Below are 57,671 nucleotides of genomic sequence, written 5' to 3'. Positions count from 1 at the left end.
GCTGACGACTTCCTTTAATAGAAACGTTACCTGAGCGTACAAGATTTCTTAACTCGGTAAGAACAGACATCTCATAATATTGGCGATTTATATTACCATCATCATCATAAACGTGCTTTTGCCAGCGATTCGAGATAAAGTCCAAAGGAGCTCCTTCTGGAATTTTTCGTTTATTATTTTTGTTCATCTCTTTAATGGTCTCAATAGCTTGAAGCAATGGCTCTCCTGATTTTGTAGAAGTGAATTCTAGGGCTTCTAACAATGTTGGAGTATATTTACGTAAGTAGTTAAAGCGAAATTTTAGTAAGTCTAAGTAATCGTAATCCATTGGGCGTGATAATTGCTTCGCCTCTTCTATTGAGTTTACGAAGTCCTCCCAAGGCATAATAGCTTCTAAGGCTTCAAATGGGTCCTTCCCTTGTTCTTTTGCTTGAATCAATGCTGTTCCCAAATCTGCAAAGTGAATAACCTTTTCATTAACTGATTTACCATTTAACCTCTGAATCTCTTCTTGAGCTTTACGTCCTTTTGATAACAATAGGCTAATTTGCCGATCATGTATCTCAAAGGCATGATCAGTAAGGTTTTGGCTAAGTTGTAGGAGGTGTAAAACTAAAAGCGCAAATTTCTTATTCTCTTTAAATCTACGGAATGAACGGGGTTCATATTTGGAACCCAATCGTGCTAGCTGTAAGACCCTATTTGGATGAATTTCTTTAATATCCACATTAAGTTGCAAAGTTCGTATGACTTGAAGACGTTTTATAACCTTTAAGAAGGCATCTGGAGAAGATTGACCGGGAACTTCTCGCAACCAAGCAAGGGGTGTCTTTGAATTGGTGGAACTTACATCAAGTAAGTGATCTAACTTTTGTTTTTGAGATTCACTTAATGTAGAGATGATAGATTTAAAAATTCGTTCTTCTGCCCGTTGACGAGCTTCCCATACAATCCTTTCTATTGTTGTCAGTGCTGGCAAAATTACTTTTTGTCTTCGCAATTCTTCAATTGTTGAGCGAATCAAGTAGTCTGTATTTCCGTTCTCAAGAGCGAGTTTAAGAGTAAATTGTGCAATTATTCGATATGCCCCAAAGGATAAGTTTTGGTAGCCATAATGTTGCCGAAGTTCCTCTAGATGTTCATTTCGAGTTGCTACCCGTTTTGCATACTGGGTATATTCTTGAGGGGAGACATCAATTTGTTTTGCAATATAATCGAGTATTGGGCTGGGAATGTCTTTAATCTGAAATAAAGTCCAACCCGGATACCGAAGGACAGCGAGCTGTAAAGCAACCCCTAAGCGATTATGGTCTCTTCGGTGCTTATTAATAAATCCAAGATCTTCTGAGGTAAAAGTATAGTGCATTTCTATGTCATGCTCATTCATATCATCGGGAATAGACACAAACATATTTCGCTGATCGGAGGTTAACAGTTCTTTCCCTCTCATGTTATACCTCCTTGCCAGATTTTTCTTTCGTTCCTAAGTAACGATATAACGTTGTTGCTCCTATTCCTGTGGCTTCTTTAATTTGAGATAAGGAGTAGTCTTTACTTTCATACATCTTCATGGCAAGCATGATTTTTTTAGGTTCAACCTTCGGTCTACCTCCATTTCTTCCCCTAGCTCTAGCAGCTACCAGTCCATCTTTAGTTCGTTCACTAATGATGTCCCGTTCTAATTCGGCTATGCTGGCTAACATTCTGAAAAAGAATCGCCCCATAGCTGTTGTTGTGTCAATTTTATCTTGAATAGACACGAAATGAATTCCCTTAGCTTCAAACTGCTCCATGAGTTCAATTAAATGTTTGGTACTTCGACTGATACGATCTAATTTGTAGACAACTACTGTGTCGCCCTTACGCAGAACTTTAAGTAGCTCGTCCAATTGAGGACGGTTTTTCCTCTTACCTGATTCTTTTTCTTCAAAAATCTGTTCCACTTCATAATGGTTCAAAGCATCCAGTTGTAATGACAATGACTGATCTTGCGTACTTACCCGTGCATATCCAAATTTCAACACAAATCCCCCCTTACTTAATACATTTACTATACCAAAAAGGGTATTTAAATAGATATATTAGTAATTTGATTTTGGTTATATTTTTGGTTATGTGTTTTAAGTAGTTTTTGAATATTTTTAGATAATCTCTTTTCTACAACCAAAAACGGTCGTTTATGGGACTTGTTATATTGAATTAAACAATATTTATAAAGGCACCAAATAAAGCCTCTCGCTTAAGTAACTTAAATTAACTTAAAAATCTAGGTATTTTTACATAATAACGCTTAAAGTAACTTGAAAATAAACTTATATTAACTTAAAATGAGCGTAAGGAGGTTACTTATGAATCAAGAAGAACGATTGATACGAGTCCTTAATTATTTAGAAACACATAAAACCATGAATATAAAGCAAATGTGTGAAATGTTTCATATCTCACGAGATACTGCAAGAAGAGATATAGTAAAACTTTCAAAAAATAAAGCAATAGTTAGAACCTATGGCGGGGTGGCTTTAGCTACTTTTCATAAGAAAATTGATACTTACCAAGAGCGTTCACAAACTGAATTAGAAACGAAAAAATCGATTGGAATGAAAGCTGCAAATATGATCACAAACAATGACATGATTTATTTAGACGTTTCAACAACAGTCAACTTTGTAGCACAACATTTACAATCACAGAACGTAACTGTTGTGACGAATTCGATTGATAGTGCTTATATGTTAGCTCAATCTGAAGATACGACTATTCATCTTTTGGGAGGAACTTTAAATAAGGTTTCTCGGCATACTACAGGGATTTCTACCACTGAAAAACTCAAAGATTATCACTTTAATAAGGTGTTTATTGGAACAGCAGGTATTACAGAAGACGGGATATACTATGGTTTTGAAGAAGATATTTATTTCAAGCGTGAATTAATAAAACATGCTGATCAAGTTATTTTGGTGGCAGATCACACTAAATGCAATCAACGACAAAATTATAAGGCTTTAACGTTTGAATCTATTGATACATTCATTACAAATAAAGCTATGCCTAGTAATTTATATAACACTCTGAAAGAAAATGGTGTTGAAGTAGTAATTACAAGTGAGGATTAAAAAATTAGGAGGTTTTATTATGATTTCATCTCTTGTTTTTGACGTAGACGGCACAATTTTAGACACAGAAAAGGCAATACTAAAATCCTTACAAAAAGTTTTAAAAGAAGAGCTAAAGAAAGATTATGAGTTACAGGATTTAAGATTTGCATTAGGAATTCCAGGGAAAGAAACATTGAAAAAATTAAATGTACAAAATATAGATGTTGTTCATCCGAAATGGTCCGAATCTGTACTAGATTTTTCCCATGAAGTTTCTGTGTTTGAAGAATTAGAAGACGTTATTAAAGAGTTATCTCTTAGTAAATTAAAGCTTGGTATTGTTACATCAAAAACTAAGCAAGAATTAATAGATGAGTTCGAGCCATTTGGTTTAAGTGGTCATTTTGAACATACAGTTTGTGCGTGTGATACAGATAAACATAAACCACACCCTGAACCATTATTTGCTTGTTTACAACAATTAGATGTTCCTAATCATGAGGCAATATACATTGGAGACTCTATATACGATATGCAATGTGCAAAAAGTGCGGGTGTAAAATTCGCATTAGCTTTGTGGGGTTCAAAAACACAGGAAGGGTTTGAAAAAGCTGATTATGTATTAAATACACCAAAAGATATTTTAGACTTAATTTAACCAAGCTTGAATCTAATAAAGACATCAAATCACTCATTAAAAAGTCGATTCCTTAACGTATAGGAAATCGACTTTTTCTTTATGAGAATTTGCTTAGCGTACGAAATTCGCGTTTTGTTGGTGCTACCCCATCGCCATCAACTTAAGGGTACTAAGAGGTTATATGTGAGGATTATTCCTTTAAATTACTACGACTGTATTAAAGATAGGCATAACAAATAAACCTATTAACTAGGCATTTTAAAAAATATTATGCAGCCTTGAAACTTTTTGACAACATATAATCATACACAACACCTAAGATATCAAAGACGGTTTTCTTTTCGTACCGGTGCGATTTTCTTCCGTTTTTTTCTAAAAGGTAAAACAAACGCAGTAAAACTTTTAATAATTCATGGCTGCCTTTCTGTAGTCCCTCATAAAACATTAGATAATAATTCTTTATCATATAGATGGATTTATATTCACTTAACTCTTTCTTTTTCTTATCCAAGAGTAACTGACGCATTTTGAACATCGTCGATGAACAGAGTAAAATACTAATGAGTTGCCCATATAAATGGCATTCTAAGCGTTCTTTTTTGATTTCTTTGCACTTGTCAATTTGAAAGAAAGATTTCCATGTTTTGAACAAAATTTCAATTTGCCAGCGTAATGAATACAAGTCATGGATATGTTCCGTTGGAACATTTTCTGCAGGAAGATTCGTAATATACACATTGATCCCACTCAACCGCTTACTTCGTTCTTTGTAGGTAATACCTTTCTTCTTTTCTTTTTTGGCTTGTTCCTTCAACCTTTTCTCTGTTTGTTCCTTTGTTAATCGATGAATAATAACACGAGCTGGTAATTTTTGATACTGTCCAATGTATGCCTCTGAAATCTCCATTGTTTGACCAGGGGACAATTGATTCATGAGTTCTTCCATATCTAACTGAATATAGAGTGATCCTTTCTTCACGGTTCCATTTCGAAAATACCCTGGCTTATCATTCTTACGATAGATTCGAGAATTTAATTTCAAACGTGAGATATAGTAAGCTCCTTTATCATGGATTTTCTGTAAGTCATGTAAGTCGAAATAGCCTAAATCTCTTATGTACAAGTCTTTTGGTCGAATGGTTTGTAGACTTGTTGAACCAAAGGTTTTATCATTTTCTCTTCCTTTCCCTACATAAACGTGCAGGAACTTTCCACTCAATAGGTCATACTCCAATTGAATTTTAACTCCTGCGGTATGGCTACTTCCACCTGAACCTTGATAATGTGAAGAAAACTTATCTGGAAGCTGAAATGTTGTAGAATCTAGAATCCGAATGCTCTTAAAGATCGTAGTATATTGATGAATTATTTCTTTTGTTAAATGAATTCTTTGAGTTAGAAGGTTAGCTAGAACTTGTTCAAGAAATTGTACTGCGGAAGCATTAAATCGTTGGTTAAGTCCTTCAGGACTAATAAGAACACCTGTAGATACTTCAAGACAGCTACATAATTGTGTGAGTGATGTACTTGCGACCTGTTGACTAAGCCATACACATAAAGCAACTAACTCCTTTGCTTGATATTTACTCTTTCGCTGAACGAATCCTTTTTCTTTAGCTAAGTGTTCTAGAACATGAGGAGACATATGTCGTTGTAATTCTTCAGCAAGCGGTTGAAGTTCGTCAAGAATCGAAAGATCCATAAAAAACGCCATCCTTTCCTATAATTCTACAGAAAGGATAACGTCTTTTTTGTTTTATGGATAGTGCAAAACCTTAGCTTGATAGCGATGTGGTGCTACCCCAATAAATAGTTTAATCTTACTTATATAGTATAATAGCTCTAACTATATCATAAAAATATTCTTTCCATGTAGAGTATTTCTCCATTTCTAAACCTCTTCCTGGGGCGGTTTTAAAGCTAACATTGCGCCAAAATACTGTGAAGCAGTAGTAAACGTAATAAACGCACAAAGCTCGCTAATTTCTACGTCAGAAAGATACTCTTTTAAAACATTAAACGTAACGTCTGATATATCCCCTTGTTGCTTTAAAAACACCTCTGCAAAGCCAACTGCAATAGATATTTTATTATTGAATAAATGGGGTTCAGGTTTTCCTTTTGCTTTACAATACTCACAACCATTACTTTGTGCTAAAGTTCTCCTTACTTGTTCTTTTAACTGAGAGGATAAATTCCCATCTTTCTCCAAAACTTCCCCCAATTGAGTCCATCCGTTCAATACATCTTTGTTATGTCCTAAAAGTTTTTGAAAAGGGGTCTCTCCGAATTTAGATTCATTAATTCTTGTCATAGTTAATACCTCCTGGTAATATTTATAATATCAAATAAATTTATTCCATCACATTAAATTTAAAACTAGTTTCCCATTAATTTTTTAACAAATTAATGAAAATAGGAGGATTTTCCTTAAAAATGAAAATAGATGATATTGATAAAAAAATATTAGAAGAATTAAGCAAAAATAGTCGATTATCAATGAGTGAACTTGGAAGAAGAATCAATTTGTCTTCTCCATCTATAACAGAACGGGTAAGACAAATGGAGTCATTCGGAATAATAAAGAAGTACACCTTAGAAGTCGATTATGAAAAATTAGGACTTCCTATCCAATGTATAATAGAAGCAACAGTTAAAAACGGAGACTATAATTCCTTTAAGAAATATATTGAGGGTCTGCCAAATGTAGAGTTTTGTTATCGAATTGCTGGAAACGCTTGTTATATGCTTAAAATGCAATTCGACACTTTTGCTAAAGCAGAAGAATTCATTGAAGCTGTAAATCCATATGCCCATACTGTAACACATTTCATTTTTTCTCAGGTCCAGACGAAATTAAGAATCAATTCAGACTGACTTTTATAATGCTTGTTCAACTAACCTGTCCAACTAATGTCTAGTTAACTTAAGCTATCATTATCAGTAGTCAACGATGCATAAAATTTTCGTTTTGGGGGTAATTAAAAAATATTAGCTTGATGGGCATGGGGTACAGCCAGCATTTCGGAAAAAAACCACGCTAAGCAAATTCATATAAGAAAAGAGCCACATTTTACCCCGTTAAGAGTAAAATCGGCTCTTTAATATATGGGGTAGAAGAGCAACTGTGCCGTGAAGTGCAAAGTAGTTTTCAATAAATGTATCAAAAAAACGCAAAGCTTTTTACTTTTGCGTTTCTTCTGTAGGTTTAGAATAAAGTTTGATTAAAAATCGCTCTAAACTGTTAATTTTTCTGCATATAAAAAGCTAACAATCAGCCATTCCTACGTAAGCGTTGGATATTTCACATGTTTGTCCTGGTTGAAGAGAGTTCATTAATATCTCCATATGTATTTGTAAATTGCCGTTATCAGAAGTTAGGGGATCTATCTAAAACACGAAAGCCTTCAGAATCCTGAAGGCTTTCGTGTTTTATTAATGAAATCTAAACCATGCAAACCATTGACCTTTTTTGTTTTTAGTTGCAAAAATTTGTCTATGTGCTGCATCATATGCTGGTAAATATTGTGGAAATAGAACTTCCACAAACCAAGATTTATTAGCTATTTCTTTCCCGCAATAATGTTTTGCCATTCCGTAATAAATTTTTGGATGTGGTGATTTTGGGAGATGGGCTATGGTTTCTACTTTCCAACCTTTATAATTTTGACCTTTATATACCGTGGGAATAATTGTATCCATTGCTTGTAACAGGGGTACGGCAACGATTCCTTCTTTTTGGAGCCACTCATAAAAATAACACAAGAGGCAAAACTATATTTATTGTCTTATTGTCTTATCTTTTTGTTAATTCACTAATCCAACTGAAATACAGATATGGCTGAGATAAGTTCAAAAAAATAGAAAGACCCCATTCATTCAAAAAATCTTATCATGAATGAATGGGGTCTTTCTATTAAAATACTGTACATTCATTGGCTTTCAAATTAACTCTGTTGTATTAAACCCACAATTTAAACCTTTTTCACAAATTCAGATTTTAATTTCATCGCTCCAAAACCATCAATTTTACAATCAATATCATGGTCTCCATCTACTAAACGGATACTTTTTACTTTTGTACCTATTTTTACGACTGATGAAGTTCCTTTTACTTTAAGGTCTTTAATTACAGTTACAGAATCACCATCGTTTAAGATGTTTCCGTTTGCATCTTTAATTACCTTTGTATCTTCACTATTTTCAGTTTCTGATTCTAAAGTCCACTCATGGGCACATTCTGGGCAAACAAAAAGATTTCCATCTTCGTAAGTGTACTCTGAATTACATTTTGGGCAATTAGGTAAATTAGACATATTTTTATTTCCTCCACTTGTTATCATTCATTCTATATATAGCTTTTTAAAACTTTCCTTTTATAATTTCATAAGAATAGCAATTCTGAAGTTGAAATTTAAGAAGCTACCCTTATCTATGTTTCAAGAACCTATTTTTATCGCATATCTTTCAGTTTCTTAATGATCATGTTCGGTGTTGCCCATTCATCACGGTCAAAGTCAGAAATAGACACTTCAATATTTAAACGCTCTTGAAATTCTACTAATAAAGATACTGTAGCAAAAGAATCTAGAATCCCTTCTTCAAATAATTGCACGTCTGGGTTATCTTTTACGATATCATTTTCACATACTTCTTCTAAAACAGTTAATACTTGATCTTTAAATTCAGACATTATTTATGCTCCTCTATATCCATGATTTATCATTAATTTTTTCATAGTTTTCTATTTTTTAACACATCATTTAAAAGAATCTGTCCCATCATCATTACAAAGCTACCCCTAGTTTTTGTGTAATAGTTATTCAGGTTTAACAAATAATCGTTCCCTGGAACATATGTGATTACAAACCCTTTGTTCTTTTCTTTAGGGAATGGAATGTAAATATTTTTAACATCTGGCTGTATAGCTGGAATGTCTTTCGAAAACAAACCATTTAATTTCGTTAAAAACGTCTTTCCATTAGAGATAGGTTGTATTTTCTCAGCCCTGTTCACACCATCTTTGTTTTTACTTGAATCTATTCCCCATACAATTACACCACCAGAAACACAAGAAAAAAATGACACGCTTTCTTCATAATTCTCTTTATCATCTTTGGAAAGAACACTACTCGTACAATCTGTTTTACATTGAAATGTAAAACAGATATTCTCTTCTTGCTGTTTGATGATCATTTGTTGGATGTATGAAAAACCTTCTTGTTCACACCTTGTAAAAATCTTCTCCGCATTCTCCAAAGTAAACTTTCTCCTTCTCTATTTTTTAATAAAATAATGAAAAGAGTAGATCAAATCAAACAAACTTTGTATGTGAAGTGAATTTTTTATAAATCTAATGCATTTACTTTATTCTTTATTGTATTTGCTTCCTGAGAAAGCTCGATACATTCATGAAAAGCGAAATGCTTACACCCTATACATTTTTTTGTATTCAAATGTCCTAAAGCATAGTTAATAGCTTCCCCGGTATGATCAAAAAAGTTTTCTTCCCCAATCTCAGCGTACAATCCATTCTTATCTAGAGTTGTCTTTAACTCGGATTGAATTCCTGAAATGAGAAGTATGCCACCTTGCTTTTTAAAATGCTGAACAATATTCCTAAAGTAAGACTCTCCTGTTGTATCAATAAAAGGAACTTTTCCCATACGTAAAATTAAAACTCTGGGTTTATAATGAATGGTCGCTAAAATATTTTGTTCAAATGTTTGGGCAGCCCCAAAGAATAACGGACCTTCTATTGTGTAAATACTAATTTGTGGGCAATCATGAGATTTATTTACCACATGTGGTAACAATTTTTCATTCTTTTTTGTATGATCAGGAAGTACTTTCGATATGATAAGCATATTACTCATACGTTTTGTAAACAAAATAATAGCTAAAATAAGACCGATTTCCACAGCTGTTGTCAAACTAGTAAATACAGTAAGCAAAAATGTTACCAATAATACAAGGGAATCTCCTGTCTTCATTTTAAGTATATGAACAAAATGTTTTCGTTCACTCATATTCCACGCTACCACCATTAAAATGGGAGCCATACTAGCAAGTGGAATATGTGATGCATATGGAGCTAATAGTAGAAGTGTGAATAACACAAATCCCCCGTGAATAACTCCTGACATCGAAGATGTAGCTCCACTCTTAATATTGGTTGCTGTTCGAGCGATCGCTCCAGTTGCCGGAATCCCTCCAAATAATGGGGTAACAATATTGGCAATGCCCTGACCAATCAGCTCTTTGTTACTGTTGTGCTTACTATTTGTCATACCATCTGCCACGACAGCGGATAAAAGAGATTCAATACCACCCAACATTGCAATAACAAATGCAGGGCCAATCAATTGTTTGATACGCTCTAATGTGATCTCTGGTATATCAAACTGAGGAAGTGTATTTGGAATCGTGCCATATGCTGTGCCAATAGTAGGAACATAAGCTGAGAAAAATACAGTTGCAATGACAGTTGAAATTACAACCCCTACTAATGAACCAGGTACTTTGGGTAAAATTTTTGGTGTGATGAGTATAACGAAAAAGCAAATCAAAGCAGTTATAACACTATAAAAATTGGTGGTACTAATATGAGTAAAGATTTCCTGCAGGTTTGCTATAAATTCCTCATGCTTTTTTATACCTGTTAGCCCTAAAAAACTAGCAATTTGTCCCGTAAAGATAATGACAGCAATACCTGACGTAAAACCAATTGTTACAGGACGTGGAATAAACTTAATTAAAGATCCTAGTTTAAAAACTCCCATAAGACATAAAATAATTCCAGCTAATAAACCAGCAAGTAGTAAATCTTCATATCCATAGGTAATGACAATTCCTAAAAGAATTGGAACAAAGGCACCTGTAGGTCCTCCAATTTGATACTTTGAACCACCAAATAGCGAAATGAGTATTCCGGCAATACATGTTGTATAAATTCCATACTCTGGCTTAACACCAGAGGCTATTGCAAAAGACATAGCAAGCGGTATCGCAACAACTCCGACAATCATTCCTGACAGAAGATCCTTTTGAAAATGTCCCAATGAATATCCTTCAAACCTTCCCGTAAATAACCCTCTCATTACAAACCCTTCTTTTCTATTTATAATAAATCTGGATTACAAATGTATTTCTCGTTCCTTTATAGAGGAGATTTTCATTTTCACAAGAGAAAACATTATCCTAATATTTACTATACGTTTTTCTTAAATGACGATCTAATTTACCTACATCTCCACCTTGTTGTACGTAGGATTTCAACCTTTCCGCTAGAAGTTCTCCGGCTCGACTATCTAGCTTCTTCGTATCAATAAATGATGTAATCCTTACCTTATCTGGAGTCATATCTCTACGAAACATCTGTCCTGGGATTTCACTCCAAAAACGATTCCATTCATCTAATAATCCGATTTGATCGAATAAAAAACCTTGAATCCCACATAGCCAAGCTGTACAAGCTGTATTTCTTTTTTGACATCCAACGCCATCTTGTAAATGCTGGCATGAAAAACAACAAGAATTCCCACTTTTAATACAAACTTTACAAACATGATGAGCTCCTATTGAGTGGAAAATTTCAATCCCATGTTGGATGATATCTTCTTTCTTAACTTCAATGCTCAACCTAATCCTCCTTACCTATCGTTTCAAGTTCTGTTTCATCTAGTTCTTCTAACATTGAAATCGTATCGATTAAATGGTTGTTAAAAATTTTCCGTGCAACTACCAGTAAATCCACAATCATAGGGTCTCGTAGAGAATATAAAACTCGTTTTCCATCTTTCGTACCAACAACAATGTTTTTTGAACGTAGTACACTTAACTGTTGAGAAACAGCTGAACCTTCCTTGTTAAGGATGGTTTGAATTTCATTTACACTTCTTTCACCCTCTGACAATAGTTCTAGAATACCTATTCGCAAAGGATGTGATAAGGCTTTAAAAAAATCAGCTTTAAATTGTTGCATTTCATTTCCCATTAAAACACCTACTTATTTTTAATTAAAGACCCAAAAGTATCATATACATCTTCAAATGTTTGAATATGTATATGATACTTCTAGAACTTACAATTTTCAATAAAAACATTTGAACCCATATGGGTAAATTATTATTAGGTACATATTGTAATACTACGCCTCGTTTTTACACGTATTTCGGTTATACCCTAATATCAGTTACATTAGTATTGAATATTTTTATGAGAAATTAAAGCACACAATTCATAAAAAATGATATTTAATGAGATATTATGACATGTATCGAAATACATAAAGAAGGTGAATGACGTGAAAAGACTTCTAATTTTGTATGTCCTGTTTTCAATTTTAGCGGGCTGTTCTACAAAACAATCTCCAGTTGAAAAGCATGAGTCTAACGTTGGACATGAAGATATTGAATTAACAAAAAATCCTACATCCCAAAACGAACCACTTCAATCCCCAGCTCCTTCAGTACAAGAAAAGGTCATTTTAGACGTGCCATTAATATCTCAAAAACCTGAATTGAAATACGGATGCGAAGTTACGAGCTTAGCGATGGTATTACAGTACGCTGGTATTAAAGTGAATAAAATGCAGTTAGCTAACAGTATCAAAAAGGATCGTTTTTGTTACAGGGATTAGTATCAAGACATGACATCACGTAAACTAGCAATCTTGACGTAACAAAAATATGTAACAAAATTATTTTGTAACAATATCTATTTCATAACGTTTTTGATACAATAAAACTGAAAAAGGAGGAATTATATGAAATTTGGATATATGCGAGTATCTACAATTGATCAAAATTTAGATCGACAAGAACAGCAACTAAAAGATGCTGGTTGTGAACGAATCTTTTTTGAAAAAGTAACCGGAGTCAAACGAGACCGACCTGAGTTAAATCGTATGTTAGAATTTCTACGCAACGACGATACGGTTGTAGTAACAGACTTAACTCGCCTTTCACGTTCTACAAAGGATTTAATTGAGATTACCGAACTAATTTCTCAAAAAGGAGCGAACTTGAAAAGCTTAAAAGAGTCCTGGCTCGATACAACAACAGCACACGGGAAAATGCTCTTTACTGTTTTTGCAGGTATTGCTCAATTCGAAAGAGATTTAACCTCAGAACGAACAAAAGAAGGAATTCTGGCAGCAAAAAAACGTGGGAAATACCCTGGAAGACCAAAAACCGATGAAGAAAAAGTAAATTATGCCTTATATCTTATAGAACAAGGAATGAATCGTACGGATGCTGCCGAGAAAGCCGGTATTTCTAGAATGACCTTATATCGCAAGATGCAAAGAGATAATGAAGTTAACTAAAAATTAACGGAGCAAAGAATTACTTGCGTATTCTTCACGGTCTAGTTTTCCCACTGTTTCATTTTTACTTTTATAGGAAACTTCATAACTGACTAGAGCAGGAATCATCTTACTAAGCCTGTAAGATTTCATTTAGTTAACAAAAAGGAGACACGTTATGGTTAGTATGCAAGAAACAGCTTATCCCAGATTAAAAAGTTGTCCATCTTCTACAGAATTAGAAAAACTTTTCTCACCCACATCAAGTGAAATTTCGTGGGCAAAACAGAAAGCACGTAACTCTTTTTCGCAGTTAGGTTTATTAACAATGTTAAAAACATTCCAATGTCTAAATTATTTTCTTCCAATCAGAGATACTCCACCAATTATAATTGAACATATTGGGAGAAAAGCAAAGCTTGATCTACCAGAGCGAGAAGAATGGAGTTCTTATCATCGTTCTGGTACAGGAATTCGTCAGATTGCTATGATTCGTGAATATCGTCAAGCTAAAATATTTAATGACCAAGCTCGTCAAATTATGTTGAATATCATGAAGCTATCTGTATTAGAAAAAGACGAAAAAAGCGATATTATTAATATTGCGATTGATGAACTAGTCAAGCACAGCTATGAGCTTCCTGCTTTTAGTACACTTACAAAAGCTGTAGATCACGTACATGCTGAAGCGTATCGTGTTTTATATCAACGCATTTCAGATGCTTTAACGATTGACGAAAAACAAAAGATAGATCAATTGTTTCAGAGTAAGGAAGGTTCTACTTATTCTGATTGGAATGTAGTAAAACAAGATCCTGGACGTCCCACCTTATATCAATTAAGACGCTGGATATATCGAAAAAACTGGCTCAACGAACGGTATGTAGAATCTGATTTTTTTCAACGTCTCCATATTCCGCCTGCAAAAATTGAAAGATTAGCAGCTGAGGCTAAAACATTAGATGCATCTCGAATGAAAGAATTGGAAGCACATAAAAGATACACATTGACTGTCTCATTACTATCTGTTCAATTTGCAAGTACCATTGATGATATTGGAGAAATGTATATAAAACGTATAGCTAGTTCGCACAAAAAGTCTGAAGGTTCCCTTCAGGAGTTGAAAAAAAAGAAAGAAAAACAAACTGATAGTTTAATTACGATTCTACATAATACAGTGCTTGCGTTTCAATCCGAAGGATCGACAGAGGAAAAGTTACAAGAATTAGAAAATTTAATTGGTGGAAACTCTGGTCAACGTGTATTAGATGATTGTGAAAATCATTTAGCTTATGCCGGAAATAATTACTTCTCGTTTGTATGGAAGCATTTAAAAAGCAGTAGAGCAGAGTTAATGAAAATATTAGAAACGTTAGAATTTAAATCAACAAACCAAAATAACGGATTAGAACAATCCATTTTATTTTTAATAAAAAATAAAATGAAGAAATCCGAATGGATTCCCATTATTGACTTAACTAATCAAAGAGATAATGAAGGTAATTTACATGTAACGCCTGCGATTGATCTTTCCTGGATACCTGAAAAATGGTGGCGGTGGATTCGTCCACATCAGAGAAGGAACGCTCCTCCTGAAAAGATTCATCGGCGCCATTTTGAAGCATGTGTTTTTTCTCAGGTTTGGTTGGAATTAAAGTCTGGAGACTTATATATAGAAGGAAGCGATAAATATGCAGATTATCGAAAACAATTAATTTCTTGGGATGAATATCAAGAAAATGTCGCTACTTTTTGCGATCAAGCAGGACTTCCTACAACTGCTCAAGATTTTAAAGTGCAAGTTTACAACAAACTAGAAAAAATGGCTAGGAGTGTAGATGTCTTTTTTCCCAAAAATAAAGCTGTTACACTACGTAATGGTGAGCCAGTTATCACAAAACCTAAAAAGAAAAAAGTATCTCCTTTATTAAAAGCTGTACGAAAACGTATTGATGAAAAAATGGTTCCAATTAATGTATTAGATTTATTAGGAGACACAGAATATTGGTTAAATTGGACACGTTTTTTCGGTCCGATTTCTGGTCATGATGCAAAGTTAGAAAAGCCATCTGAGCGCTATTTAACAACAGCTTTTTGCTATGGATGTAATTTAGGCCCTACTCAAACAGCGCGTTCTCTAGGAAGTATAGATCGCAAACATATATCTTGGATAAACGAAAGACATATTACAGAAGAGAACATTCAAAAAGCCATTGAAGGGGTACAGTCAGGAAAATGCGGATTTACAACGCTAAGCCCATTTCCCCGACTATTCCCCCAGTTTTAACAACGTTAAGAAAGTTTCAAGGGTCTTAAAGAATCTAACGAGACCATTTTCTCCGAATTAAAATGGTATTCTCCAAGTAAATTAATATGTTCCCAACCTAGAGGTGACATATGGTGCAATAATTCTTCATTAAAACTACCTGACCGTTTTTGATATTCAACTGCCTTTGTTAGATGTAAAGTATTCCAGATACTGATGGCATTGATAATGATGTTTAAGGCACTGGCTCTTTGCAATTGATGCTGTATGGTTCGTTCCCTAAGCTCTCCTTGTTTTCCGAAGAAAATAGCTCTTGCCAGTCCATTCATGGCTTCTCCTTTATTCAATCCTTTTTGTATTTTTCTTCTTAATGATTCATCCGAAATATAATTCAAAATAAAGATCGTTTTTTCTATTCGGCCCATCTCACGTAAGGCTGTAGCCAAGCTGTTTTGTCTTGAATAAGAACCTAATTTCCCCATAATAAGGGATGCTGAAACTGTTCCTTCCCTTATAGAATGAGCTAATCGCAAAACATCCTCATAATTCTCTTTAATGACCTTTGTATTTATTTGTCCACGTAAAATGACTTCTAATTTTGGATACTCACTTGCCTTATCTATTGTAAATAATTTCGAGTCTGATAAATCTCGTATTCTTGGAGCAAATTTAAATCCTAATAAATGGGTCAGTCCGAATATTTGGTCTGTGTAACCAGCCGTGTCTGTATAATGCTCTACTATATTTAGATCCGTCTCATGGTGTAACAAACCATCCAAAACATGAATCGCATCCCTTGAATTAGTATGAATAATCTTTGTGTAATAAGAAGAAAATTGATCACTTGTAAAACGATAGATGGTGGCTCCTTTTCCAGTTCCATAATGTGGGTTTGCATCTGCATGTAGCGATGAAACGCCTATCTGCATTCTCATACCATCGGACGAGGATGTTGTACCGTCTCCCCAATAGGAGGACAATTGCAATTTGTGATGAAAATTTACTAATACGGCTTGGGCTTTATTCATTGCATCTTCATACATGCGCCATTGTGATACATTGGCCAATTGCTTATATGTAAGTCCGGGTGTTGCTTCAGCCATTTTGCTTAAACCAATATTCATTCCCATTCCTAAAAGAGCAGCCATAATAATAATTGTTTCTTCTTTATCCGGTTTTCGATTATTGGAAGCATGAATAAATTGCTCATGAAATCCTGTTATATAAGCAATATCCATCAGTAAATCGGTTAATTTTATTCTTGGTAGCATCTGATACAGGCTTGCACTAAATTTTTTTGCTTCTTCTGGAACATCTTTTTCTAAGCGTTCAATTGACAGCTTTCCTTTTTCAAGAGAAACCCCGTCTAACTTGTTGGAATTGGTAGCTAACCACTTTAACCTTTTGTTAAGGCTGCTGGTTCTCTCCGTCATATAATCCTCGAATGATAAACTAACTGATAATCTTGTATTCTCCTTCGTTTGATTCCATGTATCTTCTGAAAACAAATATTCTTCAAAGTCTCTATATTGTCTGCTGCCAACAATGGAAACATCTCCTGCCCTAACATGCTCCCGAAGTTCTGTTAAAACAGCCATTTCATAGTAATGACGATTGATTGTTGTACCATCATCCTCGTATAAATGCTTTTTCCAACGTTTTGAAATAAAATCCACAGGTGAGTTATCAGGCACTTTTCGCTTTCCGGATTCGTTCATTCCACGGATAATCTCAACAGCTTGTAAAAGTGGCTCATTTGCTTTTGTAGAATGAAATTCCAATACCCTTAATAGCGTTGGCGTATATTTTCTAAGTGAATAAAATCGTTTTTGCAGTAAGTCTAAATAATCATAGTCGTCAGGGCGTGCAAGCTCCTGAGCTTCTTCGACCGAAGAGACAAAAGAATTCCATTCGATAACGGATTCTAAAACCTCAAAAACGTCTAATTTTTCCTTTTTTGCTTTGATTAAAGCTTGTCCGATGTTCGTAAAGTGTATAACTTTCTCATTCAGCTTTTTACCGTTTTGTTTCTGAATTTCCTCTTGAGCCTTACGGCCTTTTGATAACAGACTAAGTATTTGTCTATCATGAATTTCAAAAGCTTTATCCGTTAACTCTTGAGTAAGATGTAATAAATAGACGGTTAATATCGAATATCGCTTATTTTCTTGAAAGTCACGGAATGCATATGGCTCATATCTTGAGCCTAAGCGAGATAGTTGAAACAGGCGATTGCGATGCAAATGACTAATTTGTACCGTTTCTAATTCCATTCCTCGTATGTATTCGAGTCGTTCTATTACTTTTAGAAATGTTTCGGGTGAAGGATGACCCGGCGGTTCCTTTAACCAACCCAATATCGTTTTATTGGATTCGGATGGATGCTGCGAAGTAATGATCTCTTCAAGCTTTCCTTTTTGTTCATTTGTAAGAGATTGACTAACAGTATTAAACAGTTTCTTTTCAGCCATTGCCCTTGCCTCCCACACCATTCTTTCAAGTGTAGTAATAGCAGGCAGTATGATTTTGTTTTTTCTTAGAAAATCTATACATTCATGTAGTAGATGTATGGCATCGCCATTTTCAAAAGCTAATTGATGAAGATGCTTAAATGCTATTCGATATTCTCTTAGAGTAAAAGTTACAAAGTCGTATTCACTTCGAAGTTCTTTCAAATGATCCCAAAGTGTATTTTCTCTTTGAGGATAAAGACTAATCGAAGATGGAGTGGCACCGATTTGTTTCGATATATAATGTATGACTGATTCCGGGATGCTTTTGATATGAGTGTATGGCCAACCGGGATACCGAAGAACAGCTAATTGAACAGCAAACCCTAAACGGTTTTCTTCTCTCCTTCGCTTATTAACTATTTCTAAATCCCGTTTGGAAAAAGTGAAGTAGGTCCCCAATATCCATTCATCTTCAGGGATTTGCATAAAATCCTGCCTCTGTTCCAGTGTAAGCAATTCTCTACCTCTCGCAATTTTCATTCAGTATCATCCCATTTCCATAATTATTCAGTTAATTAGTTCAATTATATATCAATAGAGTGTGCCCTATTGAGAAGAAATTCTTTCCTTGATATTATTAGTCTCAGAGACTCTCAATAACACTTATCAAAAATATATTTGAAATGAGGAGAAAATGGTCTATGGATACGCTCGTGTAAGTGCACAAGATCAAAATCTAGATACACAGATTGAACAGCTCATGAAATATGGAGTAGATGAAATTATTAAAGAAAAAGTAAGTGGAGTAACAAAACAAAAGCCAGAGTTAGACACTATACTGTCAAAACTAATTACTGGGGATACTTTGGTTGTAACTAGAATGGATCGTTTAGGTCGAAATACCATTCAGCTATTACAATTAGTAGAACAACTTCGGGAAAAGGATGTTCACTTTGCGATTTTAAATTTAGGAATTGATACAAGAACTCCAACGGGCAAGTTCTTCTTAACTGTCATGGCTGCCTTTAGTGAATTAGATCGTGAAATGATTAAAGAAAAACAACATGCGGGAATAAAGCTAGCAAAACAAAAAGGAGTATATAGAGGAAGAGTGAAGAAATACACAGATAAACATCCTGGCATGAACCATGCAATTGAATTACGAAAACATACCAATAAAACAGTAAAGGAAATATGTCAGATTACAGGAGTGAGTCAGGCCGCTCTATATCGTAGATTAAAAGAACTTGAATAAAGTTCTTTTTTATATTTGTAATTAAATCCCAGAGTGGCCCCTCATCTCCCGAATCGTTTCCGTACCCCAATTGTGAAAAAATCAGGAAAATAATACATAAGCGAATAATTTCATGAGAAATGAAGAGAATATGAATGATAAATGAAGGAGGAATGTAACTATGTCATTAACACCTTATGACCCATTTAGACAATTAGTAAATATAAGAAGAGATTTTGACCGTATCTTTTCTGACCTACCGTTTGATTTTAGTGGGGACAAAGAGCACTTTGGAAGTATTAAGGTAGATGTGCATGAAAGTGAAAATGAAGTTGTTGCAACTTGTGATATACCGGGACTTGAGAAAAAAGAAGACGTAAACATTGATATTGAAAATAATGTATTATCGATTAGCGGTTCTATAAACAAAACAAATGAAACAAAAGAAAAAAATATGTATAGAAAAGAACGTTACACAGGTAGTTTTCACCGAGCTATAACACTTCCGAGTCTTGTATCTACCGAGGGAGTATCAGCAACCTATAAAAATGGTGTATTAGAAGTAAAAATGTTAAAGACTACACCAAATAATAAAAAGAAAATTGATGTGGAATTTCATTAAAATGAGCAAATTATATGAAGTTATGAAAGAATTTGATAAGGATTATTTGCAGGAGATATCTAATATGCAACCAGAATTAGTGGATTTGCTTATATTAACTTGTCATTCTTCAAATAATAAGAAGAAAGCTATATTAGATGAACTTGCTCATAACATTAAGTCATCATATATTAAAAACAATATTAACTAATCTTCCGATTAGAACTATCTAAACAAGGGGGTGTCGAATTTGGCATCCCTATTGTTGTAACAAAGTTAAGAGGTAAAAAAAATGCCCTTACTGTATTTTCTTTATTTTTTGTGAGTTTTCACCTAAAGATACATAAGAAACTATGTATAGATTGTTGTAAGAACCAAATCTATTATACTAGAGTAATACAGGGTATCTATTTTGAATAAATTCAAACTTCGTTCAATTAATTACCTCGGTAGATAGTATTTAACATAAGGATAACTTATCCCCCCCATTCCTTGCTTATTATTGCATAGAGGTAATTTCTTTTTCTACTTCTTCTTGAATTACATTGTTGAAAATAAGTATGCAAATAAATGTACTTTAACTAAACTGTTTTAATTCAATAACTACATATAGAAAGCTCAAAAATACATTATTTTACTTATTAAAATGTATTATTGTCTCTTTGTTACTTATCTTTGCCTTATAAAATCAGAAAATGATTAACAGATGTCTTGTTATTAGAGGATGCAATTCACTATAAAATGTGAATGATAACTTCCAGTAATGTGTTTCAGTTATTATAGCAGAAATTGTGTCATTCTACTTGATGTTCACAATTGGCTAAAAGAATGAACCATGCGTTAAACTTCATTGAAAATAAAGAAATAGACTACAAAGAAACTGCAAAAGTAGCTAAATTTTCCGAGTTTCACTTTTCAAGAATGTTCTCTTCAATCTCAGATGTATCGCTCTCAAAATATATTAGACGTAGACGGTTAACACTCGCAGCATTTGAAATTCAAAAAAGTGAAATTCGGATCATCGATGTGGCAGTTAAATATGGTTATGTTTCTTCTGATACTTTCTCACGTGCTTTTCAAAAAATGCATGGAGTAACCCCTTCCAATGCTCATAATAGAGGGGTACAGTTAAAAGCCTTTCCCAGAATATCCTTTCAAATTACTATTAAAGGAGATACCGAGATGGATTACAGAATTGAAAACCTTGATTTTGAATTAAGAATTGTAGGAAAAAGTAAGCCAGTAAAAACAAGCAGAGCATTTAAAACAATCCCTACGCTTTGGAACACCGCGAAAAAAGATGGATTTATGCAAGAACTAGTAGCTATGTCATGGAAAAATCCAAAATGCACGCTTGAAAGCCTTCTGGGGGTTTGCGGAAAAGAAGCCGCCATAACAGATGAAGAATTTTCCTATTTCATGGGCGTAAGATACGATGGGGAATCCCCTGAAAATATGGAGACGCTTATTATACCCGCAAGTACATGGGCAGTATTTCCGAACATAGTAGATGCATGGAAACGTTTATATACCGAGTGGGTTCCTAACTCCGAGTATGAACTTGCAAATTTACCTTGTATAGAATGTTATTACGGTCCGAAGCATAAACCAAGACACGAACTCTGGGTCCCTGTTATCCCGAAGTAAATTCATATTCAGTAATAGAATGTGTTTATGGGACTCTGCAGACGAAACGCAAATATTATACGCTATCAGAAATATAATTAAAAAGTCAATTCCATACATAAAGAATTGACTTTTGTGAAATTTAGCTAAATCACTCTAATAATGACCTTCTTGGTATTTCAATTTTCCTGAGTTCACTAAATTAACTTGTATGTTGATATGCTCGATACTATCCTTATTTAAAAAAAATGGCTTTTCTTTTATCTCTTGATTCCATCTCTGAGGGTTCTCCCGATATAATATTTCACCTAACCTATAAACGTCTGAATTTATCTCCACTCCTTTTTCAAAAGTATTAAAAATCTCAGCTCTTATTATTTTTTCAGTGTTAGCAACTAACTTGTTTTCACTAATTTCTTTTAACTTTTCGTTTATTCCGGCTTGTAAGGATACGTTAATCTTATATCTCACTTGTTCGTTAGTAATAACTGGAGTTATCCTCACCTTTGGTTTTTCTAATACTATAGAAACAACCGGTTGATCATCCTCAACTATCCATAAAGGAGATCGAACAGTTTTTTCATCTATCCATCTTAGACCGTTTAAATCAGATTCAGAAAGCCATCCCTGTAGATGGTTATTTCTTATAAAGACAGCACCGTCATTTCTTAACAATGGTGCTTTTTTATCTTCCTCTTTCCAATTTTCAGTGGATATTTTTATTGAAGGAATGAAAGCTGTTTGCCCAACAGGATTGCTATCTCGAATAAATTGGAAAAATTGAATGGGTTGTATGTAGGATCTTTGCTTATATCCTTCACTTGGTTCATGAAGTATCGTCGAGAGTCCAGATAAAGTGAAAAATGATTTTGTTTTAAGTACATCTTCAATGGATTCATTTGTAGCATAAAATAGGATATTATATCGAATTTCCCTATATCGATTTATAAAATCAATCGAGGATTTGATATCTTGCTCAAGTAATGTATTACTCAAAATCAATGTAGACACATGTCCCCAAAAAAGTCTTTGTTGTGCATCCTTGTATAATTGATTTAACGCTTCTGTCATGGTAATTCCTTCACCTTTCCCAATCCAAACCGGTGGCTGTTTATCAGGTCTGGCGCCTTCTAGTTTAGCCACATTAGAAAAGTCCAGTAATTGAACATATGCTATATATTTTTCATCTTTATAGTCAATTCCAAGTGCTGCAACATAGTAAATATCTTGTATTTCTTTGATATTCCAACATCCCGTTAATACCGAACTAAAGAGAGTTAGTATGCTTATTAAAAAGAGCTTACGTAGTTTCAGGATTGTCACTCCCCTTCATCCGTCTTTGTATTATCACGAGTACGGACATAACTTACCCGTTCTCTATAACTTTTCCATGGTAACCGAAACAGTGCCTTGAAAAGATCTGAACTAGACTTTGGAAATACTAAAGCTAAATAAGGGATTCCAAAAGAACGTAACCTTGCCATATAAATAACAATCATAAATCCTCCAATCATAAAACCGTATAAACCCATAACACTTGAACAAAGAAGAACAAATCCTCTGAGAATAGATATTGAACTTGCTAATATTTGGTTCACTAGTGTATACCCTGAGATGGCAGAAAGAGCCGTAATAACGATGACTGAAGGAGAAATAAAACCCGACCGAATTGCAGCGTCTCCAATAATGAGTCCCCCAACGACGGAGAGAGTTTGTCCAAGAGGGGAAGGTAATCTTTGACCAGCTTCACGGAACATTTCAAACAGGAATAAAACAATCATAAGTTCTAATGGTGCAGGAAATGGCAAACCCGATCTTGCAACAGTTACAGTCGCAAGAAGAGGAAAGGGAATCTGATCTTGATGGTATGAAAGCAATGCCATCCAGAACCCGGGTAAGTAGACAGCTAAAAGGAATCCTACCCATCTATAAAATCGAGCTAATGACATGGGTAAATAATTAAAATGTGAATCCTCTGCTGCTTTTATCAAAAAAGTAATGGTTACTGGAGCAATAATGACTAATGGTGAGCCATCTACTACTATGATTATTCTACCTTGTAATAAACATTCAACTGCAAAGTCAGGTCTGGATGTATCAGCAGAAAGTGGGAAAATAGAAAGTGATTGTTTGGACACCATCTCCTGCAATTGAGTTGAACTAATAATTCCATCAATCTCAACATTAGATAATCGTTCCCGAATAGTATCTAGCATCTCCGTATTAACCACATCTTCTAGATATAATAATCCCACCTTAGTTTGAGTTCTTGTTCCTATCGTATAAGTTTGATAAGATAGCGTTGGCGATCTTAGTCTTTTTCGAATTAATGCAATATTTGTTGAGATATCCTCTGTAAAATTATCTCTTGGGCCACGAACAGATACCTCGTAATTGGATTGTTCAGTTGAACGGTTTGGTTTATTGGATGCACTAACAGAAAAAAAAGCACTAAATTCCGGAAAATAAATGACTAAATTACCATCGAAGATCTCTAAAGAGATGGAATTTAACCCTGTTTCCACCTTTAAAGGTGTCCATTCCAGATCATCTTGATTCCATTCCACGCCCTCTTTGAATATTTTATAGTAATTTTTTGTAGTCATTTTTTTTAGTTGTGGAATAATGATTTGATTTATTTGTTTTTTATCAACCAAATTCTCACAATAGATAAATATGGTATTTATTTCTTGTTGTTCATTAGTAAATTTATGGAGTACAACTTTAACATCCTCACTTTTTTGATAAGTTGAACGAATTTTTTCTTCATTTACTTCATCAGTATTCTGAAAGGTAGCATGATAAGAGTTCAGTTCCTTTTGTTTTTTATGTTTATTACATTTCAAGAATTATCTCCCCCTTTCCCTTTTAAAAAGGCTAATAACCCAATGCTTAAAGAAAAGATAATTAAAAATAGAAAAGATAAATAAAAATATATATTTTGCAAAAAGCGAACAAATTGCATATCACTAATAGGTAGAAGCACCATCAACGATGTAATTAATGAGCTAAACCCTATTAATAAATGTCTATTCTTATCGTTCTCAAATGGAAATAGCTGTCCAATTATAAACAAACCTAAACTTATTCTTATAAATCCACCTGACAGCCATTGATAAATAGAAAAAAAATCTACATGTTCAATATATTTACCAATTTTTAATAATCGCCATTCCTCGTATGCCGGATACCTCTGATTAGCAGCCTCTTCTGGACCAAAAATAGCAATTGAACCTAACAAGGGACCTAGGGTTAACCCTATTAAGATAATTCCGAGAAAAAGTAAACTTCGAACCTTAATGTTGGGTTTTAATTTGTGTTGTAAGAAAAGTATAAGTGAAACTTCCATTAGAGAACCTGAACTATAGATTACGCCTTTCAAAACAGGATTCAAACCATGTTCTAATATAGGGAATATTTGAGCGTAATCCTTATGAGGAATATTTAGGCTCATGACAAAAAAACCTAAAGCAACAACAAAAACAAGTAAAAAACCTGAAATAATAGATAGGGTAGCAAAGCTAGATGTCGCAGCAAAAAAACAAATGATTAGAAAAACTATGGCTAAGATGAAAACTGGACTTTGAGGGAAATAGGAAGTAACTGTCCAAACAATCATATCCTTTAAGGTAACTCCAATTAATAAAAGGATAAAAACATAGGCAACCGAAGAAAGACCCCAAGCAACACCTTTACCAACTCGGTCCTTTATCCAAGTAAATAAATGGGAGTAATTTGTTTTTTTAATAATTACTTGTAGAAAAACAAGCCACCCCAAAAATAAAACTCCTGAAATTAGTACAGATATCCAAGAATCCCTCTTTGCTGTGCTTAGTAACATGGGTATCACCATTACATGGTTCATTAATCCTATACTCATCATAGAGAGAACAAATATAGTAGAAAAACTTGCTTTATTTTGATCCATTTTCAACCCTCTTATCCCATTATTGTTTTAACTATCCATCTCGTTTTTCCTTTTTGCTACCATATTTTATATAATTACCTAATATTTGATTTATATCCAGAAAACCAACTAAATAAAGCGTTGTGAAACAGCCACAGAAAATAATAGTAACCTTTAAAAATTCAAAGTATAACCAAAATCAAATTACTAGGTAAGAACAACCGCGTTCTTAACTACTTACGTAAACATACCCCAACATTGTTAGATGCCTTAGAAATCACTTCTATATAAAATCAGGAGAGTCATTGCTTCACGCTATTGTGACCATTAAAGAGATGAACAAAAAATAATAAACGAAGAATTCCAGAAGGCGCACCTTTGAACTTTCTCTCAAATCGCTGGCAAAAGCACGTTTATGATGATAGGAATATAAATCGCCAATTATGCGTTGTCTTTTCTTACCGAGTTAAGAAATCTTGTACGCTCAGGTAACGTTTTTCTCCCGCACATATCACCATGGGATCGGAACGTACTTTCTAGGAGAATATTTATTTATATCTAGATTTTGAAATCCATCCCTACATCCACTTAGGATATAAAAAAATGCCTTAGCCTTTAATATCAGCATTTTGTCGGCTGTACCTCTTTATGGGGTAACGAAAAAAAGAGCCGAATTTCTCAGTTTAGGGATTGGGAAATCAGGCTTTTTATATTGGAAATTCCTTATCGTTGTAAATCCGCATTTTCCTGATGCTACCCCATATAGATGTAATTCAAGTACAACAAATTATTGATATTTTACAACAGATACACAGTAGAACCGGTACCAATTATAATATTAAAACAATACAAAGCTGCATCTCTGAATGTAGGCTAGTATTTGATTGGATAGTTAAAAAGAAAGAAAAAAATTCTATAGACAATCCTTTTAGAGCGATAATTCTACATAATGTAGAAGCATTTTCCGAGAGCACTTCCTATATTCCTGAAGAAGTTATAAAGATGTTAAAAGAAAAGCTAAATGAGCTACCTCGATTTGTTCAGGCTGCATGGACTATTATGATGAACACGGGAATTAGAATTAGTGAAGTTATTAATTTGAAAGAAGATTGTGTTATTTATGACACTAAAGATAGTATTTATTACCTTAAATTTATTCCGCATAAAACTTTACAGTATCGAAGAAAACTTGGTCTTGAAGATTATCATTATCTTCCTATTAATGATACAAATTTAATAAATGTTATTAATCAACAAATTAAAGATACAAAAGATTTAAGAGAAATTAACAAAGAAAATAAAATATTTCTAAAAAATACACCAAAGGGAATTAAACTATATTCTAATCAAGAAATATCCCGTGCAATTAATGGGTTAATTCATAAATATAATATATGTGATCGAGATGGAGTATTGTGGAAATATACTCATCATCAATGTAGAAAAACTGTAGCTGTTAATTTATTTACAAATGGAGCAACTGTAGAGGAAGTCAGCGATTGGCTAACACATTTAGATTCGAAATCTACTATGAAACATTATCATGATATTGAACTTATGAAAATTGCTGAATTAGATGCTGAATACTTCGATATTATGTTCAGTAATTTAGATTCAGATATTAAGGATAGGTATAGTCCATCAGAATTTAAAAATTTAAAAGATGAAATTATGCTTGGATCTCGAAATACGCCTGAGGGGCACGGAACCTGTATAAAACATGTATCATTTGGTCCATGTCACAAAAAGAAATGTGTAGGATGCAAAATGTTGATAACAGGGCCTCAGAAGTTGTCCATGTGGAAAACACTATATAGCGAACAACAAACTTATTTAGACGAATGGATAAAAGTTATGATTGAAAATAAAATTGATGACTGGAAAGGTTATAGGGAATATCAAGCAGAGATAAATTTATTACAAATATACGGTGACACAATTCAAAAACTAGAAAAGTTTATAAAAGAGAGGTTATCGGAAGATGAACAAAAGCGTTATCTCCATAATTAGTACAGTTCCATTATATGATGGCAATCTAAGACAACGACTTATAGATAAAATTCCACAATTGGGAGACTTTGATTTTACTGATGATGTTTGGTATTACAATCACAAACATAAGGATTCAAGAGCTAAATTCTACTATGTAGTAAGATTTCATAAGGTCAATGAACCCTACAAAAGTTTATTAAAATATTATGCATTAATTAAAAACCATTCTATTTTCGGCATCCAACAAAAAATATATTATATTACAGCCTTTATACATTTTTTAAATGAAAACTATCCAGGAATAACGATAAAAAATATAAATCAGGATATTATTAATGCGTATGAATACACAATTAGTATTGATAATAATTACAAGCCAAATATTAAAAGTGCCCTCTATAGAGCAATTAGCGATTTTTTTAAAAGCCTTAAAGGGTTTCCGGAGCTCCCTAATACTGTTCCAACAAAATCTATAAATCCTTTTAAACAGGTTCAAAACCCTCAAAATAGGACTATCCCCCCTGCTGCCATTCAAAAGATGGACAGAATAATGAAAAATATGGACATGAATATTCCTCTAGAATTTCGTACTTTTTATTGGTTAATAAGATCATTCCCAAATAGAGGAACTGAGATATTAAGTATGAAAAGAAATTGTTTAAAAACTTTTTATAGCGAATATACAATTAGCATTCCTACCTTTAAACAAAATGGCGGTTATCATGAACCTGAAATGAAAGCGATCCCAATTATTTATTCTGGGCATGGAAAATTTGTGGTGGAACTAATTAAACAATTAAAATTACAAACTGAAAAACTTTTGATAAATTATCCTTTAAACCAGGGGGATAAAAAAGATTATTTGTTCATTGGAAGATATCTGACACTACACAATGATAGTAATGGTAATGTGGATATTAGATATGATAAGAGATATAAATTTGTAAGAAATTTAAACAATATTACAATGAATAGATACCTAAAAAGTCTTGCTGTAATTATTGGCATTGTTGATGAAAATGGAAATTCATGTACTGTAACATCTCACCAGTTTAGGCATAATGCAGTTACAGATAGAATGTATCAAGTTGGTTACACCATGGAACAAATAGTCAAGTTAACAGGTCATAAAAATATAAACATGCCCTCTCATTACTTACATCAATTAAAAGAGAGACAAAAAGAAGTTCATCTAAATATGAGTGAAATAAACAATGGAAAAAATAATGCAGTATCATTTAAAGGAAGAATTATGAATCTTGATAATCAAACGATAAACTTCTTATCAAAGGATCTAAACAAATACTTAACATGGGAAGCAAATGGAAAAAAGGGAGTTGGAATATGTGGTGATATATCTGGGTGCAATCCTAAAGGCACTTCTATACTTTTTGAATGCTATGCATGTGAATGGTTTATTCCAAAAGCTGATTATTATCATGATTACAAAAAGGAACATGAGTACTGGCAAGCTGTAATTGAAAGGGTTGGTACGGATACAAGAAGAGCCTCTCAATTGGAAAATGCCATACGCAATGTTAGTTATTTAGAAAGAATAATCGAGATATGTGAAAAAGGTATAGAGCAGTATCAAAAAGATAATGTAGATAAATGAAATCTAAAATTTATTGAAAGATAGAGGGAAGCAAGATGAATACAGGGCTTATGCAATACCAAGAGAAAAAACGACAAGAATCCATCGAAAAAGTAACGTGGGCTATTCAGACTTTACAAGATTTAGAAGGAGAAGATGCTATTATTCGATCTGAAAAAATCATAGAAATGACAGGACTAAGTAAAACGGCTATTTACAAACCGCATTTGAGAACACTATGGGATCAGCAGTGGATAGGAACGAATATTGACCTAGATAATATGATCAGTAAAATGCAACATAATAGAAAAGTTGTAGAATTAGAAAAAGAGGTGGAACGTGTCAATAAACAGCTAGAAAAAGCAGAAAGAAAAATGACTAATCTACAAAAGAAATTAGAGCTAGAAACCTCTAGAAGTCGAGTATTTATAAATGAGTATGAGGAACAAAAGAAAGAAAATGAAAAGCTCTTATACAAATATTTGAAATTATTAAGGGCGCTTCATGTTCGAGGGATAGAAGTTGATGAATTATTAGAGAATTAACTTGAATATACGAGATAGTGTAAATCTAATAGAAGAGACTAGTTTGCGCATAAACTAGTCTCTTCTATTTTCCTTATTACTTGTGACGAAGCAGGTTCGATATTGTACTACAAGTCTTTCTCCATTATTACGTAAGATTTACCGTCTTTTGTAAACCTACAATTGGATTCTTCTAGCTTCAATTTTTTATAGAAATTTACTTTATTCTCTCTAGCATTACACCAAATTCTTTTCACGCCACGGTTCTTTGCTTCCTGTATTAGATAGTCTAACAATGCACTTCCGTATCCCTTACCTTGTTCATGTGGAAGAGTTACAATTTTTCAAAATCGATCTTCTTCATTGATTATAAAAAGGGAAATGACAGAAATCAGTATGTCCAAGATTTAGCGATTACTTGCAAAATTCATTTAATCTTTTTGCACCAGAACCATATAGGCCAACTACAGCTTCACGGTTGGCCTAAAATTATATAGATTTTTTTATTTATTTCAAAACGATTTTATCTCAACTCGTTATCCAAAGGTACAATGACTTCATCTAATGTCTTTCTCCACTGACGCTTCATTTCTGGTCCGTATTTCAATGGTTTTGCATCTGGATGTACAGCTTTATACTTATCAAATTGCTTGCTGTTGATGATTCCTCCAATATTCGGAATAGGATCCGTTCCTATCACATATTGAATCGCAGATGTATGTAGCTCATCTTCTTCCACAAACCAAGTACTCGCAAAATCTTCAATCGCCTTCTTACGTGTATCAGTGAAAAAGCGTCGTTTCACTCCAAGAATATCTTCCTCTGAATCTATTTCTTTGGAATCAATAGCATTTAAAATTGCACGGTACACGCCTTTAACAATTTCTGATTTCTTCAATTTTTGCAGTGTTTTTTCGATATCGTCACGGATATTCTGATTATTGGCTGAGTATGTTCCTAATAGTCGGTCAATATAGGTTGAGTCAATATCATAGATTTTAATTGCATTTTCTCCATAGAATTCAATGTCTGAGAAATCTGCCTCCGGTCCATCTTGGCCCCCTTCATCTACTAATGAACCCTTAATCGTGTTGTATACACCAATATATTCTTCTAAGGTATTTACCTGTTCTTGAAGTGCTGTTGATTTCTCCATATCATCGTTGTAATCATCATATGTAACTAAAGCTTCATAGGCATTGTTTAGCCCTTGGAAAGCTTTCACAAATTCAATCCGGGTTTCAAGAGGTGAGTGCTCGTTAATATCAGCTGAATTGGGAACTAACGTTGTTAATACTTTGTGAGCCTTTTTAAAACGTTTCTTCGATTCAACATAAGTTGGATAAACAAGATTAGATTCTTCTTGTGCTTCAGAATATAACTTCGTGGCATCCTTAACATTTTGTTCCATTGTCGAAGGTTTCCGGAATGTCACAATCAATCCTTTTGTCTTTCCTGGATAGGTACGATTGGTTCGAGAAAAGGCTTGGATCAAATTGGCATAACTTAAATTTCGATCCACAAATAATGTTTGAATCGTTGGTGCATCAAATCCAGTCAATAAGCGGTCTACAACAATGACTAAGTCAATTTGTTTTCCAAATTCCTTGAATTCTGCTTTCTTACGAGCTAAGCGATTGTTGATATCGCCATTATATCGTTCAATATCCTCTATTGACCAAGCAGTACGATAATAGTCGTTATAGTCCTTAATAATATCTTGCATTTCATCTTGAATTTGTTTAGCATTTTCCTCGTTTTCTTGTATCGAATAGGTGATAGCAATCCGTGGAAAATCTGGATCTTCAATCGTACGCCCCGTTCGAATTGGATGCCCAACAAATTCTTTCGTCAACCATTCTGGATCTTTAGTCATTTCCTTGATCGCCTGATAGTACCGTTTCGCCATATCAATAGAATTTGTTGTTAAAATGGCAGACTTTTGAGGACGACCATTTTGAAAATCAAATTTTGTATAGGCATTATCTGGTCGGAAAATCTTACGAATGACTTTTTGAATATGAATATCCTTTTCGAAAGAAGATGGTTCAAGATATGCTTCCTTTTCCATACTATCCATTTGATCAATAATGTCATTAATTTTATCATCACTAAAATGAGCGTATTTTTCATTTTGACGCAACTTAGCAAAAATATAATTATTTAATGATGTTGGCTCAACCGTATCCTCGTGCTCAACTTGAAATCCTAAAACTGCCCCATCGTCTAACGCGTTTTTAATGGTATAAGTATGTAAGACTTCACCATATTGATCACGAGTAGTGCGAGCTAATCGACCTTTAGCTTGCTTTTTATTTACATCAAATATCGGTGTACCCGTAAACCCAAACCATGTAGAATTAGGGAAAAATTCTTTAATCTCTTTCATTCCTTCTGCACTTAATGCTCGATGGCATTCATCCACGACAAAGACAATATGTTGCCCCAGTAGTTTCTTAAAACGGTGGGTTCCTTTTTGTTCCTCTTGTCTTTGGGCATAGCGCAAAGCAGCTTCTAATTTTTGACGAGTGGTAATAATCACTGTATTAGAATTAGAATCAGAAAGTAGAGTATCACTTAGCTCTTTCGCACTTCCGGTTCCGACAATCAAGCTATTAGACTTGGCATTACCAGAAGAAATACCGGTATTAAACTCGGAAGCAAATTTAGTGAATTCCGTTGTAGTTTGATTATCCAAGTCTTTTCGATCAATCAGCATAATCGTACGATCTACACCTGGTTTACGAGCCAATAGCTTCGTAGAAACAAAACTTGTCAACGTCTTTCCTGAACCAGTCGCATGCCAAACATATCCTGATTCATGTTTCGTAGTAGATGTAAACAAGGCCTCAATCGCATGAATTTGATAAGGGTGTAAGACCATTAATGCTTTATTGTCTTGATCCTCACTCACAATTGTATAATTAGCAATTAACCGATGTGCATCTGGAATATTTAAGACTTGTTTTACAAATTCATAAAGATTTTCTACTTTTCGATTGTCTGTTGTTCGCCAGCTAAAGATAAATTTTTTATGCATGTCTTTTGGCAGCGCATTGGCAAAATAGCGAGTCGTTTGTTCATTGGAAATGACAAATAACTGAAGAGTAGAAAAGATATTATTTCTAAACATTCCTTCTTCTGCGTATTTCTTGATTTGATTATAGGCTTGGAATACGCCGTCTTTGGCACTCACTTGTTTCAATTCAATTTGAACAATTGGCAACCCATTGATTAAGAGTGTCACATCAAATCGGCGATCACGACCATCAACGTTTGCATTTTGTTTCGCAATCTGATGAACGACTTCGTAAGTTGAGATTCCGCCACCAATGTCTTGGTTGGAATACAACACCAACGACATCGACCCCAGTGAAACATCTTCACGTTCAATCGTAATACGAGCAATTCCATTCTCTCCTTTAAGCCATCTAGCAGCATCAAAGGGTGTCTGTGTTTTCGATAGTAATTCTGTTTTAATATTGTCAAATTCTTTATCAGAAATTGGATGTTCCCCAATTTCTGATAAATTATTTTGTGTAATCTTTTGACGCAAGTTCTTCCATAAATCTTCTTCCGATTTTAAATCTGGACGATAATTCCACTGATTATGCCCTTCTCCTAACACTTCAATCAGTCGACGTTCTACTTCAGCTTCATCTTTATGCGGTATCTTTATCATTTTTCTTCCCCCATCTACTTACTTATACAAACATCTTTTGTAAGAAAGCTTTTTTGGTTTCTTTTAAGGCTTCTAATTCACGGTGATGAAGGGAGATCGTGTCGTCTAGTTGCTTGAAAAAGTTGCCGATTTTGATTTGTTCTTCTTCTAATGTAGGAATTCCAACTTCAATTTGCGCTAAATCATTTGAATTAATTGCAGGATAACTGGTTCCTGTACATCTATCGAGAACACTTGAAACAAATTTTTCTTCTTGAAGTTTACTAAATAAGAAATAACTGTCTACATTCGGTCTCATCTGAGCATATCCTGTTGAAAACACATAGTTATCATATGGTAAATCGAAAAGATAATTATTCTTTTGATACGGTCTGACCGTCTGATAAAATACATCTCCCTGTTTAGCTAATCTTTGAGCTCTTGAAGGAGCTGATTCTCTATGTTCAGTGCGGTGCGAAATTAGATTAGTTCCCACAACTGATTCTAAATCTACATATTCAAATTGTTCGGGAAGAACTGATTTTGGATTAAAAACAGCAATATCTTTTAACTTATGCTGTTTCCAATCTCCAGTAAATCCTGGGAACCGAACCTCAGGCACGGGCTCCCCTTCTTTAGGAAACATTTTTTGCAAGAATCCCTGTTTTGTTTGTTTCAGGTTGGTTAGTTCTTGCTGAAGAAGAGTGATAGTTTCATCTAGTTGTTTAAAAAAGTTACCGATTTTGGTTTGTTCTTCTAATGATTTAGGAACTTCTACTTTTAACTGCGAAAGTGATTTTTGACTGACACCTTTAGCAGTTCCCCCACTTGATAGTGAAAACAATTCATTAAACACTTTAGGAGAGTTAAGTAATACCCTAAGAAAATCATTAGTCATTTGGTTCTCATAGACATCAAATGCTATGGTTCTTTGACTAAGGATATATCCCTTATTATCAGGTACTTGTGCTACATTTCCCATGGGTGCTTCTGTCGTAAATAGTACCTGTCCTTGTTTTAATTCCCGTCCCCCCATCCATTTTTGATATAATTCTTCGTCACCGTAATGAGCATCAGCAGAAGGATCTATATACCCATTTTTTACATTCAAAGCAGATAGAGCCAAATAACCACTATCACTCCATTCAAGCCCAAGCTTTTTGGGAGTTCTACCTCTAAAATCTATAGTACTTTTTATGTTATCAAAGAACTTACGCTGTTCCCAATCTTCAGTAAATCCTACAAATCGAATGTCTGGTGTACATTTATTTTCCACGATTAAACACCTCTAACGCACCCTTGATCCATTCTGCGTTTTCTTCACCAAATTGTAGCGAAGAAATCATGTCATATAGGCTAGATTCTAGTTTTGCTTTTTCTTTTCGAATATCTTGAATTGTTGAGCCGATTGTAACCATATCAACTGGCGATTCTTCTTCAAAGGTATCTACGTATCGAGGGATGTTCAAATTGAAATCATTCTCTTTGATTTCATCAAAAGTAGCAACGTGGGCATATTTATCCACATCTTCACGCTTCTTATACGTTTCGATAATTTTATCAATATTTTCTTTGGAAAGTTTATTCTGGTTTTTTTCTTTAGTAAACTCATTACTTGCATCAATAAATAACACATCTCGAGTGGTACGATTCTTCTTCAAGATTATGACTGTTGTTGGAATTGATGTCCCAAAGAATAAGTTTGCTGGCATACCAATAACAGCATCAATACTGCCATCTTCTAGTAATTTCTTACGAATCACACCTTCTGCAGCTCCGCGGAACAGTACCCCATGCGGTAAAACGATTGCCATTGTTCCCGAATCTTTCAAATGATAGAATCCATGTAAAAGAAAAGCAAAGTCTGCCTTTGATTTTGGTGCTAACTTCCCGTAACGGTTGAAACGAGAATCATCTAAGAATGTATCATCTGAAGACCATTTTGCAGAGTATGGTGGATTCATAAGGACGGAATCAAAGGTATATGGCTCATCTGTTGGCCAATCTTTGTTCAACGTATCCCCATTGCGTAAACGCATATCTTCTCTATCAACACCATGCAAAATCAAGTTCATCTTCGCTAGATTATAGGTCGTTGTATTTAGTTCTTGTCCATGATACTTTACACCATCTGGATGGTTAATATAGTTGCGAATATTCAACATCAAGGAACCTGATCCCATGGTTGGATCAAATACGCTAAACAATTTTTTGTCTTCTTGACCAATTGCAGCAATACGAGCCATCATGTCAGATACCTCATGAGGTGTATAGAATTCTCCAGCTTTCTTACCAGCTTCTGAGGCAAATTGACCAATCAAGAACTCATAGGCATCCCCAATGACATCACCATTATGTCCTATCACATCGACATCATTTAATTTCTTCAATACTTCTGTAATGGTAATGTTTCGTTGTTGATCATCTGATCCCAGTTTTTTTGATTTCAAATCCACATCATCAAACAATCCATTAAATTGATCATATTTCGTAGACAAATCGATAAAGGCTTTATTCAAGTCATTCAACTGAAACGTGTTTTGTTTAGCTTGATTAGTTAATACGTTGAATAAATAATCTGGTTCAATATCATAGCCTAATGTATCCACTAACGTTTCAATCAAGTCATTTTTTATATCTTCATCTGCTAATGATTCTCTATACAATTGAGTTTGTTTTTCTTGTGTATTGTATTCTTCTAGTGATTCATCTGCTATTTCAACTACCTTTTCTAATAACTTATCAGATAAATATTTGTAAAAGATCAATCCTAATAAGTAGTTTTTGTATTCTGATGCATCCATTTTGCTTCGCAAGTTGTCTGCGGCACTAAATAATTTTGCGTTTAATTCAGCCATGTTGCGTTCCTCACTTTTTCTATTATTGGTCTAATTGCTTCAATACTTTTAAATACAGTTTCTCTTCAAGTTCTGCTTGTTTCTTTGCCAAAGCTTGGCGCTTTCTCAAAAAGAAATACGCTTTTCCAATCGTTCGTTGTTTCTCAATACTTGGTAACTTGATTTCCAACTCTTTTAAAATTGCTGGAGTTAATTTTGGTACAGTACTTCCTTGCATGGAAATTGCCATTTGCTTTTTCATTGAGTGTGATTCATTCAACGCATAACATAAATAGCTACTATCCAAATGATCATGTTCAATAATGAGTTTCGCAAAGTTTTGGTTTATGACCTTCCCTTGGTTTAAGTCACTCACTATCCCAGCTTTGGAACTAACAAAGCTGAAAACAACATCTCCAGTACTGCTTAAATAGTTGTCTTTATGATTTGAATTTCCACTATAAGAACTAGCTTGTGAGTCTAGAAATGATCCATCTAAATCATTCATTAAATCCTCGTACGAATAAGCAACTAAAGTCAGATTATTTTTCTCGTTTCCTCTAGAAAGGTTTCTTCCTATTCTAACTGTTACGATATCTTCAAGTTTCATATCCTGGCCTCTTCAAAAAAGTATTTCTTTAAAATTACTTAATTACCATTGCGATTAAATCATATCACTCTGAAAATACTCGCTCAACAATTATAAGTAATTTTTAAGAATTACACAAAATAATTATTAGATGATTATTAAGTCTCATCAATTCTAGGAAGTTGAGAAAAAGATGAACAAACTTGCACACAGGAGATCCTTTTCACAAAAGAATACAGAAACAAATTACCAATATTTAATAAGCAATCGTAAAAACAATAAATAACTTGTAAAGCTTTTATAAAGATATTATTAGAAGATAAATAGTGTATTAAAATAAAAAAGACATTGACAACTGAATAGATGAATTTTTCATGGATATTACCGATAGCATTCATTTATTTGCTAACGACCCATACGAATTCGCTTTGAAATTCAAACGTGAAATATATGAACATACACGCATTGAATGTACGATCGGAATTGGTCCGAACCCTTTAATGAGTAAGGTTGCTTTAGATATTGAAGCAAAGAAGAACAAAGAAGGAATTGCTCATTGGAAGTATGAAGATGTCCCAACTAAATTATGGAGTATACGGCCACTTAATAAGTTTTGGGGTATTTCGTACAAAACAGAAGAAAAGCTGAATCGAAAAGGAATACATTCTATCGGAGATTTAGCGAACTATCCTCTTAAATATTTAAAACATAGTTTTGGCAAGATCGGAGAGGAATTGCACCTACATAGCAACGGGATTGACTTCAGCCGTATTTCGGAAAAATACATTCCTGCTACAACTTCTATTGGGAAAAGCCAAATTCTAATGCGTGACTATACGATAGAAGAGTTTCCGATTGTACTACTGGAACACATTGAAGAAGTTTGTTATCGCCTTAGAAGACAAAACAAACTTGCTCAAACCGTTCATTTTTCTGTTGGTTATAGCAAGAGTTATAACGGTGGTATTAGAAAAACACATACTTTAAGTCGTCCGACTAACTTAACAATGGATATTTATAAGATTTGTACATACTTTTTACATGAACAATATACTGGAGAACCTATCCGCAGCATAAACATCTCTTTAACGAATCTAATGCAAGAAGGGGAGGAACAAATTTCTCTTTTCGATAATGTCACGCAACGAGAAAAAGAAGTAAAACTAACAAAAGTAATGGATGAAATACGCACAAGGTTTGGGAAGAACAGTATTTTGCGGGGGATTTCCTACACGCATAGCGCCACAGCTAGATACAGAAACACACTAATAGGGGGCCACAAATCGTGAACAATGCTAATATGCCAAAAGGAAGAAAAATGGTCAAATGGACTCCATTCGTTATCAAGACCTAAATTCAAAAAACATTTAAAATATCAAGCTTCTAACATATTGTATATGACTAATATGTTAGAAGCTTTAAAAACGAAAAAATTGTCCATTTCCAAGTGGAAATGGACAATTTTTGTTTTAAGGTGTTATATAATTCTTAAATTGATGAGCCTTTAGTTTTAAACTAAATTATACTCTCGACACTCTTCACAAAATAATTTCGTATCGTATTTATGTTCTATATAAACTTGATGCCATACCATAAATGCTAGTACTGTCCAAATTTTACGGCTATAGTCAGCTTTATCTGTACAATGTGCCTCCAGTAAGTTTAATACATATTCTTTATCAATTAAATGTTCGGTTTTACTTTCTTTAATAATGTTTAGAGCCCAGTCATGCATTTCATCTTTTAACCAATGACGGATTGGTACTGGAAAACCAAGTTTCTTACGATCTAGTACATGATCGGGAACAATACCGCGTACAGCTTCACGTAAAATGGCCTTTGTAGTTCTATTGGCAATTTTGAATTCTGTTGGGATTTTAGAAGCGACATCAAAGACTTCTTTATCTAGAAATGGAACACGTAATTCTAATGAGTGAGCTGTAGACATTTTATCCGCTTTTAATAAAATATCTCCACGTAACCATGTGTACATATCAATGTATTGCATTTTACTTACATCATCATAATCCTTAATTTCATTATATAATGGTTTGGTTACATCCTTATAGTTAACACTTTCACTGTAAGATTGCATTAACTTCATTTTCTCTTTTTCACGGAAGATCTTTGCATTACCATAGTAACGTTCTTCAATTGGTGTACATCCACGCTCTAGAAAACTCTTTCCCTTAAAACCTTCTTTAAGCGCTCCACTTAAAGCTTTTAAAACCGTTTTACCTGGGGTTGGGATGTATGAGAACATTTTTAAAGAGTTTGGCTCACGGTAAATATTATATCCTCCAAATAGCTCATCTGAACCTTCACCAGAAAGAACAACTGTTACATGTTTACGCGCTTCTTTTGCAACAAAGTATAATGGCACTGCTGCTGGATCTGCTAATGGGTCATCCATATGCCACATGATTTTTGGGAATTCATCCATAAATTCTTGTGGTTTTACCAATACACTATAGTTTTTTAAATCTAATTTCTCAGCAGTTTCTTTCGCTACATCTATTTCACTAAATCCACGGTGCTCAAAACCAACAGAGAATGTTAAGAGATTTGGATTTATTTCTTTTGCAATGGAAGCAATAATAGACGAGTCAATTCCGCCAGATAAGAATGCACCTACTGGAACATCACTGCGCATATGTACTTTTACTGAATCATATAATACATCGCGAATTGCTTGAATGTGTTGCTCTTTTGGGGTATCTACAGCATTGAAATATGGTTTCCAGTAGCAATGAATCTCTATCTCTTTTCCAATTTCTTTTATGAAATAATGACCAGGTTCAATTTTGTTGATATCATTTGTTAATGTTTCCGGTTCTGGTCCATATTGGTACGTAAAATAATGTTGCAGGGAAGTTGGATTTACCTCTTTATCCTGCATTATATGTAAGATACTTTTCTTTTCAGATGCAAAGAAAGTCGTATCATCCTGTTCTGCAATATAAAGCGGTTTAATACCAAAATGATCACGCGCGCCAAATAATCTTTTCTCTTGACGGTCCCAAATAACAAAAGTATACATTCCACGAAGATGTTTTACACATTCTTCTTTTACATGAGCATATAATGCAACAATAACTTCCGTATCTGACTGAGTTGAAAAATTTGCCCCCTGTTTAATTAACATTTCACGTAATTCTATATAATTATAAATTTCACCATTGAACATAAGTATATAACGTTCATTTTCATATGTTAGCGGTTGATGTCCAGCATCCAAATCAATAATGCTTAAGCGTCTAAACCCAAATTGGACATGTTCGTCACGGAAATATCCTTGATCATCCGGACCGCGATGGTATAGCAGATTTGTCATATTTTCAAATTGTATTTTCTCTGTTTTCGAATAACTTTTTGCAGTATTATACAGGCAACCCACATAACCACACATTTTTTTACCTACTTTCTATTTATCTATTCCTTAAAATTTCAATATTATGATCAACTTCAAGAAAGAAAATTACATTCTTTATTTAAGGCGTAGCATACATTTAGTGCTTATAAATTAATATTTATCTCAAATAGAAATTCTAATAAATTTAGCTAAAAAAAATTAGTATTGATAAGTCTAAATAATTTAAAGCTTATTTAAATTATAAATCTATAATAGTATAGGGCAATGCCGATTTTTCTATCACTACCATAGATATGGTCTATAATTTTTCTACTGGTTATTTCAATTTTTATTATTCTTTAATTAATTTTCTAATCTGTTCTTTACTTTGTTCAGAAATAGGAAATCCCAATTTTATAATTTCATTTGTAAGCAATTCGATAAAATTTCTAGTGCCGAACCCAATAAATTTATCTCTACGCAAGATAAGGTTAACCTCCCTACTAACACTCGGATTTACTATTGGAATAGCTGATAAATCGTTATCTTCCGTAATATCCAATAGAGTTTTAGATACAACTGTTACTCCAAAATCACTTCTAACAAAATCGAATAATGATTCGATACTAGAGGTCTCAATAATTGGATACATATTTATTTTCCGTGCTATGCATGTATAGTCCAATAACTTTCTGCATTCATGATTATCTGGGAACAAAATTAATGGTAATTTATTTAATTCGGAGAACTGTATTTCTTTTTCATTAACTAATGAATGGTTTTTTGATAACACTAAAAATAGCTCATCAGTGTACAATGGTATTTTTATAATTTTTTCTTCTTCGAATACGTAATCAGAAGAATCAATGGTAACAGCAAAATTAACTTGATTCTGATTTATTAATTCTAGTATTTCATCTGAACTTATAATTTTCACTATTACTTCTGGATAATTTTTATGAAAATCTAAAATTAAAGTGGAGACTAAGTTTGTTAGTTCGCCAGGTAAAGTGGCAATTGCAATTTTACCTCCTTTTATCTCCTTTAATTCACTGATTTCTTCTTTTACATTATCAAGTGCATTGAAAATAGTTTTACATTCCTTTGCTAAAATGTATCCCACATCTGTTATAGCAATTTTCTTTCCTAATCGATCAAATAACGGCATACCTATTTCATCCTCGAGAGCTTTAATTTGATGACTTAATGTAGGTTGTGTAATACCTAATTTATCAGCCGCTCGTGTAAAATGCAGTTCCTTACAAAGTGTTATAAAATACTCTAATTGTCTTAATTCCATATAACAATAATCTCCTTACTTAGTTAATTAATTTCTCAAAACCCTTTAATTCTCCCTATACTTTATCATTTCGTTCATTTATAAAAAACGTAATTTCTCCTAATAAAATGTATTAGGAAAAATTACGTTCCTTATTTATGTTATGGTATACATACTTTAAGAAAAGATTATATAGTCTACTATAGAAAATAGACCGCTCATTCTATACTTAGTTCACTTTATTTGTAAATCGTAATACTTATTCTTCAACTTCTAAAGGTATATTATGACTATAAGTTTGATTAGAACTTTTAATCTGAAATCCTTCAAAGAAATCGATCGTTATACTGTCGTCAACAAAAGCTAAAGATGCTTTGTTTATATATAATGGTTTCCAGTTTGTTTGCATTTCTTCATAGCCAATACTTGATTTAATAAGTTTAACTCTCAGAACTCCATCTAATGGAAGTCCACATCCTCCCATTTCATATTGAAGGAATCGAAGGTGATTTGGATATTTAGTCTCTAAATTTTCGAATTGTTTCATAGCAGCTTCTGTAACAGTAATTTGAATTTGCATATTATTTCCCACCTTGTCTATTTTGGATTAAAAGATGAATATGTTACGAACTCCCACTGATTTGTGTTACAATTCATTGTTTGAATGGCTTCAACTAATTGAAATTGAATTAATCGCTGGGATCCGGGAAATTGAGAAATACTACTTTCGTCAATATCCCAAATAATACTTGCTTTCCCAGTTAGTTGTAATGTATCACCAGTAGAAAAATCAAAGAACAATAGCCCTACATTAGGATTTTCAATAATGTTTCCGAGCGTATTGAATAGCATATTACCTGAGTAATCAGGAAATACTATTTTTTGTTCGCTTATAATGTGAATAAACCCTGGCATCCCACCTCGATGGGAAATATCCATTTTCCCATCTGAACTGGAACTCGCAATAATGAAAGTATCAGCTTGACTAATCAGTTCTTGCTGTTTTTCATTTAAAGCATACTGCTTATTAAATCGCTTAGTCTCACCAACAACTGTTTCGTTATAAGTGAAATTTCTCGCCTGAATGTATTTAGGGCAATTCCCAAATACTTGTTCAGTTTTAACTTCAAAACTTCCATCCGAAAATTTGTTTACAACCGAACCATTTATACGAATTCTTATCCTGGAAGCAAAGTCAATTACGATGATTCCAACTTCTTTATTGTGAAGAATATTTGTGAATAATGGATCACCTTCATTTATACCAACATTTATTTTAATTGCATCGCAATCTACTGCTTGAATAATTCCTTCTTTTCCTGCTAAAAATGAACTCCACACTCTCCCTTGTTCATCCATAGAAGATATCATGAATGAGTTTTGTCCATTTAGAAACGCCATAAATTTTTTTGTCATTATTGGCTGAATCATTGTACTAGCAGTATTCGCTATTTGCTGTACACCAAGCCTATTGTGTACAGCACGTTCCCCAGAATGAAAAACATCCATATACATCTCTCCAATTTACTTATCAATAGGACTCATACTAATGGCTGCTCTACAAAACACTATTATTTCGCCTCCTACGGAAACTTTTTCTAGCAAGGTTACTTGCTTTTGTTTTTTTGCTATCTTGTAAAGCACCTTCATTCTAACTCTGACATTTCCTTTTATCAATTCTATCGTTTCTATAATTATCATAGGTGTTATCTATCGTTAAATTAGAACTTAAAAATCTGCACGTAAATTCATGTTATTGAATAAAATTTCATATTGCATAGATATAACTATCATTTATGCTGTATTCTTCAATATATAAAAAAGATATAGAGCTAATTATTACTGAGACTGTTACTTGTGAAACACACTTTAAGTAGACCATTGTCATTATTTATATCTTTTCATAGCCAGTACTACAATAACAACTTCGTTATCGATATTTTTTTAAACTATTCCCTTTATGTCCCTATAAATATATAATTTCAAAAATTTATCTAAAACTACAAAAGGAACAATTAATCATAGATAAGTTCTATTGATTATATAGAAATCATTGCATTGATAAATAATGGAGGCTTTATATAATTAATTTAAGCTCATGAGCTAGCAATAAGATTTAAAAATATCATTTCTTTATAGGAGGACATTTTCATGCAAAAAACAGTTGCAGGTATAGTAATTCCGGATAGTAAGATAGCAGTAGAGGCGCAAGAAATACTTCGTGAATATGGTAATGACTTACTATGGAATCATTCGAATCGTGTTTACTTATTTGGTGCTCTTCAAGGTAAAAAAGCTGGGCTTAAGTATGACGAAGAGTTATTATATGTTAGCGCCCTCTTCCACGATCTTGGCCTTACAAAGAAATTCAGTAGTCCAGATAAGCGTTTTGAGGTAGATGGTGCAAATGCTGCACGTAGTTTTCTTCAACAACATGGTATGGATAATGAGTCAATTAGGTTGGTTTGGGATGCAATTGCACTTCACACAACAATTGGAATTGCTGAATATAAAGAACCTCAAGTTTCATTAATTTATTCTGGAGTAGGATACGATGTTATGGGCGATGGATATAATGAAATTCCAGAGGAAATTCGTGAACAAGTTGTATCTGCTTTCCCTCGAGATAATTTCAAACAAAAAATCCTTCCTGCTTTCCTTGAAGGTTTCGCTCATAAACCTGAAACTACTTTTGGGAACATTAAAGCAGATGTTTGCTCATTGCTTCTTCCAGGCTTTAAACGCAAAAATTTCTGCGATTGCGTATTACATTCACCTTGGAAAGAATAGCCATAGAGATAAAAAAAGCTTGCCATTAATGAAAATGGCAAGCTTTTTTAAGCAAATAACATCTAATAATTTGCAAGAAATTAGAGAGACCAACTAACTAATTTTTGTTTAATAATCAAAAACTTAAATTAATTAAAAAACATAAAGAATAGCTATCTCATAATGACGTACATAAATTTATATAAGCGTTTTGATCATTATAAAGTCAAATTGTTCTTCATCACCCATATAAAAAGAGTGAACTCCAGTTTGGACAAAACCCATTTTCTTATAAAAGGCAATAGCATTTTCATTCTTTTCCCATACACCTAACCAAATTTTCTTTTTATTATGTTCCATTGCAATTTCTATAGATTTATTTAGAAGATATTTACCAAGCCCATGTTTTTGAAACTCACCTTTTATATAAATTCTTTCGATTTCAAGTGATTCATCGCCCATTTCTTCAGACTGTGCATCATTAGTATTTACCTTTAAATATCCAGCAACTTCATTATTAAAATAAACAAAAAAGAATTGCGAAGCGACATTCGATAATTCTTTTTCCAATTGTTTTAAGTTAAATGCTTTTTCCAAATAAGCACTCATATTTTGAGGTGAATTCTGATCCTTAAATGTCTCATTAAATGTTTCATAGCTAATTTCTTGAAGTGTATATAAATCCTCAAGGGTACCCTTTTTTATGTTTATAGTCATTTAAATATGTCACTCCTTTATACAATCAATAATTTCTCTTGTTTCCCTTTTTTACAAATTCCCAATCTTTTTCTATATTTTTTCTTATTTTTTGAAGAAAATTGAAAATGGTATCCACTTCTTTTTCAGAAAACCCTTCTAATGCAACGGTATTGGAATAATCATTTTCTCTCTTTATAAAAGGATAAATATTTTTTCCTTTCTCCGTTGGAAAGAGTTTTTTTATTTTTTTGTTATATTCATCATCCTTTTTTTCAATAAATCCATTTATTTCGAGTTTTTTGATAGCACGAGCTGCTGTTGTTCTATCCACTTTTATCATCTCAGATAACTTTTCTTGAATAATTCCTGGGTTTTCACATATTCGTACAAGGTACAAATACTGCCCTTTTGTAAGTTCATATTCTTTAAATTCTATATTACTTATAGAATCTAATGCCCTTGCTATCATTCCAATTTCACGGAGAATTTCCTTCATAGCTAACTCCTTATCGTATGTTTTTATTGCAAATGCAACATTTTAAGGTTACATTAAATATACATCTTTTTTATTGTAATTGCAACAAAAATAACGGTAAAGAGGTTGATTAAAATGAAATATGTGTTCTATGTATTAGGAATTTTAATATTAACCCTTGGTATTTCTTTCACTATACAATCAGACCTTGGAACTTCACCCTTTGATGCACTCTTGGTAGGACTGTCTTTAAATGTGGGGCTTACTGTGGGGAGTTGGGAAATAATAATAGCTTTATTATTGATATGCTGCAATTCATGTTTAAAAAGACAACGACCAGAAGTTATGGGGTTGTTAACAGCATTCATAACAGGTATTGGTATTGATATGTGGTTATTTTTATTACGTCATTTAATTACACCTGAAATATGGTACAGTAAAATGATTTGTTTTGGAATCGGCTTAGTTATTACAGGATTAGGAACTGCAACATATTTACACACAAATTTTGCACCGATTCCTATTGATCGCTTAACGTTAATCGTACAAGAATTAACTAGAACGAATATATTTTTATCAAGAACGCTCATTTATCTCGTATTCTTGATAATGGCAATATTTTTACATGGACCAATTGGTGTTGGTACTGTGATCACCGTTTGTTTAGGTGGACTAATCCTTAATTACTTTATGCCATTTACTAAAAAATTATTAGACCCCTTAATAATAAAACCTAGTCCTTCATCAAATGATAATAGGAATAAAAAGCATTCAATATAGAATGCTTTTTATTCCTATTATTTTAAGTATATTCCTTCACAACATTTCCAATTTTACTTAACCTAAATTCAAACTTCCCTTTTTATACTCTTTTACGCCATCCATGCTTTTTTTAACAGCTCCACACCGATTTGAATTTCTTCGAAAGAAAGATTTCCAAAACCAAGTTTAATGATTGGGCTGTCAGTTGTATTTTTAACAAAATAACGCGAAGTAGGGTAAACTTGAACACCATAATATGAAGCTTGTTTTATTAGCCATTTTTCTGAACGGTTTAGATATACCTTTACTAATACAAACAAACCAGATTTTTCACCAATGATGAAAATATTTTGATTGAATTGCTCCTTTAATACGGACACTAGGTGTTGCATTTTTCGTTTATAAACTAGACGCATACGTTTAATATGACGATTCCATTCTCCTTCTTCCATAAATTTAGCCATTGTGAGCTGACTAAAAATTGAAGTGGTACTCTCAAAATGAAGAAATTGATCCTTATAATCATTTATAAGTGTCTGGGGCAACACCATATAACTCAAACGAATTCCCGGAAGAAACGATTTTGAGAAGTTTCCTAAATAAATGACTCTTGATGAATCAATTGAAGTTAGGGCTGGAAATGGCTGTTGCGTATAGCGAAATTCACTATCGTAATCGTCTTCAATAATATACCCTTTCATCTTGTTAGCCCAATGAATTAGCATTTGACGTTGTTGGATAGACATACTTACTCCATATGGGCTGTGATGAGAAGGTGTTACATAAATTACTCTTGAGTTCGTTTGATCTAATTGTGAAAAATCAGCACCTGTTTCATAAACTGGTAAAGTTTTAATCCTAAAATGATGAAATTGAAAAGCTTTCCTAGCGCCATCATAACCCGGATCCTCTACTATAACACTTGAAAAATCATTCTTCAGAATATGTCCTAGGTTAATAAGCATTTGTTGGGTACTACTGCCGATAATAATCGCATCTTCATCTGCTTTCACCCCACGGGATTGAAGTAGATATGTGGAAATTTGTTTACGTAAACATACTTCACCAAAAGGTGACCCATATTTAAAACTATCTTGTAATGTTAATACTTGATTGGCAATCCTCCTCCAAATTTTCAAAGGAAAATGTGTTTGATCTACGGCACCTGCTCGGAAATCAATAAGAAGAGGTGTTACTGATTCTTTTTGTTTTTTAGTAAAAGGGTTTAACTTTTCTTCGAATAAGGGGGGCTCTAACTCATTTACGAAATAGCCTTTCCTTCCTTCCCCACAAATATATCCTTCAGCTACAAGTTGTTCATAAGCTGTTAATGTCGTATTACGACTTACTTGAAGAGAATCTGCGAGTTGACGAATGGAGGGTAACTGTTCATTAGGAAGTATATCTCTTCGTTCAATCAAATGTTTAAACTCTTCATAGATTTGTTTGTATTTAGGAGAGTCATTATTTAGAGAAAAAATGATATTTTTCATTTGCAACCCCTGACATGTTTATTTGTTTAAAATTGTACCTTTTGACATGTCTATTTATATAATACTATGTATTACAAATCAAGTTAATTGAGGAGGAGGCTGATTATGTATATTCCTAAATACTTTAAAGTCAAAGATATCGATGAAATTCGAGAATTTATTCAAATGAATCCATTTGGAACAATTGTAACAATAAAACAAGGTAAACCAATTGCTACTCATTTACCATTACAGTTAAATAAAGAAGATGATAATTACTATATAACGGGACACATGGCTTATGGGAACACTCAATGGAGAACATTCGAAATTAGTGAAGATGTATTAGTTATATACCAAGGACCACATGCTTATATCTCTTCTTCCTGGTATGAACAAGAAAATGTACCAACATGGAACTATCAAGCTGTACATGTATATGGTAAAGCCACTATTTTGAAGGAAGAAGAGTTAAAACAAGATCTTACAATGTTACTACAGAAATACGAAAAACACCGTAAGAATCCAGTTTTATGGGACAATCTTTCGCCTCAGTTATTAGAGCAAGAATTAAAAGGCATTGTTGGATTTAAAATTAAAGTGCAAGAAATTCAAGCTGCATATAAATTAAGTCAGAATCGCAATGAAAAAGATTATCTTAACATCATTAATAAATTACAAGAAGAAAAGGATTTTGATTCTCAAAGAATGGCAAAAGTAATGAAAAAGAAAGTTTAAAGTCTCAAAAGAGTACTATACTCAACTTCTGCTCACGTATACATCATTCATTTATATGATGCAATTGTAGAGTGATTTATAAAGATAGTTCTCTAAAATCGAAATATAATTGGGAAGGAATTAGAAAAATGAAAAACCCTTTTATCTCTTTTAGTGTAGCAATGGTCACACCATTTTCTACTAATGGTGATCTGTATTTAGAAGGAATACCATCATTAGTTGATTACTATAAAAAGCACAAAGTTCCTGCATTATTGATTAGTGGTACCACTGGTGAACAACACTCTATGACCGTTGAGGAACGTATGGCTTTATTTCACAAAGTAAAAAAAGAAGCAAAAAATGATTTGATTATATATGGAGGAGTTGCAGCTGTTCAAACCAACGATGCGATAGCATTAGCAATTACCGCAGAAAAAGTAGGACTAGATGGTATTATGTTAGGGTTTCCGCCATATTTACGAATTAATCAGCAAGAAGCATTTAACTATGTCTCAAAGATTTGTTCAGTAACCCATTTACCAATCATGATTTATAATAACCCTCCACGAACCGGGTTTGATTTACATGTTGAAACATTAATAAAATTAGTTGGAAAATTCCCTCAAATCGTAGCATTTAAAGAAGCTGGTGATGTGAGCAGTGTACCAATTGTGAAAAAGAAATTAGGACCGGAATTCATTGTATTATCAGGATCTGATACAAATATATTTGAGGATGCTGAACTTGGATATAACGGTATTACTAGTATTTTGGGGAATATTTTTCCTGAAGAGATACATAATATTATTAAAAACTTACAAGCTGGTGACGAGGAAAAAGGGCTAAACCAATTTTCAAAACTCTTGCCCTATATGCATTCGATTATAGAAATGGGAACACTTCGCACAATTAAATACCTATTAGAAAAGCGTAATATACAGGTTGGAATTTGCCGAGAACCCCTTTCAACATTAAGTATAGCGGAAAAGAAAATTATCGATAATTTTTTTCAATCATTTTGAAGTAGCTTATTCTTATGAAATGAAGATAGGAAATAGTTAATTGAATTTGAACATAAAAAGGGCTAATCCTTTACGGAAATTAGACTTTTTATGTTCAAATTCGCTTAGCGTAAGAAATCTGCAATTTGTTGGTGCTACGCCATGAAGGATTCAGTCTTGATTGCATCTAAGTAGGTATTTGAATGAAAGGAATGCTCAAAATATCAATAAAATACCGTTAATATTTTGAGCATTAGCGCGGGTATATTGATGGTGTTTATTCCCACAAATTTTAAGTGTGTACGATAAATTCCATCTTCTTATTTGCTTATATCCATTTATATCTGTTTATATACGTTTGCATATGCCACTTTTAGTTGATTCCGTAATTGCTTGTTTTCTTCCTCAATTTTCTTGATTCTTCGTTTCAACGATTCAATAATTACATCTTTATTGCTGTCACTCATCTCATGTTTTATCTGTTTTGAGGTAGAGGAGTGTGCTTGCTGTTGACGCAGGGTTTCAATACGTTTACGCAACTTCTGATTGTTGTACAGTGTGGCTTTAGCGATCCTGGCTTCGCTTGCTACACTATTAAAATTGATGTTCTGATTGGCTCGTACGAGCCTTTGGATTGCTTCATCAACTTTTTTAGAGGTGACTGCCTTTCTGGATGCATGAATTGCTTTTAGCTGTTCTATACGATCATAACTAGCCATGTTTCACACCATACTTTCTTTTTATACGATTTTGCCGACCAAAAATAATATTACCTTCTCTAATATTATTTAAAATGCCTTGATATCTGTTTAAATTCTGTACATGTTTCTCAACCATATCCTCACGATTATGCTGTTTAGCTACTTCTACAGCCCTCGTTGTTGTTTTTATGTGCAACTCATATTTTTCGATATCCAGCTCTGAAAATCCAATCGCTAAATCTTTGCAAGGACTACCACTATTACATGTCAAACAAGGTGGAGCTTCCATATGTGGGCAATCTCCTTTCAGTCGTGCATGACATGTTCCGTAAGGATTATCCATTGCATTTAATTTATGCTCTTGCCAGAGTGCTTGTAATATATCATCAGGAATATCTTCACCTACATTAATCTTTTGTACCTCACCGTTCAAATCAAAGCTGAAAACCCCTTGATTAATAACAGATTCGAATGCTTTTCGCTTAGTTTCATCCAATAGTTTGGCATACCGTAAAGTCATCTCAGGAGAAGCATGGGCTAATAATTCTTGTACTGTTAGAATATCTGCACCGCCATTCAATAATTTCACAGCATATGTATGACGAAATTGATGAGTTTTAAAACGAAATATATTACCATCTTCATCTACAATATGTTTCTTTTTTGCTAGTTCATTCAAATGACTTCGAATCCAACCTTGAGTATATGGCTTACCTTTTCGTGTCCCCTGATACCTCACAAAAATATATCCTCCTGGATTATTATCTTGCGTACTATTTTCTTTGGAATATGAAATTAAAACCGAAAGAATTTTCGCGAGATCCTCATCAATTGGAATTCTATGTCCTTGCACTTGTGTTTTTTCAATATCAGTTACAATGGAATATTTACCATTCAATTGTACAAGACAATCTGTTGTGAGTTCTAACACATCTGAAATACGAAGTCCTGTTTTAAAAGCTACCCATACCACTGGTATAATGTCTTCAGGTAGGTCTTTAAGGTGAGCAAATAATTGTTCCAGTACAAAATCAGGAATGTAATCAATTTGCCCAAAGGGCTTTTTTTTCACTTTAGGTTTGTCCCCTGGGAAAATCAATAATCGTACATCTTTATTTGGCGCAATGCCATATTCGTATTTTTGAACATCTCCCAAAAACTTATTTATACATTTCAACTCTTCTGATATATATCTTTCTGAAGGGTCAATACCTTTATTTTTGGTGTATTCATGCAACCATTGAATGTATTGTTCCATATGAGGTCTTTTGAGATTTTTCAAATCATTCCAAGTTGGTTCCAATGAAAATATGAAAGCAAAAAATTTATTCAAAGTCCTTAGGTAAAATCTTGATGTCGCAAACGAAAGATCGCTTCGTCCCATTAAACGTTGTTTAATATACTTTTTTGTACTCTCTCTAATTTTCAACGGTTCTATTTTAGTAAAATCGAGGTAATGCGCAGTTAAACTTTTGCTGTAGTATATCCCATACTTTGTGTGTAATATCCGTACATCCCAACGGTCTTTCTCCCATTCATCACGAGAATCTGCTAACACCAAGAAGTTGGAATAGATGATACGAAAATAAGTTGCTGCGGGGGATTTATGTGTATATCCATCGAATACTGTGGTCTTTGATGTCTTTGTTATTGGAATTCCTTGCTGTTTTAACCAAAACCACCATTCTCGTTCAACCTTATCCATATCTAAATCAAATAAAGAGAAAAGATGGGGGTATTTTGTGTTAAGAAAAAGAGATAATTTGTTTAATAATGCGGCATTCCCATCAAAACTACTGCTTAGTGCCCAATGTTCTTTAAATAATTTTTGATACCACACATATTTTATTTCAAGGTTAACAGTTGGACTATTTATTCGAAAATACACATTTCGTCGTTTTCCTTTGTAGTTATCCGCCATTCTCCGAAATTGAGGGATTCTTTCTAAGAATTCAATGTTCCAACTGTCATTAATTAAAAAATAAGCTTCTTTCACATGTTTAGTGGTAACAAATCCATCAGGTTGAATTGTTTTTTCCATATAACTAGAGAGTTCATATTTTAATCGTTCATGAAAATTGACTTCTCCTATATTTGTTTGCTGTTTTCGCTTCATGTTTACCACCTTCAGCTTTTTTCATCAATTTTGAATGCATCTTGCGCTTTTTCCCAATCCTTACGGATGTCTTCATCCGAAGGGTGGAGATACAAATTCATTGTTGTTTGAATTTGGGCATGTCCCAATCTCTCTTGTACTTGTTTGATGTCTTTTGTTTCCTGATAGTATATAGTCGCATGGGTATGTCGGAGCAGATGGGGGTGGATGTTAATTTTTGTTTTCTTTCGCAAGCGTTTGAAGAGAGATTCTACATCACTATAATTCATAGGTCTACCCACATTTCTCCCACGTAGCTTAACAAAGACAAAGTTTGTTTTAATATCCAGTTCATCCATAATTTCATACAGATAATCATCATACAAATTCATTAGGTGTTGCGATACAAATATCTCTCGTTCTCCTGTTTTGAGCTTTGCACCATTCTCCAATTCTCCTCGATCCATCAAGCGAATCCGATGTCCTTTTCTGTGGTCAAATATAAAGTCTTCCAGGAATAGAGAGAGGGCTTCTCCAATACGCAATCCTGTTTCAAACAGAAGTTGAATAAGGAAAGCATCTCGTATATTTGTAGTAGCTGTGAGAGTTTGTTGCACTTGCTCTTTTGTGAGAACTTGAATCTTTTTACGAGGCTCTTTTACTTTCAAAACATTTCGGATAGAAGGCTTATTCTTATTAATATGATGTAAAAAACTCTTATAGCGTGTTTTTCCACCTGTATAAATCTGGCGCATTAGTTTTTCATTCATGTCCTTAGACAATTCTTCGTTACGGTATAAATAATCATAAAAATTTGTGACAGCAGTGATTGTTAAATTAACTGTTTTTTCAGCCTTTTTAGATTTTACAGGTGAAAAAGACATTACATTTAAACTAGTATACGGATGACGCAACCATCCAACAAAATCTGCTAGATGTTCTAATTTTATTTCTTTGTAATCTTTTTCAGTTTCTCTCAAATATACAAAGTATTGTTTCAGCGCATAACAGTATGTCTTTTGAGTATTCCTACTTTTACCTGTGCTATCCAAATATTTGAGATATTTTACAACGGGAACAATCGGAATCCCTCTTTCATCTACTAACATGTATTTTATACTTTCCTCTAGGATAACCTCTTGTACTCGCATAGAATTCCTCCCCTAGATTCATACTAAAACTAACGATTGTTTTTCCACCACCACTCCTATAGAAATTGTCCTCCCACTATAAAGAATAAAATTCCATCACATTATAAACATAATATACTAGATTATTAGCGTACAGTTAACGATTATATAATGTAACAAAAAAAGAATACTAAGCTCACATATTGAACATAATATTCTCTTTTTATTGTAGTATATTTAACCGTTTGCCGCATTAACATCTCAATTTGATGGGATACGTGAAATGATTAAGGAACAAAACAAAGTTACTCGTCCGATTTTAACACCTGAAGAAAAAGAACGAATTGAAAATATGCTCTTATGTTCATTAGTATCAGAAGAGGAAATAATGATTACATATTATGAGGACGGTTATTTGCTCTCTAGTTATATGACCGTTGTTGATATTGACCCGTCAAATAGCGCTGTTGTATGTACAGATGCTTTTTATAACAAGATGAAATTGCAATTCGTTAATGTAATAGATGTAAAATAGAATGAATTACTATACTCATGCTTGGATTATTTTTATGAAAATACGTTCGTTTTTCAGATTGAATTGTAGTTTTTTATCTTTATATTTAAATTTATGAATAAAAAATAAGAATTAATGTGATAAAATGAAAAGGATATGAAAGATTGCTGATATATGTATTTATTGTAAAAGTAGTGTTAGTAAAGTATTGGTGGTTCAAGTCAAAGAAAAGACATCTGATGGTTTTATTGAATGTCACGCATTATAATACAAAAGATGGGTAGTGAAACAGAAATGATATCTGCTTTACTACCCATCTTTTGTACTACAAATGACCTCTTTTACTACAACAACATTTTAAAATCTTATATAGCTAACGCACTACGTTAGCTGAATTAAAATACTTACTGATAACCTTACTTCACTAAGTACTGCTGAATTTCCTTTATTAAGAGTTCTGCCCCTTCAGGACTAAGAACAATTTGTCCATTAGCTAATGACATGTTTTTTTCTGAAATATCACCAGTTATTGTACAAGCATCATGTGACTTGTATTTTTGTAAAATTATCTTTTCGCCTTCTACAAATATCTCTATAGGATCTTTTTCTACGATTCCTAATGTTCTTCTTAACTCTTTCGGTAGAACAATACGTCCTAATTCATCTATTTTACGTGTAACACCTGTTGATTTCATGCTATACCACCCTTTTATTTGTTTTTTAATCGTTCAATTCTTTTAATAAATCTTCATGTTTCTCACATAATCTATATACATCTAATAATAATTGCCTACCATTTATTCCTCCCCATTGATTAGATATGTTAACACCGTGCAAATATTTGATTAAATCTGGATTCAATACGGCATTTTTTATTTCATCTATACTCATTTTCATTTCTTCTTTAGGTATCTGCCCTCTCCCCTTCGATCTATCAATCACATATGGACAGACGGACACGGACTAAACGATGTGTTTTTTGTATCATTTGCATTTAATACTACAATTTTATCGATAAGATTAATTGCTTTATCTAATGAAATATTTTTTTCATAACATTTATAGCCTAGTTCTAATGTTAGAATTGTAGCTTCACTTAATAGATATTGTTTTTGAATCTCCTCAATTTCTTTTCCTATTTTACGAAGATTAATATACTGCTCTATAGACATATTTTTGTTCTCCTCTCACTACACTTATATATCTGAATTTCTATTGTCATCTTTTATTTCGTTTTCTCTTTCTTCAGCTTCTAACATAAATTTAGTGTAAATCATTATCTTTTCTAGTTCATCTTTCGTCGCATTATAATCTGTGATATAACGTTCTTTTCTTCCGGGACTCATATATTTATTTTTTTTCATTTCATTTATTGTTTCTATATTAAATATTTTCCCTTTTCCTTTTAACTCATGCAAGAGTTTTAAATTAATAGCTAGACCTATACTCCAAAGAATCAAGCCGATAACGAAAGAAAGTAATAGATGTACCGAAAGAGAATTATCAGTGAACATGAAATAGAGAAAATAAATAATTGAGATTATCCACAAAAATGGATTGTAGTATTTCTGTATATTTTTATACTTTCGTATTTTTATTTCGTGTTGCTTTTTTCTTATTTCAAGAGTCTCTAACATGTATAATCTCCTTTTAAATAGTTTACAAAGGTCCATTTGCTAAATGCTCGTTTTTCATACGTTACCTTACTATGCTAGTACGCCACAATTTCGCCTAACAACGTATTAAATTTATTTATGGCCTAATCACTTTAACAATAGCAAACACCAGAAATCATTATAATAAACTTAAAACTATTACATGCAACGAGACCCCTGTATACTGACTAAATATTTCAGTGAATTTGTTATAAGTGACTTTGAATTTATTCTTAAAAATAAGTAAAATTACAGAACTAATTAAACATATAATTGCGCCGGTTAATCTTTTGATGTCAGGAGTATAAAGCTGGTTAGTTTTTAACCATAAGATAATACTCATCACTATGACAGTTGTAGAAAAGATGAAGATAGAAATGATAAGAAATAAAATTCTGATAGTCACAGCATCTTCATTTTATAGTAACAGTTCTAATACATCAATATTAAAAACCTTATATATAAATTTATAGAAATTTATTAAGGTTATTATATAACTATAAATAAGATAAAGGGTGTTCAATATGACTAAAAAGAAACATTTTGAACTACCTCCACATTCACTTCGTTTAGAAGTGGGGGATTCCTAAGTAAAGAGTTCTATCGAACTCTAATTTATTAGGCTATCTCCGCAGTCCTTGCGGTTAGAAGCCTTATCGCTTCATTCTTTAAATTAATACTTGCGTTAATATCCCTATCATGATGTGTACAACAAGAAGGGCAGTCCCATTTACGTAGATTCAGATTTTTAACGTCTTTGTTTTGGTATCCACAACAAGAACATAATTGGCTAGAAGCAAATGTTTTCGATACAACAATGACTTGTTTGCCGTACCATTTTGCTTTATATTCCAACATGGTTCGAAACTGTGACCAGGATACCTCACTAATTGCTTTTGCTAACTTATGATTCTTTAACATATTCGATACTTGCAAATCCTCTATACCGATAACATCGTGGTTTTTGATGATTTCAGTTGAGATTTTGTCCAAGTAATCTTTTCTAGCATTTGATATGTATTCATGAATTCTAGCTACCTTTACTCGTTGTTTATTCCAGCGAGAAGATCCTTTCATTCTTCTAGAAAGAGTACGCTGTGCTTTCACCAATTTATCTTCTAATGATAGGAAAAACTTCGGATTTTTATAGAGTGTTCCATCTGACAAAATGGCGAAATCTTTTAGTCCTACATCTATTCCAATGTAAGAATGTGTTTTCGGAAGTTCTTGTACTTCTATTTCAACTAATAGTGACACAAAATACCTGCCAGAAGGATTCCGTCTAACTGTAGCTTTTAAAATACGTCCCTTTACTTCACGACTTTTGGCAAATCGAATAAGACCTAGTTTCGGCAACTTTATCCTGTTTCCTACAACAGCAATGTTTTCATTTGTTTGTTTTGTGGTGTAAGATTGTACGTTGTTCTTCTTAGATTTAAAGCGGGGGGCGCTGTTTTGTTTTTTGAAAAAGCGTGTATAAGCATCCGCAAGGTTGCGAACAGACGACTGAATCGCAATACTATCCACTTCTTTTAACCAAACAAGCTCTTTCTTCATGGCAGGTAGTTTGGCAGAGCATGTACCATAGGTCAAGCCTTTTCCTGTCTCTTTGTATGCGTGATCCCATAAGGATAGGAAATGATTAAATACAAAGCGAGAACAACCAATCGTTTTGTTGATTAGAATTGTTTGTGCTTGATTTGGATAGATACGAAACTTATAGGCTTTATTAATCATCATTTGTTTCACCTCCATTTTGATATATATCTATTATATACCAAACGTACATTCGTCATATAGTGAAATGATCATGACAAATTGTCAATTAACACTTTACTACCTATCGAACAATTAATATGGATTCCTGCCATCCCTTGTCCGAAGTCAACTTATCTAAATCTGTTCTAAATTTATACGTATTATTAATTGCATCAAGATTATAAGCACGTTATAATGGTCACCTAATCACATATAAAGAGGTGCAGGAAATGAATAAAACAGAATTAACAAAAATAGTAGCAGAAAAAGCAGAACTTACACAAAAAGATGCATCTGCAGCAACACAAGCTGTATTAGATACAATTACAACTGCACTAGCAAGTGAGGAGAAAGTTCAGATTCTTGGATTCGGTACATTTGAAGTACGCGAAAGATCTGCACGTACAGGACGTAACCCACAAACAGGTGAAGAAATGCAAATCGCTGCTTCAAAAGCACCTGCTTTTAAGGCTGGAAAAGAATTAAAAGATGCAGTGAAATAATTACATATAATGAAAAGGGTTTGATATTCATATCAGACCCTAATGAGACTAACTTAGTTTTAGATATAGAAAAATTTAATTTTCCTAATAGTATTTGAGATGACTCTGCTAATTTGATAAAATCATAATATATGTAAATTTGCATGTTTAAATGTTTATTTTAATGTTATACTAGATTTAACCAAGAAGCATCCAACAAATTATGATTAATCACTACATTTTCTTTCATAGTATGTCAACGTAAAAAAGACACTTTCTATAGTGTCTTTTTTACGTTTCTAGATGAATACATTGACCACAACTTATATTATAATACCCCAACAAAAAAACGAATTTTTTACGTTAGGCAAAAAAACATTAAGCTGTCCACATGGACAGCTTAATTAGTCGGGTAAGCGGGGGGCATCGCTGCCCCCAACTCCCCTCAGAACCGTACGTGACAGTTTCCCATCATACGGCT

General features: G+C 33.3%; 52 protein-coding genes and 4 pseudogenes (1 of these 56 running past the window's edge). 21 read left to right on the top strand and 35 right to left on the bottom strand.

The features are described 5' to 3' along the window. A protein-coding gene (locus PDK19_RS22575; RefSeq protein WP_001214174.1) for a Tn3 family transposase crosses the window boundary here: on the bottom strand, window positions 1-1,450 show its 5' portion. Its footprint begins 1,526 nt before the window's first position; 1,450 of the gene's 2,976 nt are visible here — the first part of the coding sequence; its start codon is at window positions 1,448-1,450; its stop codon lies off the left edge, out of view. Between the two features lies 1 nt (window position 1,451). After that, window positions 1,452-2,021, bottom strand: coding sequence for a recombinase family protein (locus tag PDK19_RS22570; RefSeq protein ID WP_000668444.1), 570 nt, complete (start codon window positions 2,019-2,021; stop codon window positions 1,452-1,454). 327 nt (window positions 2,022-2,348) lie between these two features. Between PDK19_RS22570 and PDK19_RS22565 the strand changes: the two genes are divergently transcribed. Together PDK19_RS22565 and PDK19_RS22560 are read left to right on the top strand one after the other, a co-directional pair. Then, window positions 2,349-3,113 (top strand): DeoR/GlpR family DNA-binding transcription regulator, encoded by a 765-nt coding sequence (locus tag PDK19_RS22565; RefSeq protein WP_001070962.1) that lies wholly within the window; start codon window positions 2,349-2,351, stop codon window positions 3,111-3,113. 19 nt (window positions 3,114-3,132) lie between these two features. Then, window positions 3,133-3,753: an HAD family hydrolase gene (locus tag PDK19_RS22560; protein ID WP_000625819.1), complete on the top strand. Its 621-nt coding sequence runs from the start codon at window positions 3,133-3,135 to the stop codon at window positions 3,751-3,753. Between the two features lie 250 nt (window positions 3,754-4,003). Here the strand turns inward: PDK19_RS22560 and PDK19_RS22555 are convergent, their stop codons facing one another. Together PDK19_RS22555 and PDK19_RS22550 are read right to left on the bottom strand one after the other, a co-directional pair. Continuing rightward, window positions 4,004-5,437: an IS4 family transposase gene (locus PDK19_RS22555; protein ID WP_000365962.1), complete on the bottom strand. Its 1,434-nt coding sequence runs from the start codon at window positions 5,435-5,437 to the stop codon at window positions 4,004-4,006. Window positions 5,438-5,626: 189 nt separating this feature from the next. Next, window positions 5,627-6,049 (bottom strand): carboxymuconolactone decarboxylase family protein, encoded by a 423-nt coding sequence (locus PDK19_RS22550; RefSeq protein WP_228920430.1) that lies wholly within the window; start codon window positions 6,047-6,049, stop codon window positions 5,627-5,629. 122 nt (window positions 6,050-6,171) lie between these two features. Here PDK19_RS22550 and PDK19_RS22545 point away from each other — a divergent pair, with 122 nt between their 5' ends. Beyond that, complete coding sequence (locus PDK19_RS22545) at window positions 6,172-6,612, top strand: Lrp/AsnC family transcriptional regulator (protein WP_000686752.1); 441 nt, start codon at window positions 6,172-6,174, stop codon at window positions 6,610-6,612. 558 nt (window positions 6,613-7,170) lie between these two features. On the opposite strand, the gene PDK19_RS22540 is transcribed toward PDK19_RS22545, so the two are convergent. From PDK19_RS22540 to PDK19_RS22510, 7 genes are all read right to left on the bottom strand, one after another. Further along, window positions 7,171-7,437, bottom strand: a complete 267-nt coding sequence (locus tag PDK19_RS22540) for a hypothetical protein (protein ID WP_000379691.1) — start codon at window positions 7,435-7,437, stop codon at window positions 7,171-7,173. A 272-nt stretch (window positions 7,438-7,709) separates the two neighbouring features. Further along, entirely contained in the window at window positions 7,710-8,051 is a 342-nt protein-coding gene (locus PDK19_RS22535) for a zinc ribbon domain-containing protein YjdM (protein WP_000067662.1), read from the bottom strand. Between the two features lie 137 nt (window positions 8,052-8,188). Further along, window positions 8,189-8,428: a D-alanine--poly(phosphoribitol) ligase subunit DltC gene (gene dltC / locus PDK19_RS22530; protein WP_001288604.1), complete on the bottom strand. Its 240-nt coding sequence runs from the start codon at window positions 8,426-8,428 to the stop codon at window positions 8,189-8,191. A gap of 41 nt (window positions 8,429-8,469) precedes the next feature. Then, entirely contained in the window at window positions 8,470-8,994 is a 525-nt protein-coding gene (locus PDK19_RS22525; RefSeq protein WP_016099829.1) for a hypothetical protein, read from the bottom strand. An 86-nt stretch (window positions 8,995-9,080) separates the two neighbouring features. Beyond that, window positions 9,081-10,835, bottom strand: a complete 1,755-nt coding sequence (locus PDK19_RS22520) for a SulP family inorganic anion transporter (protein ID WP_001214616.1) — start codon at window positions 10,833-10,835, stop codon at window positions 9,081-9,083. A gap of 100 nt (window positions 10,836-10,935) precedes the next feature. Further along, window positions 10,936-11,376 (bottom strand): hypothetical protein, encoded by a 441-nt coding sequence (locus PDK19_RS22515; protein ID WP_000021457.1) that lies wholly within the window; start codon window positions 11,374-11,376, stop codon window positions 10,936-10,938. 1 nt (window position 11,377) lies between these two features. After that, entirely contained in the window at window positions 11,378-11,731 is a 354-nt protein-coding gene (locus PDK19_RS22510) for an ArsR/SmtB family transcription factor (RefSeq protein WP_000526193.1), read from the bottom strand. Between the two features lie 309 nt (window positions 11,732-12,040). Here PDK19_RS22510 and PDK19_RS22505 point away from each other — a divergent pair. From PDK19_RS22505 to PDK19_RS22495, 3 genes and pseudogenes are all read left to right on the top strand, one after another. After that, window positions 12,041-12,355: pseudogene (locus tag PDK19_RS22505) on the top strand (C39 family peptidase); the annotation flags it as partial. Between the two features lie 147 nt (window positions 12,356-12,502). After that, window positions 12,503-13,063, top strand: coding sequence for a recombinase family protein (locus PDK19_RS22500; protein WP_000668446.1), 561 nt, complete (start codon window positions 12,503-12,505; stop codon window positions 13,061-13,063). A 157-nt stretch (window positions 13,064-13,220) separates the two neighbouring features. Beyond that, a complete protein-coding gene (locus tag PDK19_RS22495; protein WP_000254351.1) occupies window positions 13,221-15,329 on the top strand; it encodes a DUF4158 domain-containing protein in 2,109 nt (702 codons plus the stop codon). Between the two features lie 5 nt (window positions 15,330-15,334). Here the strand turns inward: PDK19_RS22495 and PDK19_RS22490 are convergent, their stop codons facing one another. Beyond that, a complete protein-coding gene (locus PDK19_RS22490; RefSeq protein ID WP_000684982.1) occupies window positions 15,335-18,301 on the bottom strand; it encodes a Tn3 family transposase in 2,967 nt (988 codons plus the stop codon). Between the two features lie 154 nt (window positions 18,302-18,455). Here PDK19_RS22490 and PDK19_RS22485 point away from each other — a divergent pair, with 154 nt between their 5' ends. From PDK19_RS22485 to PDK19_RS22470, 4 genes are all read left to right on the top strand, one after another. Then, the gene (locus tag PDK19_RS22485) at window positions 18,456-19,016 is read left to right on the top strand and encodes a recombinase family protein (protein ID WP_000262479.1); all 561 of its coding nucleotides are present in this window, start codon (window positions 18,456-18,458) and stop codon (window positions 19,014-19,016) included. 160 nt (window positions 19,017-19,176) lie between these two features. Continuing rightward, window positions 19,177-19,617: an Hsp20/alpha crystallin family protein gene (locus PDK19_RS22480; RefSeq protein ID WP_000060050.1), complete on the top strand. Its 441-nt coding sequence runs from the start codon at window positions 19,177-19,179 to the stop codon at window positions 19,615-19,617. Between the two features lie 64 nt (window positions 19,618-19,681). Then, window positions 19,682-19,807, top strand: coding sequence for a hypothetical protein (locus tag PDK19_RS22475; protein WP_255256528.1), 126 nt, complete (start codon window positions 19,682-19,684; stop codon window positions 19,805-19,807). 617 nt (window positions 19,808-20,424) lie between these two features. Next, window positions 20,425-21,243 (top strand): AraC family transcriptional regulator, encoded by an 819-nt coding sequence (locus PDK19_RS22470; protein ID WP_001015012.1) that lies wholly within the window; start codon window positions 20,425-20,427, stop codon window positions 21,241-21,243. 135 nt (window positions 21,244-21,378) lie between these two features. Here the strand turns inward: PDK19_RS22470 and PDK19_RS22465 are convergent, their stop codons facing one another. The 3 genes from PDK19_RS22465 to PDK19_RS22455 are packed head-to-tail and all read right to left on the bottom strand — an operon-like array spanning window position 21,379 to window position 25,150. Then, on the bottom strand, window positions 21,379-22,545 hold the full coding sequence (locus PDK19_RS22465; RefSeq protein ID WP_000153859.1) for a Ger(x)C family spore germination protein: 1,167 nt from the start codon (window positions 22,543-22,545) through the stop codon (window positions 21,379-21,381). Continuing rightward, a complete protein-coding gene (locus PDK19_RS22460; RefSeq protein WP_000649999.1) occupies window positions 22,542-24,068 on the bottom strand; it encodes a spore germination protein in 1,527 nt (508 codons plus the stop codon). The genes PDK19_RS22465 and PDK19_RS22460 overlap by 4 nt, the downstream gene beginning before the upstream one ends. Further along, window positions 24,065-25,150, bottom strand: a complete 1,086-nt coding sequence (locus tag PDK19_RS22455) for an endospore germination permease (RefSeq protein ID WP_000372605.1) — start codon at window positions 25,148-25,150, stop codon at window positions 24,065-24,067. The genes PDK19_RS22460 and PDK19_RS22455 overlap by 4 nt, the downstream gene beginning before the upstream one ends. Window positions 25,151-25,366: 216 nt before the next feature. On the opposite strand from PDK19_RS22455, the pseudogene PDK19_RS22450 reads away from it, so the two are divergent. The 4 genes and pseudogenes from PDK19_RS22450 to PDK19_RS22435 form a co-directional block, all read left to right on the top strand. Continuing rightward, window positions 25,367-25,625: pseudogene (locus tag PDK19_RS22450) on the top strand (hypothetical protein); the annotation flags it as partial. A gap of 506 nt (window positions 25,626-26,131) precedes the next feature. After that, entirely contained in the window at window positions 26,132-27,139 is a 1,008-nt protein-coding gene (locus tag PDK19_RS22445) for a site-specific integrase (RefSeq protein WP_228920434.1), read from the top strand. Next, window positions 27,111-28,736, top strand: coding sequence for a site-specific integrase (locus PDK19_RS22440; protein ID WP_001043707.1), 1,626 nt, complete (start codon window positions 27,111-27,113; stop codon window positions 28,734-28,736). Before PDK19_RS22445 ends, PDK19_RS22440 begins: the two co-directional genes overlap by 29 nt. A 35-nt stretch (window positions 28,737-28,771) precedes the next feature. Further along, window positions 28,772-29,260, top strand: a complete 489-nt coding sequence (locus PDK19_RS22435; protein ID WP_001091679.1) for a DUF6262 family protein — start codon at window positions 28,772-28,774, stop codon at window positions 29,258-29,260. Window positions 29,261-29,367: 107 nt separating this feature from the next. Here PDK19_RS22435 and PDK19_RS27510 read toward each other — a convergent pair whose 3' ends face one another. From PDK19_RS27510 to PDK19_RS22415, 5 genes are all read right to left on the bottom strand, one after another. Further along, window positions 29,368-29,580 carry a GNAT family N-acetyltransferase gene (locus PDK19_RS27510; RefSeq protein ID WP_080219807.1) on the bottom strand — a complete coding sequence of 71 codons (213 nt, stop codon included), beginning with the start codon at window positions 29,578-29,580 and terminating at the stop codon, window positions 29,368-29,370. Between the two features lie 182 nt (window positions 29,581-29,762). Then, complete coding sequence (locus PDK19_RS22430; RefSeq protein ID WP_000590816.1) at window positions 29,763-32,921, bottom strand: type I restriction endonuclease subunit R; 3,159 nt, start codon at window positions 32,919-32,921, stop codon at window positions 29,763-29,765. A 22-nt stretch (window positions 32,922-32,943) separates the two neighbouring features. Then, the gene (locus tag PDK19_RS22425; protein ID WP_000428096.1) at window positions 32,944-34,176 is read right to left on the bottom strand and encodes a restriction endonuclease subunit S; all 1,233 of its coding nucleotides are present in this window, start codon (window positions 34,174-34,176) and stop codon (window positions 32,944-32,946) included. Next, a complete protein-coding gene (locus PDK19_RS22420) occupies window positions 34,166-35,758 on the bottom strand; it encodes a type I restriction-modification system subunit M (protein ID WP_000819001.1) in 1,593 nt (530 codons plus the stop codon). Before PDK19_RS22420 ends, PDK19_RS22425 begins: the two co-directional genes overlap by 11 nt. 22 nt (window positions 35,759-35,780) lie before the next feature. Further along, window positions 35,781-36,347, bottom strand: a complete 567-nt coding sequence (locus PDK19_RS22415; RefSeq protein WP_000762856.1) for a restriction endonuclease subunit S — start codon at window positions 36,345-36,347, stop codon at window positions 35,781-35,783. Window positions 36,348-36,685: 338 nt separating this feature from the next. On the opposite strand from PDK19_RS22415, the pseudogene PDK19_RS22410 reads away from it, so the two are divergent. Beyond that, window positions 36,686-37,615, top strand: a pseudogene (locus tag PDK19_RS22410) (DinB/UmuC family translesion DNA polymerase); the annotation flags it as partial. A 221-nt stretch (window positions 37,616-37,836) separates the two neighbouring features. Here PDK19_RS22410 and asnB read toward each other — a convergent pair. From asnB to PDK19_RS22390, 4 genes are all read right to left on the bottom strand, one after another. Further along, window positions 37,837-39,735, bottom strand: a complete 1,899-nt coding sequence (asnB, locus tag PDK19_RS22405) for an asparagine synthase (glutamine-hydrolyzing) (protein ID WP_000334699.1) — start codon at window positions 39,733-39,735, stop codon at window positions 37,837-37,839. 295 nt (window positions 39,736-40,030) lie between these two features. Then, complete coding sequence (locus PDK19_RS22400) at window positions 40,031-40,978, bottom strand: LysR family transcriptional regulator (RefSeq protein WP_000423355.1); 948 nt, start codon at window positions 40,976-40,978, stop codon at window positions 40,031-40,033. A gap of 238 nt (window positions 40,979-41,216) precedes the next feature. Beyond that, the gene (locus PDK19_RS22395; RefSeq protein ID WP_001166855.1) at window positions 41,217-41,537 is read right to left on the bottom strand and encodes an iron-sulfur cluster biosynthesis family protein; all 321 of its coding nucleotides are present in this window, start codon (window positions 41,535-41,537) and stop codon (window positions 41,217-41,219) included. Window positions 41,538-41,554: 17 nt separating this feature from the next. After that, window positions 41,555-42,466 carry a pyridoxamine 5'-phosphate oxidase family protein gene (locus tag PDK19_RS22390; RefSeq protein ID WP_000382294.1) on the bottom strand — a complete coding sequence of 304 codons (912 nt, stop codon included), beginning with the start codon at window positions 42,464-42,466 and terminating at the stop codon, window positions 41,555-41,557. A 642-nt stretch (window positions 42,467-43,108) separates the two neighbouring features. Between PDK19_RS22390 and PDK19_RS22385 the strand changes: the two genes are divergently transcribed. Beyond that, window positions 43,109-43,747: an HD domain-containing protein gene (locus PDK19_RS22385; protein ID WP_001174224.1), complete on the top strand. Its 639-nt coding sequence runs from the start codon at window positions 43,109-43,111 to the stop codon at window positions 43,745-43,747. Window positions 43,748-43,924: 177 nt separating this feature from the next. Here the strand turns inward: PDK19_RS22385 and PDK19_RS22380 are convergent, their stop codons facing one another. Together PDK19_RS22380 and PDK19_RS22375 are read right to left on the bottom strand one after the other, a co-directional pair. Further along, entirely contained in the window at window positions 43,925-44,443 is a 519-nt protein-coding gene (locus tag PDK19_RS22380; RefSeq protein WP_000154467.1) for a GNAT family N-acetyltransferase, read from the bottom strand. 25 nt (window positions 44,444-44,468) lie between these two features. After that, window positions 44,469-44,921, bottom strand: coding sequence for a MarR family winged helix-turn-helix transcriptional regulator (locus tag PDK19_RS22375; RefSeq protein WP_000658979.1), 453 nt, complete (start codon window positions 44,919-44,921; stop codon window positions 44,469-44,471). 114 nt (window positions 44,922-45,035) lie between these two features. On the opposite strand from PDK19_RS22375, the gene PDK19_RS22370 reads away from it, so the two are divergent. Next, entirely contained in the window at window positions 45,036-45,680 is a 645-nt protein-coding gene (locus tag PDK19_RS22370; protein WP_016099827.1) for a YczE/YyaS/YitT family protein, read from the top strand. Window positions 45,681-45,772: 92 nt separating this feature from the next. Here PDK19_RS22370 and pdxR read toward each other — a convergent pair whose 3' ends face one another. Further along, window positions 45,773-47,155: a MocR-like pyridoxine biosynthesis transcription factor PdxR gene (pdxR, locus tag PDK19_RS22365; RefSeq protein ID WP_000789405.1), complete on the bottom strand. Its 1,383-nt coding sequence runs from the start codon at window positions 47,153-47,155 to the stop codon at window positions 45,773-45,775. A gap of 105 nt (window positions 47,156-47,260) precedes the next feature. Between pdxR and PDK19_RS22360 the strand changes: the two genes are divergently transcribed. Both PDK19_RS22360 and PDK19_RS22355 read left to right on the top strand, forming a co-directional pair. Then, window positions 47,261-47,872 carry an FMN-binding negative transcriptional regulator gene (locus tag PDK19_RS22360; protein WP_000275816.1) on the top strand — a complete coding sequence of 204 codons (612 nt, stop codon included), beginning with the start codon at window positions 47,261-47,263 and terminating at the stop codon, window positions 47,870-47,872. Window positions 47,873-48,000: 128 nt separating this feature from the next. After that, entirely contained in the window at window positions 48,001-48,876 is an 876-nt protein-coding gene (locus PDK19_RS22355; RefSeq protein ID WP_000795224.1) for a dihydrodipicolinate synthase family protein, read from the top strand. A gap of 317 nt (window positions 48,877-49,193) precedes the next feature. Here PDK19_RS22355 and PDK19_RS22350 read toward each other — a convergent pair whose 3' ends face one another. Genes PDK19_RS22350 through PDK19_RS22340 form a run of 3 tightly spaced genes read right to left on the bottom strand, consistent with a single transcriptional unit; the run spans window position 49,194 to window position 52,802 of the window. Then, window positions 49,194-49,574: a DUF6262 family protein gene (locus tag PDK19_RS22350; protein WP_000179341.1), complete on the bottom strand. Its 381-nt coding sequence runs from the start codon at window positions 49,572-49,574 to the stop codon at window positions 49,194-49,196. Continuing rightward, the gene (locus PDK19_RS22345; protein ID WP_000823956.1) at window positions 49,567-51,672 is read right to left on the bottom strand and encodes a tyrosine-type recombinase/integrase; all 2,106 of its coding nucleotides are present in this window, start codon (window positions 51,670-51,672) and stop codon (window positions 49,567-49,569) included. The genes PDK19_RS22350 and PDK19_RS22345 overlap by 8 nt, the downstream gene beginning before the upstream one ends. Window positions 51,673-51,683: 11 nt before the next feature. Then, a complete protein-coding gene (locus PDK19_RS22340) occupies window positions 51,684-52,802 on the bottom strand; it encodes a tyrosine-type recombinase/integrase (protein WP_001265876.1) in 1,119 nt (372 codons plus the stop codon). Window positions 52,803-53,022: 220 nt separating this feature from the next. On the opposite strand from PDK19_RS22340, the pseudogene PDK19_RS22335 reads away from it, so the two are divergent. Further along, window positions 53,023-53,316, top strand: a pseudogene (locus tag PDK19_RS22335) (YolD-like family protein); the annotation flags it as partial. Window positions 53,317-53,711: 395 nt separating this feature from the next. Here PDK19_RS22335 and PDK19_RS22330 read toward each other — a convergent pair. The 5 genes from PDK19_RS22330 to tnpB form a co-directional block, all read right to left on the bottom strand. After that, window positions 53,712-53,990: an AbrB/MazE/SpoVT family DNA-binding domain-containing protein gene (locus PDK19_RS22330; protein ID WP_000843054.1), complete on the bottom strand. Its 279-nt coding sequence runs from the start codon at window positions 53,988-53,990 to the stop codon at window positions 53,712-53,714. Window positions 53,991-54,015: 25 nt separating this feature from the next. Next, complete coding sequence (locus PDK19_RS22325) at window positions 54,016-54,207, bottom strand: hypothetical protein (protein WP_033679280.1); 192 nt, start codon at window positions 54,205-54,207, stop codon at window positions 54,016-54,018. Window positions 54,208-54,233: 26 nt separating this feature from the next. Further along, window positions 54,234-54,467: a hypothetical protein gene (locus tag PDK19_RS22320; protein WP_000021283.1), complete on the bottom strand. Its 234-nt coding sequence runs from the start codon at window positions 54,465-54,467 to the stop codon at window positions 54,234-54,236. Window positions 54,468-54,491: 24 nt separating this feature from the next. Next, the gene (locus PDK19_RS22315) at window positions 54,492-54,932 is read right to left on the bottom strand and encodes a hypothetical protein (protein ID WP_000894490.1); all 441 of its coding nucleotides are present in this window, start codon (window positions 54,930-54,932) and stop codon (window positions 54,492-54,494) included. A gap of 636 nt (window positions 54,933-55,568) precedes the next feature. Then, window positions 55,569-56,687, bottom strand: a complete 1,119-nt coding sequence (gene tnpB / locus PDK19_RS22310; RefSeq protein ID WP_195743185.1) for an IS200/IS605 family element RNA-guided endonuclease TnpB — start codon at window positions 56,685-56,687, stop codon at window positions 55,569-55,571. Between the two features lie 251 nt (window positions 56,688-56,938). On the opposite strand from tnpB, the gene PDK19_RS22305 reads away from it, so the two are divergent. Further along, window positions 56,939-57,211, top strand: a complete 273-nt coding sequence (locus PDK19_RS22305) for an HU family DNA-binding protein (protein ID WP_001043933.1) — start codon at window positions 56,939-56,941, stop codon at window positions 57,209-57,211. The last annotated feature ends 460 nt before the right edge of the window (window positions 57,212-57,671 follow it).

Source organism: Bacillus cereus group sp. BcHK124, assembly GCF_027712065.1.
GTDB lineage: Bacteria > Bacillota > Bacilli > Bacillales > Bacillaceae_G > Bacillus_A > Bacillus_A pacificus.
The sequence above is the reverse complement of the archived record's forward strand: the minus strand, read 5'-3'. Positions and strand labels throughout refer to the sequence as shown.

What these genes read in the sequence shown, in the direction of transcription:
- PDK19_RS22375 (WP_000658979.1), bottom strand. Translation starts at nt 44,921, where the DNA reads ATGAAGGAAATTCTCCGTGAAATTGGAATGATAGCAAGGGCATTAGAT.
- PDK19_RS22305 (WP_001043933.1), top strand. Translation starts at nt 56,939, where the DNA reads ATGAATAAAACAGAATTAACAAAAATAGTAGCAGAAAAAGCAGAACTT.
- PDK19_RS22435 (WP_001091679.1), top strand. Translation starts at nt 28,772, where the DNA reads ATGAATACAGGGCTTATGCAATACCAAGAGAAAAAACGACAAGAATCC.
- PDK19_RS22545 (WP_000686752.1), top strand. Translation starts at nt 6,172, where the DNA reads ATGAAAATAGATGATATTGATAAAAAAATATTAGAAGAATTAAGCAAA.
- PDK19_RS22540 (WP_000379691.1), bottom strand. Translation starts at nt 7,437, where the DNA reads ATGGATACAATTATTCCCACGGTATATAAAGGTCAAAATTATAAAGGT.
- PDK19_RS22455 (WP_000372605.1), bottom strand. Translation starts at nt 25,150, where the DNA reads ATGGATCAAAATAAAGCAAGTTTTTCTACTATATTTGTTCTCTCTATG.
- tnpB (WP_195743185.1), bottom strand. Translation starts at nt 56,687, where the DNA reads ATGATTAATAAAGCCTATAAGTTTCGTATCTATCCAAATCAAGCACAA.
- PDK19_RS22485 (WP_000262479.1), top strand. Translation starts at nt 18,456, where the DNA reads ATGGTCTATGGATACGCTCGTGTAAGTGCACAAGATCAAAATCTAGAT.
- PDK19_RS22330 (WP_000843054.1), bottom strand. Translation starts at nt 53,990, where the DNA reads ATGAAATCAACAGGTGTTACACGTAAAATAGATGAATTAGGACGTATT.
- PDK19_RS22320 (WP_000021283.1), bottom strand. Translation starts at nt 54,467, where the DNA reads ATGTCTATAGAGCAGTATATTAATCTTCGTAAAATAGGAAAAGAAATT.
- PDK19_RS22555 (WP_000365962.1), bottom strand. Translation starts at nt 5,437, where the DNA reads ATGGATCTTTCGATTCTTGACGAACTTCAACCGCTTGCTGAAGAATTA.
- PDK19_RS22355 (WP_000795224.1), top strand. Translation starts at nt 48,001, where the DNA reads ATGAAAAACCCTTTTATCTCTTTTAGTGTAGCAATGGTCACACCATTT.
- PDK19_RS22415 (WP_000762856.1), bottom strand. Translation starts at nt 36,347, where the DNA reads ATGAAACTTGAAGATATCGTAACAGTTAGAATAGGAAGAAACCTTTCT.
- PDK19_RS22500 (WP_000668446.1), top strand. Translation starts at nt 12,503, where the DNA reads ATGAAATTTGGATATATGCGAGTATCTACAATTGATCAAAATTTAGAT.
- PDK19_RS22350 (WP_000179341.1), bottom strand. Translation starts at nt 49,574, where the DNA reads ATGGCTAGTTATGATCGTATAGAACAGCTAAAAGCAATTCATGCATCC.
- PDK19_RS22420 (WP_000819001.1), bottom strand. Translation starts at nt 35,758, where the DNA reads ATGGCTGAATTAAACGCAAAATTATTTAGTGCCGCAGACAACTTGCGA.
- PDK19_RS22345 (WP_000823956.1), bottom strand. Translation starts at nt 51,672, where the DNA reads ATGAAGCGAAAACAGCAAACAAATATAGGAGAAGTCAATTTTCATGAA.
- PDK19_RS22495 (WP_000254351.1), top strand. Translation starts at nt 13,221, where the DNA reads ATGGTTAGTATGCAAGAAACAGCTTATCCCAGATTAAAAAGTTGTCCA.
- PDK19_RS22390 (WP_000382294.1), bottom strand. Translation starts at nt 42,466, where the DNA reads ATGGATGTTTTTCATTCTGGGGAACGTGCTGTACACAATAGGCTTGGT.
- PDK19_RS22550 (WP_228920430.1), bottom strand. Translation starts at nt 6,049, where the DNA reads ATGACAAGAATTAATGAATCTAAATTCGGAGAGACCCCTTTTCAAAAA.
- PDK19_RS22445 (WP_228920434.1), top strand. Translation starts at nt 26,132, where the DNA reads ATGTTAAAAGAAAAGCTAAATGAGCTACCTCGATTTGTTCAGGCTGCA.
- PDK19_RS22315 (WP_000894490.1), bottom strand. Translation starts at nt 54,932, where the DNA reads ATGTTAGAGACTCTTGAAATAAGAAAAAAGCAACACGAAATAAAAATA.
- asnB (WP_000334699.1), bottom strand. Translation starts at nt 39,735, where the DNA reads ATGTGTGGTTATGTGGGTTGCCTGTATAATACTGCAAAAAGTTATTCG.
- PDK19_RS22360 (WP_000275816.1), top strand. Translation starts at nt 47,261, where the DNA reads ATGTATATTCCTAAATACTTTAAAGTCAAAGATATCGATGAAATTCGA.
- PDK19_RS22480 (WP_000060050.1), top strand. Translation starts at nt 19,177, where the DNA reads ATGTCATTAACACCTTATGACCCATTTAGACAATTAGTAAATATAAGA.
- dltC (WP_001288604.1), bottom strand. Translation starts at nt 8,428, where the DNA reads ATGTCTGAATTTAAAGATCAAGTATTAACTGTTTTAGAAGAAGTATGT.
- PDK19_RS22440 (WP_001043707.1), top strand. Translation starts at nt 27,111, where the DNA reads ATGAACAAAAGCGTTATCTCCATAATTAGTACAGTTCCATTATATGAT.
- PDK19_RS22395 (WP_001166855.1), bottom strand. Translation starts at nt 41,537, where the DNA reads ATGCAAATTCAAATTACTGTTACAGAAGCTGCTATGAAACAATTCGAA.
- PDK19_RS22490 (WP_000684982.1), bottom strand. Translation starts at nt 18,301, where the DNA reads ATGAAAATTGCGAGAGGTAGAGAATTGCTTACACTGGAACAGAGGCAG.
- PDK19_RS22535 (WP_000067662.1), bottom strand. Translation starts at nt 8,051, where the DNA reads ATGTCTAATTTACCTAATTGCCCAAAATGTAATTCAGAGTACACTTAC.
- PDK19_RS22560 (WP_000625819.1), top strand. Translation starts at nt 3,133, where the DNA reads ATGATTTCATCTCTTGTTTTTGACGTAGACGGCACAATTTTAGACACA.
- PDK19_RS22370 (WP_016099827.1), top strand. Translation starts at nt 45,036, where the DNA reads ATGAAATATGTGTTCTATGTATTAGGAATTTTAATATTAACCCTTGGT.
- PDK19_RS22430 (WP_000590816.1), bottom strand. Translation starts at nt 32,921, where the DNA reads ATGATAAAGATACCGCATAAAGATGAAGCTGAAGTAGAACGTCGACTG.
- PDK19_RS22340 (WP_001265876.1), bottom strand. Translation starts at nt 52,802, where the DNA reads ATGCGAGTACAAGAGGTTATCCTAGAGGAAAGTATAAAATACATGTTA.
- PDK19_RS22385 (WP_001174224.1), top strand. Translation starts at nt 43,109, where the DNA reads ATGCAAAAAACAGTTGCAGGTATAGTAATTCCGGATAGTAAGATAGCA.
- PDK19_RS22380 (WP_000154467.1), bottom strand. Translation starts at nt 44,443, where the DNA reads ATGACTATAAACATAAAAAAGGGTACCCTTGAGGATTTATATACACTT.
- PDK19_RS22400 (WP_000423355.1), bottom strand. Translation starts at nt 40,978, where the DNA reads ATGGAATTAAGACAATTAGAGTATTTTATAACACTTTGTAAGGAACTG.
- PDK19_RS22475 (WP_255256528.1), top strand. Translation starts at nt 19,682, where the DNA reads ATGCAACCAGAATTAGTGGATTTGCTTATATTAACTTGTCATTCTTCA.
- PDK19_RS22510 (WP_000526193.1), bottom strand. Translation starts at nt 11,731, where the DNA reads ATGGGAAATGAAATGCAACAATTTAAAGCTGATTTTTTTAAAGCCTTA.
- PDK19_RS22520 (WP_001214616.1), bottom strand. Translation starts at nt 10,835, where the DNA reads ATGAGAGGGTTATTTACGGGAAGGTTTGAAGGATATTCATTGGGACAT.
- PDK19_RS22565 (WP_001070962.1), top strand. Translation starts at nt 2,349, where the DNA reads ATGAATCAAGAAGAACGATTGATACGAGTCCTTAATTATTTAGAAACA.
- PDK19_RS22470 (WP_001015012.1), top strand. Translation starts at nt 20,425, where the DNA reads ATGAACCATGCGTTAAACTTCATTGAAAATAAAGAAATAGACTACAAA.
- pdxR (WP_000789405.1), bottom strand. Translation starts at nt 47,155, where the DNA reads ATGAAAAATATCATTTTTTCTCTAAATAATGACTCTCCTAAATACAAA.